This window comes from Gordonia sp. JH63 (genome assembly GCF_009856645.1).
In the GTDB taxonomy this organism is placed as follows: Bacteria; Actinomycetota; Actinomycetes; order Mycobacteriales; family Mycobacteriaceae; genus Gordonia; species Gordonia hongkongensis.
Genome location: NZ_CP047235.1, coordinates 3,161,426 through 3,219,096 on the forward strand (window position 1 = coordinate 3,161,426; position 57,671 = coordinate 3,219,096).

General features: G+C 68.6%; 53 protein-coding genes and 2 pseudogenes (2 of these 55 running past the window's edge). 17 read left to right on the forward strand and 38 right to left on the reverse strand.

Going from position 1 to position 57,671, the window contains the following annotated elements:
* From GR168_RS14030 to GR168_RS14050, 5 genes and pseudogenes are all read left to right on the forward strand, one after another.
* Positions 1–109, forward strand: the end of a protein-coding gene (locus GR168_RS14030) for an alkane 1-monooxygenase (RefSeq protein ID WP_159370999.1). The gene continues 1,127 nt to the left of window position 1, outside the view; 109 of the gene's 1,236 nt are visible here — the last part of the coding sequence; its start codon lies off the left edge, out of view; the stop codon is at positions 107–109.
* Positions 106–255, forward strand: a pseudogene (locus GR168_RS14035) (rubredoxin); the annotation flags it as partial. The gene GR168_RS14030 and the pseudogene GR168_RS14035, both read left to right, overlap by 4 nt.
* A gap of 134 nt (positions 256–389) precedes the next feature.
* Positions 390–569 carry a rubredoxin gene (locus GR168_RS14040; protein ID WP_058251790.1) on the forward strand — a complete coding sequence of 60 codons (180 nt, stop codon included), beginning with the start codon at positions 390–392 and terminating at the stop codon, positions 567–569.
* On the forward strand, positions 566–1,762 hold the full coding sequence (locus GR168_RS14045; protein ID WP_159371000.1) for an FAD-dependent oxidoreductase: 1,197 nt from the start codon (positions 566–568) through the stop codon (positions 1,760–1,762). Before GR168_RS14040 ends, GR168_RS14045 begins: the two co-directional genes overlap by 4 nt.
* Positions 1,759–2,361 carry a TetR family transcriptional regulator gene (locus GR168_RS14050; RefSeq protein ID WP_065632366.1) on the forward strand — a complete coding sequence of 201 codons (603 nt, stop codon included), beginning with the start codon at positions 1,759–1,761 and terminating at the stop codon, positions 2,359–2,361. Before GR168_RS14045 ends, GR168_RS14050 begins: the two co-directional genes overlap by 4 nt.
* Positions 2,362–2,363: 2 nt before the next feature.
* Here the strand turns inward: GR168_RS14050 and GR168_RS14055 are convergent, their stop codons facing one another.
* A complete protein-coding gene (locus tag GR168_RS14055) occupies positions 2,364–3,848 on the reverse strand; it encodes a phospholipase D-like domain-containing protein (protein ID WP_159371001.1) in 1,485 nt (494 codons plus the stop codon).
* A 192-nt stretch (positions 3,849–4,040) separates the two neighbouring features.
* Here GR168_RS14055 and GR168_RS14060 point away from each other — a divergent pair, with 192 nt between their 5' ends.
* From GR168_RS14060 to GR168_RS14075, 4 genes are all read left to right on the forward strand, one after another.
* Positions 4,041–4,634, forward strand: a complete 594-nt coding sequence (locus GR168_RS14060) for a CHAP domain-containing protein (protein ID WP_065632408.1) — start codon at positions 4,041–4,043, stop codon at positions 4,632–4,634.
* A gap of 2 nt (positions 4,635–4,636) precedes the next feature.
* Positions 4,637–5,272 carry a DUF2461 domain-containing protein gene (locus tag GR168_RS14065; protein WP_159371002.1) on the forward strand — a complete coding sequence of 212 codons (636 nt, stop codon included), beginning with the start codon at positions 4,637–4,639 and terminating at the stop codon, positions 5,270–5,272.
* Between the two features lie 193 nt (positions 5,273–5,465).
* Positions 5,466–6,863: an amidohydrolase family protein gene (locus GR168_RS14070; RefSeq protein ID WP_159371003.1), complete on the forward strand. Its 1,398-nt coding sequence runs from the start codon at positions 5,466–5,468 to the stop codon at positions 6,861–6,863.
* Between the two features lie 79 nt (positions 6,864–6,942).
* Entirely contained in the window at positions 6,943–7,875 is a 933-nt protein-coding gene (locus GR168_RS14075) for an antibiotic biosynthesis monooxygenase (RefSeq protein WP_159371934.1), read from the forward strand.
* Positions 7,876–7,882: 7 nt separating this feature from the next.
* Here the strand turns inward: GR168_RS14075 and GR168_RS14080 are convergent, their stop codons facing one another.
* Entirely contained in the window at positions 7,883–8,272 is a 390-nt protein-coding gene (locus GR168_RS14080; RefSeq protein ID WP_159371935.1) for a YchJ family protein, read from the reverse strand.
* 113 nt (positions 8,273–8,385) lie between these two features.
* On the opposite strand from GR168_RS14080, the gene GR168_RS14085 reads away from it, so the two are divergent.
* The 3 genes from GR168_RS14085 to eutC all read left to right on the forward strand — a co-directional run bounded on the left by GR168_RS14085 (position 8,386) and on the right by eutC (position 10,986).
* Entirely contained in the window at positions 8,386–8,613 is a 228-nt protein-coding gene (locus GR168_RS14085; RefSeq protein ID WP_065632361.1) for a dodecin, read from the forward strand.
* 163 nt (positions 8,614–8,776) lie between these two features.
* Positions 8,777–10,186, forward strand: a complete 1,410-nt coding sequence (locus GR168_RS14090; RefSeq protein ID WP_159371004.1) for an ethanolamine ammonia-lyase subunit EutB — start codon at positions 8,777–8,779, stop codon at positions 10,184–10,186.
* On the forward strand, positions 10,183–10,986 hold the full coding sequence (eutC, locus tag GR168_RS14095; protein WP_065632359.1) for an ethanolamine ammonia-lyase subunit EutC: 804 nt from the start codon (positions 10,183–10,185) through the stop codon (positions 10,984–10,986). The genes GR168_RS14090 and eutC overlap by 4 nt, the downstream gene beginning before the upstream one ends.
* A 115-nt stretch (positions 10,987–11,101) precedes the next feature.
* Here eutC and GR168_RS14100 read toward each other — a convergent pair whose 3' ends face one another.
* The 30 genes and pseudogenes from GR168_RS14100 to GR168_RS14245 form a co-directional block, all read right to left on the reverse strand.
* Entirely contained in the window at positions 11,102–12,166 is a 1,065-nt protein-coding gene (locus GR168_RS14100) for an IS110 family transposase (RefSeq protein WP_203235857.1), read from the reverse strand.
* Between the two features lie 524 nt (positions 12,167–12,690).
* The gene (locus tag GR168_RS14105; protein WP_065632358.1) at positions 12,691–12,996 is read right to left on the reverse strand and encodes an SHOCT domain-containing protein; all 306 of its coding nucleotides are present in this window, start codon (positions 12,994–12,996) and stop codon (positions 12,691–12,693) included.
* Positions 12,997–13,037: 41 nt separating this feature from the next.
* Entirely contained in the window at positions 13,038–13,508 is a 471-nt protein-coding gene (locus tag GR168_RS14110) for a DUF6325 family protein (RefSeq protein WP_065632357.1), read from the reverse strand.
* Between the two features lie 53 nt (positions 13,509–13,561).
* Positions 13,562–15,390 (reverse strand): annotated as a pseudogene (locus tag GR168_RS14115) (long-chain fatty acid--CoA ligase).
* Between the two features lie 108 nt (positions 15,391–15,498).
* Entirely contained in the window at positions 15,499–17,484 is a 1,986-nt protein-coding gene (locus GR168_RS14120; protein WP_065632355.1) for an ABC transporter ATP-binding protein/permease, read from the reverse strand.
* A gap of 221 nt (positions 17,485–17,705) precedes the next feature.
* Entirely contained in the window at positions 17,706–18,215 is a 510-nt protein-coding gene (locus GR168_RS14125; RefSeq protein WP_238994903.1) for a hypothetical protein, read from the reverse strand.
* 25 nt (positions 18,216–18,240) lie between these two features.
* Positions 18,241–19,119: an acyl-CoA thioesterase II gene (locus GR168_RS14130; protein ID WP_065632354.1), complete on the reverse strand. Its 879-nt coding sequence runs from the start codon at positions 19,117–19,119 to the stop codon at positions 18,241–18,243.
* A 64-nt stretch (positions 19,120–19,183) separates the two neighbouring features.
* Positions 19,184–20,608, reverse strand: a complete 1,425-nt coding sequence (gene pyk, locus GR168_RS14135) for a pyruvate kinase (RefSeq protein ID WP_065632353.1) — start codon at positions 20,606–20,608, stop codon at positions 19,184–19,186.
* A 174-nt stretch (positions 20,609–20,782) separates the two neighbouring features.
* Positions 20,783–22,288: a glutamate synthase subunit beta gene (locus GR168_RS14140; RefSeq protein ID WP_137808510.1), complete on the reverse strand. Its 1,506-nt coding sequence runs from the start codon at positions 22,286–22,288 to the stop codon at positions 20,783–20,785.
* On the reverse strand, positions 22,281–26,852 hold the full coding sequence (gene gltB, locus GR168_RS14145; RefSeq protein WP_159371005.1) for a glutamate synthase large subunit: 4,572 nt from the start codon (positions 26,850–26,852) through the stop codon (positions 22,281–22,283). The genes GR168_RS14140 and gltB overlap by 8 nt, the downstream gene beginning before the upstream one ends.
* Positions 26,853–27,124: 272 nt before the next feature.
* Positions 27,125–28,810, reverse strand: coding sequence for a prolipoprotein diacylglyceryl transferase (gene lgt / locus GR168_RS14150; RefSeq protein ID WP_159371006.1), 1,686 nt, complete (start codon positions 28,808–28,810; stop codon positions 27,125–27,127).
* A gap of 78 nt (positions 28,811–28,888) precedes the next feature.
* Positions 28,889–29,698, reverse strand: coding sequence for a tryptophan synthase subunit alpha (gene trpA / locus GR168_RS14155; protein ID WP_159371007.1), 810 nt, complete (start codon positions 29,696–29,698; stop codon positions 28,889–28,891).
* Positions 29,695–31,041, reverse strand: a complete 1,347-nt coding sequence (gene trpB, locus GR168_RS14160; protein ID WP_065632348.1) for a tryptophan synthase subunit beta — start codon at positions 31,039–31,041, stop codon at positions 29,695–29,697. Before trpB ends, trpA begins: the two co-directional genes overlap by 4 nt.
* A gap of 62 nt (positions 31,042–31,103) precedes the next feature.
* Positions 31,104–31,922 (reverse strand): indole-3-glycerol phosphate synthase TrpC, encoded by an 819-nt coding sequence (gene trpC, locus GR168_RS14165; RefSeq protein WP_159371008.1) that lies wholly within the window; start codon positions 31,920–31,922, stop codon positions 31,104–31,106.
* Between the two features lie 164 nt (positions 31,923–32,086).
* Positions 32,087–32,890: a TIGR02234 family membrane protein gene (locus tag GR168_RS14170; RefSeq protein ID WP_068970346.1), complete on the reverse strand. Its 804-nt coding sequence runs from the start codon at positions 32,888–32,890 to the stop codon at positions 32,087–32,089.
* Positions 32,887–34,461: an anthranilate synthase component I gene (locus tag GR168_RS14175; protein ID WP_137808506.1), complete on the reverse strand. Its 1,575-nt coding sequence runs from the start codon at positions 34,459–34,461 to the stop codon at positions 32,887–32,889. The genes GR168_RS14170 and GR168_RS14175 overlap by 4 nt, the downstream gene beginning before the upstream one ends.
* Positions 34,458–34,637, reverse strand: a complete 180-nt coding sequence (locus GR168_RS14180; protein ID WP_004021167.1) for a tautomerase family protein — start codon at positions 34,635–34,637, stop codon at positions 34,458–34,460. The genes GR168_RS14175 and GR168_RS14180 overlap by 4 nt, the downstream gene beginning before the upstream one ends.
* A 75-nt stretch (positions 34,638–34,712) precedes the next feature.
* Positions 34,713–35,114, reverse strand: a complete 402-nt coding sequence (hisI, locus tag GR168_RS14185; protein ID WP_058251762.1) for a phosphoribosyl-AMP cyclohydrolase — start codon at positions 35,112–35,114, stop codon at positions 34,713–34,715.
* Positions 35,115–35,154: 40 nt separating this feature from the next.
* Entirely contained in the window at positions 35,155–35,928 is a 774-nt protein-coding gene (gene hisF / locus GR168_RS14190) for an imidazole glycerol phosphate synthase subunit HisF (protein WP_159371009.1), read from the reverse strand.
* Entirely contained in the window at positions 35,925–36,791 is an 867-nt protein-coding gene (locus GR168_RS14195) for an inositol monophosphatase family protein (RefSeq protein WP_068970344.1), read from the reverse strand. Before GR168_RS14195 ends, hisF begins: the two co-directional genes overlap by 4 nt.
* Entirely contained in the window at positions 36,791–37,534 is a 744-nt protein-coding gene (priA, locus tag GR168_RS14200; protein ID WP_058251759.1) for a bifunctional 1-(5-phosphoribosyl)-5-((5-phosphoribosylamino)methylideneamino)imidazole-4-carboxamide isomerase/phosphoribosylanthranilate isomerase PriA, read from the reverse strand. The genes GR168_RS14195 and priA overlap by 1 nt, the downstream gene beginning before the upstream one ends.
* Before the next feature lie 80 nt (positions 37,535–37,614).
* The gene (locus GR168_RS14205) at positions 37,615–37,950 is read right to left on the reverse strand and encodes a hypothetical protein (protein ID WP_065632342.1); all 336 of its coding nucleotides are present in this window, start codon (positions 37,948–37,950) and stop codon (positions 37,615–37,617) included.
* The gene (hisH, locus tag GR168_RS14210; protein ID WP_159371010.1) at positions 37,947–38,588 is read right to left on the reverse strand and encodes an imidazole glycerol phosphate synthase subunit HisH; all 642 of its coding nucleotides are present in this window, start codon (positions 38,586–38,588) and stop codon (positions 37,947–37,949) included. The genes GR168_RS14205 and hisH overlap by 4 nt, the downstream gene beginning before the upstream one ends.
* Positions 38,585–39,223: an imidazoleglycerol-phosphate dehydratase HisB gene (gene hisB, locus GR168_RS14215; protein ID WP_159371011.1), complete on the reverse strand. Its 639-nt coding sequence runs from the start codon at positions 39,221–39,223 to the stop codon at positions 38,585–38,587. The genes hisH and hisB overlap by 4 nt, the downstream gene beginning before the upstream one ends.
* Complete coding sequence (locus GR168_RS14220; protein ID WP_159371012.1) at positions 39,220–40,365, reverse strand: histidinol-phosphate transaminase; 1,146 nt, start codon at positions 40,363–40,365, stop codon at positions 39,220–39,222. Before GR168_RS14220 ends, hisB begins: the two co-directional genes overlap by 4 nt.
* Positions 40,362–41,705, reverse strand: a complete 1,344-nt coding sequence (gene hisD, locus GR168_RS14225; protein WP_159371013.1) for a histidinol dehydrogenase — start codon at positions 41,703–41,705, stop codon at positions 40,362–40,364. The genes GR168_RS14220 and hisD overlap by 4 nt, the downstream gene beginning before the upstream one ends.
* A gap of 201 nt (positions 41,706–41,906) precedes the next feature.
* Entirely contained in the window at positions 41,907–42,836 is a 930-nt protein-coding gene (gene nadC / locus GR168_RS14230) for a carboxylating nicotinate-nucleotide diphosphorylase (RefSeq protein WP_055476575.1), read from the reverse strand.
* Positions 42,833–43,906 (reverse strand): quinolinate synthase NadA, encoded by a 1,074-nt coding sequence (gene nadA, locus GR168_RS14235; protein WP_055476574.1) that lies wholly within the window; start codon positions 43,904–43,906, stop codon positions 42,833–42,835. Before nadA ends, nadC begins: the two co-directional genes overlap by 4 nt.
* A gap of 195 nt (positions 43,907–44,101) precedes the next feature.
* Positions 44,102–44,608: a DUF1990 domain-containing protein gene (locus GR168_RS14240; RefSeq protein ID WP_159371014.1), complete on the reverse strand. Its 507-nt coding sequence runs from the start codon at positions 44,606–44,608 to the stop codon at positions 44,102–44,104.
* On the reverse strand, positions 44,605–44,865 hold the full coding sequence (locus GR168_RS14245) for a helix-turn-helix transcriptional regulator (RefSeq protein WP_159371015.1): 261 nt from the start codon (positions 44,863–44,865) through the stop codon (positions 44,605–44,607). The genes GR168_RS14240 and GR168_RS14245 overlap by 4 nt, the downstream gene beginning before the upstream one ends.
* A gap of 101 nt (positions 44,866–44,966) precedes the next feature.
* Here GR168_RS14245 and map point away from each other — a divergent pair, with 101 nt between their 5' ends.
* On the forward strand, positions 44,967–45,740 hold the full coding sequence (map, locus tag GR168_RS14250; protein ID WP_065632333.1) for a type I methionyl aminopeptidase: 774 nt from the start codon (positions 44,967–44,969) through the stop codon (positions 45,738–45,740).
* Between the two features lie 336 nt (positions 45,741–46,076).
* Positions 46,077–46,805: an NUDIX domain-containing protein gene (locus tag GR168_RS14255; protein ID WP_159371016.1), complete on the forward strand. Its 729-nt coding sequence runs from the start codon at positions 46,077–46,079 to the stop codon at positions 46,803–46,805.
* Here GR168_RS14255 and GR168_RS14260 read toward each other — a convergent pair.
* From GR168_RS14260 to GR168_RS14285, 6 genes are read right to left on the reverse strand one after another with little or no spacing between them, the layout of a single operon-like run.
* Positions 46,768–47,364 (reverse strand): DUF2567 domain-containing protein, encoded by a 597-nt coding sequence (locus GR168_RS14260; protein WP_159371017.1) that lies wholly within the window; start codon positions 47,362–47,364, stop codon positions 46,768–46,770. The two genes, GR168_RS14255 and GR168_RS14260, sit on opposite strands and share 38 nt — an antisense overlap.
* A complete protein-coding gene (locus tag GR168_RS14265; protein ID WP_055476568.1) occupies positions 47,361–47,600 on the reverse strand; it encodes a hypothetical protein in 240 nt (79 codons plus the stop codon). The genes GR168_RS14260 and GR168_RS14265 overlap by 4 nt, the downstream gene beginning before the upstream one ends.
* 33 nt (positions 47,601–47,633) lie before the next feature.
* The gene (bioB, locus tag GR168_RS14270; RefSeq protein ID WP_058251749.1) at positions 47,634–48,671 is read right to left on the reverse strand and encodes a biotin synthase BioB; all 1,038 of its coding nucleotides are present in this window, start codon (positions 48,669–48,671) and stop codon (positions 47,634–47,636) included.
* Positions 48,668–49,606, reverse strand: a complete 939-nt coding sequence (gene bioD / locus GR168_RS14275) for an ATP-dependent dethiobiotin synthetase BioD (protein WP_159371018.1) — start codon at positions 49,604–49,606, stop codon at positions 48,668–48,670. Before bioD ends, bioB begins: the two co-directional genes overlap by 4 nt.
* Complete coding sequence (locus GR168_RS14280) at positions 49,603–50,802, reverse strand: 8-amino-7-oxononanoate synthase (protein WP_159371019.1); 1,200 nt, start codon at positions 50,800–50,802, stop codon at positions 49,603–49,605. The genes bioD and GR168_RS14280 overlap by 4 nt, the downstream gene beginning before the upstream one ends.
* Positions 50,799–52,127, reverse strand: coding sequence for an adenosylmethionine--8-amino-7-oxononanoate transaminase (locus GR168_RS14285; RefSeq protein ID WP_159371020.1), 1,329 nt, complete (start codon positions 52,125–52,127; stop codon positions 50,799–50,801). The genes GR168_RS14280 and GR168_RS14285 overlap by 4 nt, the downstream gene beginning before the upstream one ends.
* Positions 52,128–52,259: 132 nt before the next feature.
* On the opposite strand from GR168_RS14285, the gene GR168_RS14290 reads away from it, so the two are divergent.
* The 3 genes from GR168_RS14290 to glgX form a co-directional block, all read left to right on the forward strand.
* Positions 52,260–52,817, forward strand: a complete 558-nt coding sequence (locus GR168_RS14290; protein WP_055476563.1) for a TetR family transcriptional regulator — start codon at positions 52,260–52,262, stop codon at positions 52,815–52,817.
* A gap of 159 nt (positions 52,818–52,976) precedes the next feature.
* Complete coding sequence (locus GR168_RS14295) at positions 52,977–55,154, forward strand: acyltransferase family protein (protein ID WP_159371021.1); 2,178 nt, start codon at positions 52,977–52,979, stop codon at positions 55,152–55,154.
* A 310-nt stretch (positions 55,155–55,464) separates the two neighbouring features.
* Positions 55,465–57,671: the 5' portion of a glycogen debranching protein GlgX gene (glgX, locus tag GR168_RS14300; RefSeq protein WP_238995095.1), read on the forward strand. The gene runs 190 nt beyond the window's last position; only the first 2,207 of its 2,397 coding nucleotides appear in the window; it begins with the start codon at positions 55,465–55,467; its stop codon lies off the right edge, out of view.

The window sequence follows — 57,671 nt, forward strand, 5'->3', positions numbered from 1 at the left end:
GATGGACAAGCGGGTGCTCGACCACTACGACGGAGACGTCGAACGGATCAACATCGCACCGCACCGCCGCGAACGCGTCCTGGCCGAGCACGGGGTGTCGCCGCGATGAGCACCTTCCGTTGTCCGGTCTGCGATTACGTCTACGACGAGACCGTCGGCGCTCCCCGGGAGGGATTCCCGCCCGGCACGCCCTGGGCCACGATTCCCGACGACTGGCCGTGCCCCGACTGCGGCGTGCGGGAGAAGATCGACTTCCTCGGCGCCGGGAGCGAAGCGAGCGGGCCGGATGATCTCGGCGCCGGGAGCGAAGCGAGCGGGCCGAATGACCCCAGCGGCGCCGAGAGCGAAGCGAGCGGGCCGGATGAAATCAGCGAAGGGAACTCTGTGCGATGAACTTCAAGCTCTTCCGTTGTGAGGTCTGCGGTTTCGAGTACGACGAAGAGCTCGGCTGGCCGGAGGACGGCATCGAGCCGGGCACCCGCTGGGCCGACATCCCCGACGACTGGAGCTGCCCGGACTGCGGTGCTGCCAAGGCCGATTTCGAGATGGTCGAGGTGGCCCGTCCGTGAGCGCCGGCACCACCCGGGGCGGTTCGGTGGTGATCGTCGGCACCGGCGTAGCCGGCATCACGGCTGCGGAGTCGCTGCGTTCCAACGGTTTCGACGGAACAATCACCGTGTTCGGGGACGAGCCACAACTCCCCTACCGACGAACGGCGCTGAGCAAGAACCTCGTCGACGGCGACCTGACGGACGCCAAGATCACGCTCCGTCCGCCCGGGTACTGGTCGGATCGGGGCATCGAGATCGTGACCTCGACGCGCGTCGCCGACGTCGACACCTCGTCGCGGCGGGTCTGCCTCGCCGACTCCTCCCAAGTGGATTACGACGCGCTGGTCCTGGCCACCGGAGGGCGTGCCCGGCGACTCCCCGGCACGACGTCGTCCCCGCTCGCCCTGCGCACCCGGCACGACGCGGCCGAGCTCCGGCACGCGATCCAGGACGGGCCGGTGATCGTTCTCGGCGGCGGACTGATCGGACTGGAGATCGCCGGAGCCTTGGCGTCGACCGGAGACGGTTCGCGCGTCACCGTCATCGAGCGCGAGACGTCGCTGTTGTCACGGGTCGTTCCGGCAACGGTGGCCGAGGCGGTGGCGACCCTGCACCGGGAACGCGGGGTGCAGATCCTCACCGGCGTGGTGCCCACAACGATCACCGCCGAGTCCGTGACGTTGGCGGACGGGCGGACCTTGACCGGAACGGTGATCAGCGCGATCGGAATGAAGCCCGATCTCGAATTGCCGCGCAGCGCAGGGATTCCCGTCGATGCGGCCGGGATCGTCGTCGACGATTCGCTGCGAACCGGGGTCCCCGGCGTCTACGCGGCCGGCGACGTCGCGGCGCGGCCCCATCCGTTGACGGGCGCACCGATGCGTGCCGAGCAGTGGCTCACCGCGACCGAGCACGGCAGACTGGTCGCCATGACGATCGCCGCCGACCTCGGGCTGGACACCGGCATCAGCACTGCGGTACCGCGTGTGCCACTGGCCTGGACGATGCAGTACACGACCAACATCCAGATCGTCGGGTGGCCGACATCGGGAGATCGTGTGGAGGTCGACCTGGACGACTCCTGCTCTGTCGTGCGGGCTTTCGCCGGAAGTCGTCTCGTCGGCGCGGTCTGCCTGGGCAGGGGCGGCTCGGGACGATCCCTGCGCGCCGAGATCGAGTCATCTCTTCAGCCGGTCGGTGCGCACGGATGACGACTCGCAACTATGCGCAGGACAGCAAAGCCCTGCTGCACAATTCGCTGCTCGACGGACTGCACGACCTGCTGCTGGACCGGGACTGGGCGGCGGTGCGCATGTCCGATGTCGCCGCCGCGACGGGGGTCAGCCGCCAGACCGTCTACAACGAGTTCGGCTCCCGTTACGGCCTCGCGCAGGGCTACGCGGTGCGGTTGGCGGGCCGTTTCGCCGGCCATGTCGCAGATTCCTTGGCGAGTTCCGTCGACGACGTCACCGAGGCCCTGCACAAGGGGTTCGGTGAATTCTTCGCCGGAGTCGCCACCGACCCGCTGATCGCCTCGCTGCTGTCCGGCGAGGCCAAACCCGATCTGATGAAGCTGATCACCACCGATGCGGCACCGATCATCACCACGGCCGCCGACCGGCTGGCCGAGGCCTTCCGCGAGTCCGAGTGGCTGTCGATGCCGGAGTCCGACGTCGTGCGGATCTCGCGCGCGATCACCAGGATGGCGCTGAGTTACATCGCGATGCCCCCGGAGGGCGATCGCGACGTCGCATCCGACCTCGCCGAGGTCATCGCCCCCGCCATCGAGGCGGCCCGCACGCGGGTGTGACGTCAGCGCCGCAGCAGGTTCCGCGTGCCTCGACGGATCACCGCGCGGTAGATGCGGTCGATCGTGCCGATCCGCGCGTCCTCCGGGTCCACGAGTTCGTTCTCCGCGATGAGGGACTCCTCGCCGTCGATCGTCTCGTGATCGAAAGCCTCGAGTGTCCGGCCCGGGCCGGTCAGCCGATCGACCGCCCCGACGAGTGAGTTCTCCTGTGCCAGAGCATCGTCGAACACCTCGTGGTCGACGCCCAGATGCTCGGACAACAACCGCGTGCGCATGGACAGGATCGTCTCGCTCAGGTCGCCGTCGGCAGGGTCGTTCGGATCGGCCTCGATGGCGACGTCACACTCGCTGTCGAATCCGAGCGACCGGTTGTTGAGGTTCGAGGATCCGATGCGCAGGAGGACGTCGTCGACGATGAGCACCTTGGCGTGCACGTAGATCGGGTCCCCCTCGGCCGTCACGGGGTAGAAGGCGCGGAATCTGTCGTACTTGTCGGCGCGCCACAGGAGTTGCAGCAATTTGTGCCGCGCACCGTCCATGGCGAGCCGTTCCACCGGACTGTCCGCATGCCTCGGCAGCACCAGGACGATCTCGGGCCCGTCGGGCTCGGCGAGTCGTTCCGCCAGCGCGTCCGCGACCTCGCGCGCCGCCAGGTACTGGCTCTCGATGTAGATCGTGCGGCGGGCCGCGGCGAAGGCCGCACGGTACAGGCGCCGGATCTCCTCGACCTGGGGCCGGTCGTCGTACTGCGGAATCGTCCGGGCCACCGCGACGTCGCAGTCGGTGAACGTGACGTCGAGATCCGTCGGCCAGATGTCGGGGCCGTCGGTGTCGACGAGGGGTTTGAGGCTCTCGCCGGTGGCGGCCTCCCACCGGTCGAGCGCGACAGACGCGACCACGCGCGCGGCGTCGCCGTCGAGGGCGACCGTGACGTCATGCCAGGGCCCATGCGGCCGGTCATCGGGATCCCGGCGAAACTCGTTGTGCGACAGATGTTCCGAAGTGTCCCACCGGTTCACCGTCATGTCGATGCCGCCACAGAACGCGAACTGGTCGTCGATCACCGCGATCTTCTGATGATGCGCGGCGGAGACGGGGTGGGCGGCGTCGATCCGGTAGTGCAGACGACGGCCGGTGAGCAGATCCTGGACGAAGGGCGGCGCGACTCCGCGCAGGATTCCGGTGAACGCGCCGGTGCTCCAGCGCAGGACGTGGATCTCCAGTTCCGGACGGTTGTCGATGAGCCACCTCAGGAAGTCACCGAGCACGTCGGGGACCTCGTCGTCGGCGGTCCGCGGATCGAGCCGGATCCGGGTGTCCACGTCCCAACCGATGAGGACGATGCGGCGCCGGGCCTGCAGCAACGCCGACTTCGCGTGCAGGAAGTAGTCCGCCGCGTCGACGATGCATGCGACGCGGTCGGCGGTCGCGATCTCCCGGCACGTGTCCCCGGCACGCAGGATCGGCTCGTGATCTGACTCGTCCACCGCGTTCGCTCCTTGAATCGCCTTGGCCCCCCGACCGGCGCCCATTGTGCCAAGCGCGCATGTCGCCCGCGCGGGCGAGGCGCCGGGCGAACGTCGGCGGGGACGAGGAACGAGGCGCGGCCACGGACGATGCCTACACTCGTCGAGGTGAGCGCCGACACGACTGCCGACCGACCCGCAGACGGTGCGGGCATGCGCCCGGTGCGTCGACGCGGTCGGCGGACGGTGATCGCCGCGGCGCTGGTCGTGATCGTCGTCGCGGGCGTCGGTCTCGTCGCATGGCGGGCCGTACCCGAACGGTGGTTGCCCTGGGACACCGCCGAGTTCCCGCAGATCGACGCCGCGGAACTCACGCCGGCCCAGCGACGCGTCGTCGAGGCGGTGCGCCACGAACACACCGCTCAGCGTCCCGGGACGTTCTACTCCGAGGGCGTCGACGAACCGTGGTGCGCGAACTTCGTGAGCTGGATCATGCGGACGGCCGGCAATCCGCTGGTCAACCCCCACTCCGGTCACTGGCGCATCCCCGGGGTGTACACGCTGCAGGAATACTACGAGGCCGCCGGTCGGTTCGACGCGGTCGGCGAGCAACCGCCCCGAGTGGGCGACGTCGTGCTCTACGACCGGTCGTCGGGATTCGGACAGCACACCAACATCGTCGTCGCAGTCGATGGTGAGTCCGCCGTCACCGTGGGGGGCAACGAGATGGGCCGCATCCGGGTGCATTCGCTGGACTGGCGCTCCGACGGCGGTGTCGTCGGATTCGGCCGCGGATTGCCGGGGTGACGATGACAGACTTCACCGGGTTCCCGGAGGCCGCCCTCGACTTCTACGACGATCTGGAGATCGACAACTCCAAGGTGTTCTGGGAGGCCCACAAGGCCACCTACCGTGCCGCGGTGGCCGAACCCATCCGCGCCCTGACCGACGCGCTGGCCGACGAGTTCGGCCCGGCCAAGATCTTCCGACCGCACCGCGATGTCCGGTTCTCGAAGGACAAAGCGCCGTACAAGACCCATCAGGGCGCGTTCGTCGCCGTGGCCCCGGCCACCGGGTACTACGTGCAGATCGGCGCACCGGGTGTTCGCGTCGGCGCGGGCTTCTACGAGGCCACCCCGGCCCGGCTCGCCGAGATTCGGAAGTCCATCGACCACGACCGCAGCGGACCCAAGCTCGAGAGCCTGCTCCGGCGGCTCACGGGGGACGGCTGGGAGATCGCCGGGGACCGGCTGAAGACCGCACCTCGCGGGTACGACGTCGCCCACCCGCGAATCGAACTGCTCCGCCACCGATCGCTGTCGGTGGGTCGGGACTACGGATTCGACGAGATCATCCATTCCGCGGAACTCGTCGATCGGGTGCGGCGGGACTGGCGGGCGACGGTCCCGTTCGTCGAGTGGATCGCGGCCCGCACCGGTAGCTGAGAGCCCGCACCGACCGGTTCGCGCGCCACATGGAAACGATCAGACGGCGACTTCGACGGTTGGCGCGCGCGTGCAACGGGAGGCGGGTGATACTGGTCGCCGACCGCGTCCGAGATCCGAGGACGATCACAGGCACCCGGGTGGACCTCCGATGACGATCCGAGTTTGTGACCCCGATGCCCGAGGAGCACCGATGACCGACACCGTCCACTACGGGCACATCTTCCATCTCGCCGGCAGTCCCGCGATCACCGAGGCGGTGGACGCGCTGGTATCGATACCCGACGGAGCTCTGGTGGTCGGCGACGACGGCACGATCAAGTTCGCCGGCGAGAGATCCGAGCTCCCTTCCGAATTCGCGAGCGCGGAGGCGCACGAGCACCCGAGCGGGTATCTCATCCCGGGCTTCGTCGACACCCACATCCACTTCCCGCAGACCTACGCCGGCGACTCCTACGGCGGCGGGCAACTGCTCGAATGGCTCAATCTGTGCATCTTCCCGTCCGAATCCAAGTTCGCCGACCACGAATTCGCCCAGGCCGCCGCGGTCGAGTTCACCAGGCGACGGGTCGCCGCGGGTACGACGGCGATGATGGTGTTCGGTTCCGCCTTCCCCCACGCCCAGGATTCCCTGTTCACCGAGACCCAGAAGGCCGGGCTGCGTATCGTGGCCGGCCGCGGCATCCAGACCGTCGGCGGTGACACCGCCAAGCCGCTGCTGACCTCGGAGGAGGAGGCGATCCGCCTCACCCGGGCCGAGATCGACAAGTGGCATGCCGCCGACACCGGCGACTACCGGACGGCGCTGCTCCACGTCGCGATCGTCCCGCGGTTCTCTCTCTCGGTGACCACCGAGACGCTGAAGAACCTCGGTGACCTCTACGACGAATACCGCGAGCAGGGCGTCTACGTCCACAGCCACCTCAACGAGAACAACCGTCCCGGCACCGGAGAGGTGGACACCACCAAGGAGGTGTACCAGGTCGACTCCTACCTCGACACCTATGACGGGAAGTTCCTGCCCGGATCGCAGGTCGGCGGCAAGAGCCTGCTCGGTCCGCGGACCATCCTCGCGCACTGCGTGCACTGCCAGGACGCCGAACTCGCGCGCATGGCCGAAACCGGTACCTCGATCTCGCATTGTCCGGTGTCTCAGTTGTTCCTCGGATCCGGCACGATGCCGTGGAAGCGCACCGTGGCGGCGGGTGTGAACATCTCCGCCGGAACCGATTTCGGCGGCGGCGACGAATGGCTCGTCCCGCGCGTACTCGGAGATGCCTTCAAACAGCACATCACCGAGCCCGGAGACGCCGGGGTGTCGATGCACCCTGCCGAGATGCTGTTCATCGGGACCGTCGGCGGGGCCCGGGCACTCGACATGGAGAACCGTTTCGGCAACTTCGATGAGGGCAAGGAAGCCGACTTCCTGGTCATCGAACCCGTGGACGCCCTGAAGTCCACGCTGGAGAACGCCGTCCGGTCCGACGATGCCGATCTCGCCCGCGACCAGACCCTGTTCGGCCTGCTGATGGGCCTGCGCGAGTCGTCCATCGCCGAGGTCTACGTCCAGGGGCGTCGGGTCACCGTCTGACCGGCAGCCCATGAATCGGCGACCCGAGGACACGACGATCGTCACCACCCACGACGCCACAGGCACCGCGATCATCGCGGTGTCGGTCTTCCACGCCGGCGACACCGGCGATTTCGCGGAGTGGGCCGCGACACTCGCCGCGTCGGCCACCGACTCCGACGGCTGTCTGGGTGTCGCGATCTCGGCGGTGACCGACGGACATTTCGACCCGGCGGTCGCCACCACCTTCGTCGACGAGGACGCCCTGGACCGTTGGCTCGACAGCTCGGGTCACCGCGCGGCGCTCGATGCCGGACGAGCGCGCGGTTGGCTACCGGCGACGCCCGTGCTCGAACTCGTCGACGGGCGGTCGCCCCCGCCCGGTGTCGGCGCGTTCCGGCACGACATCGTCACCGGAGCGGTGCCCGAATTCATTGCGGCACAACACGTGTTGACCAACTCGGCGAGCGAGTTCGGCGGTTACGAGGGCACCGCGCTGTTCGTCGATGCGCAGCAGGAGACATCGCTGTCGGTGTTGCGGTTCCGCACGGACCGTCAGCTGGCGTCCTGGGTCTCGTCGAGCCGACGCAGCGAAGCGCTCGCCGGGTTGCGTTCGAGCCTGACCCATGATTTCGAAACGATGGCCAGTACGACGGCCTTCGGCACCACGGTGCGCACCGATCGCGGCCGGATTCTGCAGACACCGAATTGGAAGTCGGCGATGATGGTGCTGCTGGTCCTGTACCCGACCGTGATGACCCTCTCCAGGTTCCTCGGCCCGACACTCGATCGTCTCGGTGCGGAGCCGTGGCTGGCACTGTGGCTGAGCCAGGTGGTCAGCGTCTCGCTCATGCAGTGGTGGCTGATGCCATGGGCCTCGCGCCCGTTCCGGCGGTGGCTCGATCCGGTCGACGGAAGCAACTGGCGGAGCAACATCGCGGGAGCGGCTACGGTCCTGCTCCTCTACCTCCTGTGTCTGACGGTGTTCGCCAACGTGACGTGGCTCCAGTTCTGGGACTACGCCGACGCCTGATCTCGGCTCACCCCACGATCCCGTCGACGTACAGCCAGCGGCCGTTCGCTCGGAGGAAGCGACTGCGCTCGTGCAGCGATCCACGCTCCGCACCTCGCCGATAGTGGGCCGTGAACGTGACCTCTCCCTCGACCTCGAACAGTGAACCGCCACTACTCGACTCGATGTCGAGGCGGTACCAACGCATCGACTCGTCCAGATCGAGTGCGGCGGGGCGGGTGTCGGGATGCCAGCTCGCGAGCAGATGATTCCGATCGCCGAGCGCGAAAGCGGTGAAACGCGAACGCATCAACGTCTCTGCGGTCGGCGCGGCCCGCTCACCGGCGAGAACGGGACCGCAGCAGTCGCCGAGCGACAAGCCGGACGTGCACGGGCATCTCTCGGGGACGTCCCGCATTTCCGAACCGCGTTTCACCCCTCGATCGTAGGGTAGACAGGAGTGGCGGCCCGCCCGGGCTGCGGACCCACCGCGGACTATGCCCAGATGTTCTCACGATTGGAGCGATTACCTTGTCGGACAATGTGTATCGAGTCATCGAAGTGGTCGGATCGTCATCGACCGGCACCGACGACGCCATTCGTAACGCGATCGCTCGTGCCTCGCAGACCGTCAAGCATCTCGATTGGTTCGAGGTCACCGAGACCCGCGGCCACATCGAGGAAGGTCAGATCGCGCACTTCCAGGTCACGCTGAAGATCGGTTTCACGCTCGAGTCCTCTGCCGACGCGGCACAGTGACACGCGACCTCACCGCCGTGAGTTCGCGGCGGTGAGGAACGCACCGATCTCGGCCCCGACGGTGCGAGGAGACGCCCGCGTTCGGCATGCGCCCGGTCGGGTCCGAACCTAGACTTCGGGGGATCATGACGCGCACTCAGCTCCTCCCCGGCCGGTCGATCCGATGAAGTACAGACAGACGATCGCCGGCACCACCTATGAGTTCGACGGCCTCGTCGAACTCATGGCGAAGGCCACCCCACGCCGATCCGGCGATGAACTTTCTGGTTGCGCCGCCGACTCCGACGCCGAACGTGCCGCGGCCACATGGCAACTCGCCGATGTGCCACTCAGCCGATTTCTCGACCAGCCGCTGGTGCCGTACGAGTCCGACGAGGTGACCCGACTGATCGTCGACACCCATGACCGGACCGCGTTCGCCGAGATCGCCGACCTGACCGTCGGCGGGTTCCGGGACTGGCTGCTGGAGATCGCCACCCGATCCGATGCCGGTGAACGGCTCGCCCGCGTCGGCCCCGGACTGACCCCCGAGATGGTGGCCGCCGCGTCGAAGATCATGAGGAACCAGGACCTGATCCTGGTGGCGGCGGCGACCAGGGTGACGTCCGCCTTTCGCACGACCATCGGACTGCCCGGCCGAATCGCGACGCGCCTACAGCCCAACCACCCCACCGACGACCCACGCGGCATCGCCGCGGCGACCCTCGACGGCCTGCTCATGGGCTGCGGCGACGCGGTCATCGGGATCAACCCGGCGTCGGACTCGCCGCGGGCGACCGCCGACCTGCTCCACATGCTCGATGACATCCGGCAGCGTTTCGAGATCCCGATGCAGTCGTGCGTGCTGTCGCACGTGACGACCACGGTTGACCTCATCGAGCAGGGGGTGCCGGTCGATCTCGTGTTCCAGTCCATCGCGGGCACCGAGGGCGCCAACAAGGGGTTCGGCGTCACCTTGGACATCTTGCGCGAGGCCGACGAGGCGGGCCGGTCGCTGCGCCGCGGAACCGTCGGCGACAACGTGATGTACCTGGAGACCGGTCAGGGATCGGCGCTCTCGGCCGGTTCGCATCTCGGCACCGGCGGCAAGCCGGTCGACCAGCAGACCCTGGAGACGCGGGCCTACGCGGTGGCGCGGATGCTGAAACCGTTGTTGATCAACACCGTCGTCGGCTTCATCGGACCCGAATATCTCTACGACGGCAAACAGATCATCCGCGCGGGACTCGAAGATCACTTCTGCGGCAAGCTGCTCGGGCTCCCGATGGGTGTCGACGTCTGCTACACCAATCACGCCGAGGCCGACCAGGACGACATGGACACGCTGCTCACCCTGCTCGGCGTCGCCGGCGCCGCGTTCGTCATCGCCGTGCCCGGGGCGGACGACGTGATGCTCGGTTATCAGAGCCTGTCGTTTCACGACGCCCTCTATGTCCGTGAGGCACTCGGACTGCGGCCCGCGCCGGAGTTCGAATCCTGGCTGGCGCGTCTCGGCATGACCGACGGCGCCGGTCGCATCCTGCCGGTCGATCCGGGCGAATCCCCACTCCTGCCACTGGCGTCCGGGCGATGACGCCGACCCAGCCCGCACCCGCGGACGATCAGCCGACCCCGGACCCCTGGACCGAGCTGCGCCGGAGCACACAGGCCCGGATCGGACTCGGACGCGCGGGCAATTCGCTTCCGTCGCAACGAGTTCTCGAGTTCCAGTCCGCTCACGCAGTCGCCCGCGACGCCGTCCACGAGCCGCTCGACGTCGAGGATCTCACGCGCGCGATCGGCGAACTCGACCTCGATCCCCCGATCGTGGTCCGGAGTCGCGCGGCAACGCGCAGCGAGTACCTGCGCCGACCCGACCTCGGCCGGCTACCCGAAGATCTCTCGCAGCTCCCGCACGCCGACGCCGAGATCGGGATCGTGCTGGCCGACGGACTGTCACCGCGGGCCCTCACCGATCACGGCGGCGGCCTGGTCGCGGCACTGTTACGTCAATTCGACGGCCGGTACTCGATCGCGCCGCCGGTCATCGCGACCGAGGCCCGCGTCGCCCTCGGTGATCACATCGGCGAGGCGCTCGGCGTCAGCACGCTCATCGTGATCATCGGCGAGCGTCCCGGCCTCTCGGTCGCCGACAGCCTGGGCGTCTATCTCACCCACCTCCCCCGGCCGGGACGCGCCGACTCCGACCGGAACTGCATCTCGAACATCCACCCGCCCGACGGTCTGCACTACGACGTCGCCGCACGGACGACTGCCGCGCTCATCGACGGCGCCCGGAAACTCGGACGATCCGGTGTCGCACTGAAGGACATGTCGCGCACGGACGCCCTCGCGCAGATCGACGACGCGGAGGCACTCCCGCACGAGTCGTGAGTGCGTTTCACTCCCTGAGGTGCGAGCGAAGCGAGCCTCCTTCTGCTCGCTGATCCGAAAGGACGACACAACCATTGCTCCCTGAGGTGCGAGGAGCGCAAGCGACGAGATGGTCCTATAGATTGTCAAGCGCTCCGAGGTCGGTGGTGAAGGCTTTGTAGAGTTCGCGGGCGACGTAGCGTTTGAGGCATCGGATGATTTCTTTCTTCGTTTTCTCGTTCTCGCGGCGGGTGAGGTAGGCGCGGGTGGGGGCGTGGGATTTGATGCGTCCGACGACGATCATGTGCAGCGCGCTGTTGGCGCCACGGTCACCGCCACGGTTGAGGCGGTGACGCACGGTCTTACCTGAGGAGGCCGGCAACGGCGCGACGCCGACGAGTTTGGCGAACGTCGCTTCGGTACGCATCCGCTGGGCGTTCTGCCCGATCGTGATCAGCAACCGCGCGGCAGTGATCGGACCGACCTGAGGGAGCGCCAGCACCGTCGGCACCAACGCCTTCAACAACGTCTTCAACTCGCGGGTCAGCGTGGTGACCTCCCGGTGGGTCTGCCGATACCGCCCGGCAATGGACTTCGCCGCGAACACGAACGCTGCACGCGGGTCGGTCAACGACGCCGGGGCCGTCCACGATTCGACCAGTGCGAGTCGCTGCGGGGTGGTGGTGCGGGTTTTGAGTTGGTCAGCGAATTCATCGGGTGCGGTGGTGCACAGATCACGTAGCTGGTCACCGAGTTGGGTGCGGTGATCGACCGCCATTCTCCTTGCCACATACAGCATTCGGATCGATTCGGTGACACCTGAGGTGTCTTTGGCGTGGCCGCTGGCCCGACCGGTGAGCACCGCCATCGCCGCGGCGTAGGCATCGAGTTGATCGGACTTGCCGTGGGCTCGCCGCGCCCGCACATCCGGGGCGTTGATCTCGATCACCTCGACACCGTTCGCGGTCAATTCCCGGGCTAGTCCGGCACCGTAGGAGGCACTGGATTCGACCCCGGCCTGCTCGAGGCGGCCGTGGGTGCGGGCCCACTCCAGCAGCTGCCGGTAGCCGGCGGCGGTGGCCGAGAATTCCTGATCGGCCAACGGCTGGCCGAGGGTGTCGATGATCGCTGCGTGATGGGTTTGTTGGTGGGTGTCGACTCCGAGTACGACCACTTGCATATCCACTGCGGTCTCGGTCATTCTGGCGATGTCTCCTTCACTGCGGTGTTGGATGACCTCGCCGGGGCGGGTGGACACGACAGTGAGGAGTCACGGGCTCACGCCCGAACACGGCCCTTATTAGGTCACACCCGCCCAGGCCTCTCCAAGGTCGTTTGCGGCGGTGATCACCGGCGGAATGAGGTCGACAGATCTCGTCCATGACACAAGGTCAGCCACGAAGCAGGTCAGACCTCACCCCCGACGATCACCACACCCATTCTCACTGCCACGAAGGGTTTGACGACGCATCTCACCAAGACCCTTCGTGACGGCCTCCGCAAGCTCCGGCCTCCTCAGGGAGCAGTAATTGGGCCCGCTCCGAGCACAACGAGTTCGTTCCAGTCCACGACGGCCGCCAGGTGCAGCTACTGAGGTGCGAGCGAAGCGAGCCTCGAAGGACTCCATACGTGTCTCACCCGGCCCTTCGTGGCTCGTCGCTAACGCTCCTCGCACCTCAGCGACCAGTTGGGTCTGTGCTTCTTTCGGATCAGGGAGCGGAGGGGTCAGGTCCCGAGGATCTTCGCCTTCTGTGCGGCGAACTCGGCCTCGGTGAGGATGCCCTGCTGGTACAGGGCTCCGAGCTCCTTCAGCGCCGAGATGGTGTCCGTCGGAGTCGATGCGGGCGCCTGCTGCTGAGGCGGCGGGGCGTACTGGGGTTGTGCGTACTGTTGTTGTGCCCGTGGGTCCTGGGCAGCGGCACCCTGCTGAGCCCATCGGCTCGCCTGGCGTCGGGACACCCGGTTGCTCACCGCCGTCGCGGTGCCGGAGATGACGGCGGTGCGGGCGACGCCGCGGAGAAGTCCTGGCATGGTCTGTCCTTTCGAGGTTTCAGGTCGGTGGTCGCAGTGCGCTACGCGGTCGGAGCGGCCGGCGCCGCCTCGTCGGCCGCATCGAGTTGGGCGAGCAGTGCGTTCACCGGTATCCGGCCCGAAGCGACGAGCTGTCCGCCGCCCTTTCGGACGGCGGTGGCGAACGGAGCAGCCCATGCGTTCTCCCAGACGAGGACGGCCGCGCTCGACCCCGGATCGATCACCGTGGCCGCCTCCGCGAGGTCGGAGTCGTCGAGCAGGGAGGTCGCCGCGCCGTCGAAGATCGCGAAATCAGCGCCGAGCGAGTTGATCTCGAGCCGGGCGACCGTACCGTCGGCGTCCTTGGTGATGAAGACGATGTCGATCAGTCGCACGATCCCGCGGTCGATCAGATCGATGAGATGTGGAAGTGCCTCACCGGTCGGCTGCTTGCCCGTCCACTCGACCACGATGTAGTCGATGGGTCCGAGTTCGCGGTCAGCCGTCTGGTCGACACCTGCTTGGTCGTCCAATTCCTTCTCCCTGTCTCGTGCCGTCGATGTGACCGTCTGGCAGCGGGCCCCGGTCACGGCCTCAGATCCACCACCGAACGTCCCGGTTGCGCCTCGTAAAGTTCGCCGATCTCACTGGCGTACTTGGTCGCAATCGGCTTGCGGCGCAACTTCATCGTGGGGGTGAGCTCGTCGCCGCCGGGATCCCAGGCGGTCGGCACGATGGTAAATCGTTTGACCTGCTCCACGCGGGACAGTGACCGATTTCCGGTACGGATGGCCACCGCCACCTCGTCCACCACGTCGGGGTGCGAGGACAACTCGGTCAGGTCGGCACCGGACAGGTCGAGTCGCTTGGCCCGCGCGGCCGCCGCATCCGGGTCGAGAACCACGAGCGCGGACACATAGGGCCGGCCGTCGCCGATCGCCGCGACCTGACCGATCAGCGACGACGCCGCCTTCATCGCGTTCTCGATGTTGGTGGGCGACATGTTCTTCCCGGACTCGTTGATCATCAGTTCCTTCTTGCGGTCGACGATGGTCACGTTGCCGTCACCGTCGATCGTCGCGATATCACCGGTCGACAGCCAGCCGTCGGCATCGATCGTCTCGGCCGTCTTGTCGGGCTGTTTGCGGTAGCCGCGCATCACGACCGGTCCGCGGACGAGGAGCTCTCCGTCGTCGGCCAGTCTCACCTCCATGCCGCGGACCGGTTTGCCGACGGTTCCGATCCGGAGGTTGTCGCTGGTCGTCATCGTCGAGACGCCGGTGGTCTCCGACATCCCCCAGACCTCGAGAACCGGGATACCGAGTCCCAGGAAGAATTTCAGCACCTCCGGTGGGATCGCGGCCGCACCCGATCCGGCGAAGGAGACCTGGTCGAGGCCCAGCGCGGTACGGACCTTGTGCAGCACCAGGCGGTCGGCGAGACCGTGTGTGAGACCACCGGAGCCCTTGCCGTCGATCTGGGCCTGCGCCGCCGAGGCTCCGGCGCGGAACGCCCAGTCGGCGAGCGCCTTCTTGACCGGGCTGGACTCCTCGGCGAGCTTCGCCTCGATCCCCGCTCGGATCTTCTGCCACACCCGCGGCACCCCGAAGAAGAACGTCGGGTGCACGTCGGGAAGGGCCGCGGCGATCTCCCGGGGATCGGGCACCGTGGTGATCTGGATGCCGCGCATCATGTTCGCGGCGTGGGAGGAGACCCGGTCGGCGATGTGCGCTGGGGTAGATACGAGATGGCCCGGTCGTCGAAGCCCGCCTGAACGATCTCGGCGAGCGCCGTCATCTCGGCGACGATGTTGCGATGGGTGATCTCGACGCCCTTCGGCGGGCCGGTGGTGCCCGAGGTGTAGATCAGGGTCGCGAGGTCCTCGGGTTCCACCGCCTGCCACGTCGCGGTGTAGTCGAATCCGGCCGGCGGCGGAGACTGTTCGAGATCGGCCAGCGACAACGCGCCCGTCGCGACGCCGTCGACGACGATCGTGGTGGACACCCCGGTCGCCGCGGTGGTGATCGCGGGCAGGAACACCTGCTCGGTGACGACGACGGAGTTCTCCGCGTTGCCGAAGAGGTACTCGATCTGTTGGGGCGAACTGGTGTTGTAGATCGAGAAGGGAACCGCGCCGAGGTGCAGCGCCGCGGCGTCGACGAGGTGGAACTCGGGGCGGTTTGTCAGCATGATCCCGACGGTGTCGCCGCGCTTGACCCCCAGGGCCGCGAGCCCGCCGGCGATGGCTTCGACGCGCGCGGCGTACTCCGCCCACGTGATCTCCTGCAGCCCACCGACCGTACGGATGGCGACGGCGTCGGGCCGTACGGTGACCGTCTGCTGGAACGCGGCGGGCAGCGTCGCCACTGCGACACCGGTCTGATGGGGGAAGGTGATGGTCTCTGCAGCGGTCATGACAGTCCTCGACTGGCCGAAGTGATGTGTTGCACGTCACATTAGCCAGTTCGGGCGCGCGTCACGGCCGGTTCCGGTGAATGGTGAACTGTTGACAAAAACCCCAGATCAGGACCGTTTGTCGAGCGAAGGACGCTCGGTCAGCGACTCGAGATTCCAGGCGCCGCCACCGGTCAGTTCAAGCAGGTCGGTGTGATGCTGGTCGGTGGTGCTGCGGTGACTCACCGACACCAGGATCGTCTCCGGCAGCTCCGTGCGGACGAGCGAGTACAGCGAGTACTCCAGCCCCTCGTCCACAGCCGAGGTCGCCTCGTCCATGAACACGGCCTGCGGCCGGGTCAACAGGATGCGCGCGAAGGCGATGCGCTGCTGCTCGCCCGGGGAGAGCACCTTGACCCAGTCCTCCTCGTCGTGGAGCCGGTCTGCCAGATGCGGGAGGAAGACCTTCTCGAGCGCCGCCTTGATGGCCTCGTCACCGACGTCGTCGGGCAGTGCCGGGTAGGCGACCGCCGTGCGCAGATCCCCCAGCGGGATGTAGGGCATCTGCGACAGGAACAGCGTGTGCTCCCCCGGCGGCCGGGTGAACTCGCCGTCGATGAAGGGCCACAGTCCGGCGAGGCCGCGGAGCAGTGTCGTCTTGCCCGAGCCCGACCGCCCTTTGACGACGAGAGCGGCCCCGGGTGCCAGGGACAGGTTGAGCGCGCTGATGAGTTCGTCGCCGCTCGGGGTCTTCACGTCGACGTCCGACAGAGCGACTGCGCGTTCGCGATCCACGGTCGTGACCTGGGCCATGGTCCGCGACCGTGCATCGGCGTCGGCGAGACCGTCGAGACGGATGATCGACGCGCGCAGAGCGGTGAAATCGTCGTAGGCGTTCCGGAAGAACGAGAGTGCGTCGTGCATCTCGCCGAAGGCGGACGCCGTCTGAGTCATGTCACCGAGCTTGATCTGACCGTCGAAGAACCGCGGTGCCTGCACGAGAAGTGGGAACACCACCGCGAGCTGCGACGCGCTGAAGTTCCATCCGACGAACGCCAGCTGCACATGGATGATCTGCCAGAAGTTCTTCACGACCGCACGGAATCGAGTCATCAGGTTGTTGTGTTCGACGCGCTCGCCGCTGTAGAAGGCGACGTTCTCCGCGCTGTCACGGACGCGGACGAGTGCGTAGCGGAAGTTCGCGGTGAGGCGTTCGCGCCAGAAGTTCAGTCGGATCAGCGGGCGTCCGATGGCGAACGCGACCACGCTGGCGACGAGAACGTAGACCAGGACCAGCCACATCATCATGCGCGGGATCTCGACCCCGAACAGCGTGACCGGCCCGGACAGGTCCCAGAGCACGACCGAGAACGACACGATGGACGCACACGCCGGGAGCACACCGTTCGTCGAGACCCCACCGCCGCCCCAGAACAACGACGAGCCGACGGTGGCGATGTTGGTGATGTCGGCCTCGATACGCTGGTCCGGGTTGTCGACCCCGGGGTGGATGTCGACGGCCCGTCGCTGCGGATCCGACTTACCGCGCCCGAATCGTCTGCGCCGCAACAGTCCCGCGCTGAGGTCGACGAACCGGTTGCGGTAGAAGGCACGGCCGGACATCCAGTCGGCGGTCGCCCCTTCGGTCAGCCAGTAGCGGAGCCGGATCTCGAAAGCCGCACCGACATAGATCTCGACCATGGTGCGGACGACGTGAGTGGCGGCGAGGATGCCGAAGATCGTGATCGAATGCCAGAACGCGTCTTTGCCGATCTGGAGCATCTCCGCTCCCTGCGGCCCGCCCGTCGCGATCCCCTCGGCCGCGGTCTGCAGGGACGTGTACAGGTCGTTGCTCCAGTAGCTGAACAGGACGCTCAGCCGCACACCGAGCAACGACAGCAGGGTGAGCACGACGACCAGCGCCCACGCCCAGACCCGGGTTCTCGGGTCGGTGAAGAACCCCCCGATCACCCGCCACAGCGGGCCGCCCCACCGGCTGAACCGCGACAGCAGATATCCGATCACCAGGATGGCCACGGCCGAGATCGCGAACGCGATGGCCAACCACTTCAGACTGGCCCACACCTCGTTGCCCCAGTCGATGCTGTACTCCACGCACACTCCTCGCGTCGGATGGCCCGGCGGCGGGCATCACGGTCGACAAACCCCGGTCGATCGCAGCGAGGGCCCCGTCGCCACAACGGGTCCGGGCCTCAACGATGATCCGGCGCAGTTTAACCCGGCGTTCACCCGGTGTCCGGGCAACCGCGTCGACGGAGCGCCGACCGGTCGCCGGGAGCGCGGAATGTCGGTTTTGCCGAGAGGTTCTGGTGACGTCAACCCAGCGGGCGCAACACCGCACCCTGCTGGAGCGCCGCGGTGGAGACCGACTCCGAGAAGCGACCGTCGGCATCGCCGACGCTGACGAGATAGCCCGCGTCGGTGTAGTCCACACCGCTGACCTCGAAGGTGAGCTGACAACCGTCGTCGCTGCGGAGGAACACCGACAGCGTGGTGGTGGCGACCTCCCCGCCGGCCGCGTCGTACAGGACGACCGGTGCGCCGCGGGCCAACGTGCCGCCGTCTGGGAGCGCGGCGTTCTCGGTCCGACAATCCGCAACGACCCCACCCTTGGCGGTGAACGTCGGGGTGGTCATCAGGCCGGCGACGACCGCGACACCCACGATGACCGCGAAGACGATCAACGCGACTGCGGTCGCGACGATGACCGGGACCCGCGTGCGCCGCTGCCATGTCCGGCGCGGCAGCGGCGGGCCGGGGTCCAGCCACATCTCGGGTGCGGGGCCGTACCCCGGGGTCATCGACCCGCCCGTGCCGCGATCCATGAGCTCCCCCTGCAGACCCGTGCGGTCACTTCTTGGGCGGGAAGTACTTGATGAGCGCTTCTTGCACGACCGACGTCGCGAGAGTGCCGTCGCGCATCCAGAACCGGCCCGATCCCATCCCGCGTGACCCGGTGGCGACCGGCGACCGGGTGGCGTACAGCAGCCAGTCGTCGAACCGGAACTCGCGGTGGAACCACATCGAGTGATTGACAGTCGCGGCGAACAACCGGTCCATGCCCCAGGAGAGGCCGTGGGTGGTGATGATCGAGTCCAGCACCGTGGTGTCGGAGGCGTAACACATTGCGGCGACGTGCATCACGGGGTCGTCGGGCATCGTGCCGTCGGCCTTCATCCACACCCGGTTGTCGGTCAGCTTCTCCCCCGCCTCCTTCGCCTTCCAGCTCGGATCGTTCGCGAAACGGATGTCGATGGGGTGCAACGCGTTCACGAAGGCCGCGATACGGTCCTCGTAACCCTTGAAATGCTCACCGAGAGTGGGCAGTTCCTCCGGATAGGGCACCTGGGGGATCTCCACTGCGTGCTCGAGCCCAGAAGTGTTGTCCTGGAACGCGACCAGCATCGTGAAGATCTCTTCGCCGTCCTGCTTGGCCGTCACCTGACGATTGGCGAACGACCTGCCGTCGCGGAACCGGTCGACGTGGTACTCCAACGGTTTGGTGACATCGCCACCACGGATGAAGTGCGCGTGCAGCGCGTGGATCGGCGGGTTGCCCCGACTCAGGCTCCGGGCCGCCGCGACGACCCCCTGGCCGAGCAGCTGACCGCCGAACGTCCGGGCGGTGACCTGCTCGGGATGGTGCCCGATGAACAGGTCGTCACCCTGACGTTCGACGTCGAGCAACGCGAGTAGCTTGCCGAGATCCCCGGCCTGGTCCACGGTCATGCCTCACACCCTAGAACCCGGACGCGGCTGCGTCGCGCACCGGCCCGAGCAGGAGCGGACGCGGTCAGTGGTCCTGCTCGCCGATCCGGTGCACGTGGATCAGGTTGGTCGAACCCACCGTCCCGGGCGGGGCCCCGGCCACGATCACCACGACGTCACCCTCGCTGAGCCGCCCGATACGCAGCAGCTGATGGTCGACCTGGTCGATCATGTGGTCGGTCGTGTCGACGTGGTCGACGATGAACGTCTCGGTTCCCCAGCTCAGCGCGAGCTGGCTGCGGACAGCCTGGGTCGGCGTGAACGCCAGCAACGGGAGGCGCGAGTGCAGACGGGCCAGTCGACGCACGGTGTCCCCGGACTGGGTGAACGCGACCAGCGCCTTCACCTCGAGGCGCTCGCCGATGTCGCGCGCCGCGTAGGAGATGACACCGCGCTTGGTACGCGGCACGTGGGACAGCGGCGGCACGTCACGGGGGCCGGTCTCGACCGCCCGACAGATCCGGTCCATGGTTCGCACCGTCTCGAGCGGGTACTTGCCCACCGACGTCTCGCCGGACAGCATGACCGCGTCGGCACCGTCGAGGACCGCGTTGGCCACGTCGGAGGCCTCGGCCCGGGTCGGGCGCGAGTTCTCGATCATCGAGTCGAGCATCTGCGTCGCCACGATCACCGGCTTCGCGTTCTCACGGGCCATCTGGATGGCCCGCTTCTGCACCAGCGGCACTTCCTCGAGCGGCAGTTCGACGCCCAGGTCGCCACGGGCGACCATGATCGCGTCGAAGGCCAGCACGATGGCCTCGAGGTTCTCGATCGCCTCGGGCTTCTCGAGCTTCGCGATGACCGGCACCCGGCGGCCGACGCGGTCCATCACCTCGTGGACCAGTTCGATGTCGGAGGGGCTGCGCACGAAGGAGAGCGCCACCATGTCCACGCCCAGTTCGAGGGCGAATTCCAGGTCGGCGATGTCTTTTTCCGACATCGCCGGCACCGAGACACTCATCCCGGGCAGCGACAGCCCTTTGTTGTTGCTGACCGGGCCGCCCTCGGTCACGGTGCAGAGGACGTCGTTGCCCTCGACCGCGGACACGGCGAGGCCGACCTTGCCGTCGTCGACGAGCAGGCGGTCGCCGGGGCTGGCGTCCTCGGCGAGCTGCTTGTAGGTGGTCGAGACGCGGTCGTGGTCGCCCACGACGTCGTCGACGGTGATGCGCACCTGCTCGCCGGTCTCCCAGACGGTCGAGCCGTCACAACCGTCGAAACGGCCGAGCCGGATCTTGGGGCCCTGTAGGTCGGCGAGGACGCCGACGGCTTTCTCCGTGGTGTCCGAGGCCTTGCGGACGCGCGCATAGACGGCCGCATGGTCCTCATGCGTGCCGTGGCTGAAGTTCATCCGGGCCACGTCCATGCCGCTTTCGACGAGCTCTTTCAGTCGCTCGTCGCTCGCGGTGGCGGGGCCCAGGGTGCAGACGATTTTGGTTCGGCGTGTCACACGAACACCTTAGTCCCGTCCATGGTCCATCTCCATGTCGCCGACGACATGTCACCGGCTCGCCACCGGCTGTTACCGCTGGTGGCGAGCCGCTACCGCCGAGTATGAAATTTACTTAACTTGTTGCGGCCGCGTGTGTTCGACCGAGCCCGTCGGGTGGCGGCGAGGGCCTGCTCAGCGCACCGACAGGGGCAGGGACGCCGGACGGACCGGAGACGGGAGGTCGGACTCGCCGACCAGGAACTCGTCGACCGCACGCGCGGTCGAGCGACCTTCCGCGATCGCCCACACCACGAGCGACGCGCCGCGGTGGGCGTCACCGCAGACGAACACGCCCGGGGCGTCGGTCTGCCAGTCGCTCCCGCAGGAGATGACGCCGCGCCGGTTCGGCTCGATCTCGAGATCGGCGAGCAGCGCCCCACCCCGTACCCCGGCGAACCCGATCGCGAACAGGGCCAGCTCGCAGGGGATCTCGAATTCCTCACTCACCGGCGTGATCTCGCGGCGCCCGTCGGCATCGCGCGTCACCTCCACCTCGGCGAGCACCATCGTCGTGACGTTGCCGTCCTCGTCACCCTCGAATCGCTGAACCGCAACCTGGTGCAGCCGTTCGCCGCCCTCGTCGTGTGCGCTCGAGGTCCGCATGATCAACGGCCATGTCGGCCACGGCGACCGTTCGTCGTCGCGCTGCCCGGGCAGTTCCGGGTTGTAGTCGAGTTGCACGACCGAGGCCGCGCCCTGACGGTGCGCCGTACCCAGGCAGTCGGCTCCCGTGTCACCACCGCCGATGATCACGACGTGCTTGCCCGCGGCGGTGATGGGTGACGGCCCGTCGCCCTCGCACTCCTTGTTGGCGGGCACGAGATGCTCCATGGCGAGGTGGATGCCGTTCAGCTCCCGCCCCGGCACCGGGTTGTCGCGTGCCTCCATCGCACCGATGGCCAGGACCACCGCGTCGTGGTTCGCGCGTAGATCAGCCACGGACAGGTCGGCCCCCACGTCGCAGTTGGTGACGAAGGTCGTTCCCTCCGCCCGCATCTGGGCGATACGTCGGTCGATGTCGGACTTCTGCAGCTTGTACTCCGGGATGCCGTAGCGGAGCAAACCGCCGAGACGGTCGTCGCGCTCGTAGACGGTGACGTCGTGACCAGCCCGGGTGAGCTGTTGTGCCGCAGCCAGTCCCGCGGGTCCGGAGCCGACGACCCCGACCGACTTGCCGGTCGTGGACTCGGGCGGCTCGGGCCCGATGATGCCTTCGGCCCACGACTCGTAGGCGATGGTCTTCTCGATGCGCTTGATCGTCACGCTGCCGCCGGTCGCCGGTTCGGAGATCGACAGCACGCAGGCGGACTCGCACGGCGCCGGGCACACCATCCCGGTGAACTCCGGGAAGTTGTTGGTCGCGTGCAGCCTGCTGCTCGCGGCATCCCACCGGCCGCGCCGGACGAGGTCGTTCCACTCCGGGATGAGATTGCCCAGTGGGCAACCCGCGGTTCCGGAGTGACAGAACGGGATACCGCAGTCCATACACCGGCGGGCCTGTCCGCTGACCTCGTCGAGGACCTTGATCGGATTGTCGGCGTGCTCGTAGACGTCGTCCCAGTCCTGGACGCGTTCGGCGACCGGACGGTACTTCGCCTCTTTCTTCGGGACCTCCAGGAACCCGCGCGGGTCAGCCACGTGCCGCCTCCATGATCGCTGAATCGACGTCGCGCCCTTCGGCTTCGGCCATCCGGGCCGCGTCGAGGACACGCTTGTAATCGGTGGGCATCACCTTGGTGAACGCCAGGCAGCGTCGAGGCCAGTCGGCCAGTATCGATGCGCCGATCGCGGAACCGGTCAGTTCCGTGTGCGTGGCGATGGTGTGCTTGAGCCAGGCGAGGTCTTCCGGGTCGGGACGCAGGAGTTCGACCATGGCCATGTTGACCTTCGCGGGATCGAGGTCGTGGACGAACGCGATACCACCCGACATGCCGGCCGCGAGATTGCGTCCCGTTGGTCCGAGGACGACCACCCGGCCACCGGTCATGTACTCGCAGGCGTGGTCGCCCACTCCTTCGACGACCGCCGTCGCACCCGAGTTGCGTACCGAGAAGCGTTCGCCCACTCGGCCTCTGAGGTACACCTCGCCGGAGGTCGCCCCGTAGAGGATCGTGTTGCCGGCGATCACCTGGTCCTCGGCGACGAACAGCGAGTCGGGATTCGGCGTGACGACGATCTTGCCGCCGCACAATCCCTTTCCGACGTAGTCGTTGGTGTCACCGGTCAACCGGATCGTTACTCCCGGCGGCAGGAAGGCCCCGAGCGATTGCCCGGCCGAGCCCTCGAGCCTGACCGTGATCGTGTCGTCGGCGAGGCCGTCGGCCCCGTACCGCCGGGTCACCTCCGAGCCGAGCAGGGTGCCGACCGTCCGGTTCACGTTGCGCACCGGCAACTCCAGGGTCACCGGGTGTGCGTCCTCGAGTGCACCCTCGGCGAGCTGGATCAGCGTCTGGTCCAGCGCGCGCTCGAGGCCGTGTTCCTGGCCCCGCACCCGACGACTCGGTCCCTTGTCCTCGACCTTGCGGAAGATCGGGCTGAGGTCGAGCCCCTTGGACTTCCAGTGCGCGACCGCCGCGTCGGTGTGCAGACGCTGCGACTGCCCGATGGCGTCGTCGAGCGTGCGATAACCCAACTGCGCCAGATACTTCCGGACGTCCTCGGCGATGAAGCGGAAGAAGTTGACCAGGTGGTCGACCTGACCGGTGAAGCGGGACCGCAACAGCGGATTCTGGGTGGCGACGCCGACCGGGCACGTGTCGAGGTGACAAACGCGCATCATGATGCACCCGGCGACGATCAGCGGCGCGGTGGAGAACCCGTATTCCTCGGCGCCGAGCAAGGCCGCGGTGATGACATCGCGCCCGGTGCGCAGCGCCCCGTCGCACTGCACCGTGATGCGGTCGCGCAGGCCGTTCAGCATCAACGTCTGCTGGGCGTCGGCGAGGCCGATCTCCCACGGCGTGCCGGCATGTTTGAGCGAGGTGAGCGGCGACGCGCCGGTGCCGCCGTCGTGCCCGGAGATGAGGACGACGTCGGCGTGCGCCTTCGACACCCCGGTCGCGACCGTCCCCACGCCCACCGCACTGACCAGCTTCACGTGGATGCGTGCCTGCGAATTCGCGTTCTTCAGGTCGTGGATCAGCTGGGCGAGGTCCTCGATCGAGTAGATGTCGTGGTGCGGCGGCGGCGAGATCAGCGCGACACCCGGCGTCGAATGCCGGGTCTTCGCGATCCACGGATACACCTTGTAGGCCGGGAGCTGGCCGCCCTCACCGGGTTTGGCACCCTGCGCCATCTTGATCTGGATGTCGGTGGCGTTGATGAGGTAGTCGCTGGTCACGCCGAACCGGCCCGACGCGACCTGCTTGACCGCGCTGCGGCGTTCCGGATCGTACAGACGCTCCACGTCCTCGCCGCCCTCCCCCGAGTTCGAGCGGCCGCCGATCCGGTTCATGGCCATCGCGATGGTCTCGTGGGCCTCCGCGGAGATCGAGCCGTAACTCATCGCGCCGGTGTTGAAGCGCTTCATGATCTCCTCGACCGGCTCCACCTCGTCGAGCGGGATCGGTTCGCGCGCATCGAGATCGAAGTCGAACAGTCCGCGCAGGGTGCCACCCTCACGCGAGAGCCGGTCGACCTCGTCGGAGTACTTCTGGAAGATCTCGGCCCGGCCGGTCTTGGTGGCGTGCTGCAGCAGGAAGATGGTCTCAGGCGAGAACAGGTGCAGTTCGCCCTCGCGGCGGTACTGGTACTCGCCGCCGACCTCGAGTCGACGGTAGACCTGTTCGGTGGGGTTCTCCGGGAAGGCCCGGTGGTGGCGGATGCGCACCTCCTCGGCCAGTTCGTCGAGTCCGACGCCCTCGATCCGCGACACCGTACGGGTGAAGTACTCGCGCACCACCTCCGACGACAATCCCACGGCCTCGAAAGCCTGTGCCGCGGTGTAGGAGCTGATGGTCGAGATGCCCATCTTGCTCATCACCTTCAGCACGCCCTTGCCGAGCGCCTCCAGATAGTTGCCGATCGCCTTGGCCCGGGTCACCCCGGTCAGCTCACCTTCGGCGATCAGATCTTCGATGGTCTCGAGCGCCAGGTAGGGATTGACCGCGGCCGCGCCGAATCCGATCAGGGTCGCGATGTGGTGGACCTCGCGGGCATCGCCGGACTCCACGACGAGGGCGACCCGCGTCCGCTCCTTGGTGCGGACCAGGTGGTGGTGCACCGCCGAGGTGGCCAGCAGCGACGGGATGGGCGCGTGCTCGGCGTCGGTGAGCCGGTCGGAGATCACCAGCGTCGTGTGCCCCTCGGCGATCGCCTGACTGGCCCGCAGCCGGAGGTCCTCGAGCGCCGCGGCGAGACCCGCACCGCCCTCGGACACCTCGTAGAGCGCCCGCAGCACCTTCGCCGACAGACCAGGATTGTCACCGTCGTCGTTGATGTGGACGAGCTTGGCCAGCTCGGCATTGTCCAGCACCGGCCAGTGCACCATGATCTGGCGGCACGACGCCGCGGTCGGCCGCAGCAGGTTCTGCTCCGGACCCATCACGCGACTCATCGACGTGACGATCTCCTCGCGGATCGCATCCAGCGGCGGATTCGTGACCTGGGCGAACAGCTCGACGAAGTAGTCGTAGAGCAGCCGCGAACGCTGCGACAGCACGGCGACCGGGGTGTCGGTGCCCATCGATCCGAGGGGTTCGTAGCCCGACGCCGCCATCGGGGTCAGGAGTACGCGCAGATCCTCCTCGGTGTAACCGAAGGAGATCTGCCGGCGGACGACGGTGTCGTGGTTGGGCTGGAAGACCGGCCGGTCCGGGAGCGTGGCGATGTCGAGCAACCCGGCGTGGAGCCACTCGTCGTACGCCTCGGCGTTCATGAGCTCGCCCTTGAGTTCCTCGTCCGGGATGATCCGGCCCTGCTCGGTGTCGACGAGGAACATGCGGCCGGGTTCGAGCCGGCCCTTGCTGATCACGTCGTCGACCGGGACGTCGAGCACACCGGACTCGGAGGCGAGGATGACCCGGCCGTCGCGGGTCTGCCACCACCGGCCCGGGCGCAGTCCGTTGCGGTCGAGGACCGCGCCGACGACCGTGCCGTCGGTGAACGTGACGCACGCGGGACCGTCCCAGGCCTCCATGAGCGAGGAGTTGAACTGCAGGAACGCCCGACGACGGGGATCCATGTCGGGCACGTTCTCCCACGCCTCGGGCACCATCATCATCACCGCGTGGTGGACGTCCCGACCGCCGAGGTGCAGGAGTTCGAGGACCTCGTCGAGCGACGCCGAGTCGGAGGCCTCGGGCGTGCAGATCGGGAATGCGCGCTTGAGATCGCCGGGGATGAGGTCGGTCTCGAGGAGCGCCTCGCGGGCACGCATCCGGTTCCGGTTGCCGCGCACGGTGTTGATCTCGCCGTTGTGCGCCACGAACCGGAAGGGGTGCGCGAGCGGCCACGACGGGAAGGTGTTGGTGGAGAACCGGGAGTGGACGATGGCGATCGCGCTGAGGCAGCGGTCATCTCGCAGATCCTCGTAGTACAGCGGGAGCTGCATCGTGGTGAGCATGCCCTTGTAGACCATCGTTCGACTCGACAGCGATGGGAAGTACAGCCCGGTGCCGGCTTCGTCGATCTCCGGTGTCACCCGTTCGGCCTGCTTGCGGAACGGGTAGATGAAGCGGTCGAGCGCGAGCCCGGCGATGCGGTCGGCGCCGGGCGCCGGGTCGACGGTGACGAACAGCTGCATCATGTACGGCATGCATGCGACGGCCGTCCCGCCGACGTCGGCGTGTTCGTGGTCGACGGGGAGGTCCCGCCAGCCGAGCACGGTGATGCCCTCGTCGGCGGCGAGGGCCTCGACCCGCTCGATCGCCGCGCGGCGCAGGTCGGGGTCCATGGGCAGGAAGCACGTTCCCGCGGCGTAGCTGTTCGACCCGTCCGCGGCGGGCTCGGGTAGGTCGAAGTCGACGGTGTCGCGCAGCAACTCGTCGGGGAGTTGGATCAGGATTCCCGCGCCGTCACCGCTGTTGGTCTCCGCCCCGGCCGCACCTCGATGTTCGAGGTTCTCCAGCGCCAGCAACCCGTCGGCGACGATCGAATGCGAACGGCGACCGTGGATGTCGGTGACCATGGCCACACCACACGAATCGACCTCGGCCTCCGGGTCGTACAGACCCTGCTTGGCCGGCAGCGCAGAAAACAGCATCACTACCTCCACTCGAACCGAGAACCGGCTCGCTGCTGAGTGTCCAATGGGACAGCACTGGCCCGTGGAGCATTGCGCGGCGTACGAATGACCGTGCCGAGATCGGTACCGGGTTGAGTCAGAACCGTTGAGCGCTTGCGTGCTCTGGAACGGTCGGTACCGGGCGGAGGATCGCGCACCGTGAGATCCGATCCTATCCGAACACCCGGGGAGGCGTCGTCACCCGCGACCTGTGACCCTGCCGACGGATCAGCTCGTGGCAGGACCGAACGTCAGGACTTGTCTCCGTCGGAGGAACCGGCACCGGCACCCGGTGTGGTGTCGGTGGGGGTGTCCGTCGGGATGTCGGTATCCGACTCCTCGGCGGGATCAACTATGTCGGTGACCGCGTCGGCGTCGGTGTCCGGATCGGCGTCGGCAACCGGATCGGCGTCGGCAACCGGGGCTGCGTCGGGGACCGAGCCGGTGGTCGAGTCGTCCTTGTCGGCCGCGTCCATGTCGTCGTCGGCCTCAGGGTCTGCGGAGTCCACGGTCTCGTCGGCAGCCGGTTCGTCCCCCGGCGACGTCGCCGTCTCCGGCTGAGCGGGCGTTCCGGCCTCGGTACCGGCCTCGGTCGCTGAGGTCGTCTCCTCGTCGGCCCCGAGGTCGACCGCTTCGTCTGTCGGAGTTTCGGGGTGCGAGGTGGTGTCCGACTCGGCCCCGTCGAGCGCTTCCTCGTCGAGCGCTTCGTCGACCGGCTCCTCGCCACCGGCCTCGACGGTGTCCTCGCCCGGCTCGACCGGACCGTCGGCAACCGGCTCCGGTTCGGCGCCCGGCTCCGCATCGCTGCCCGCGGTCACGGGGTTTGCGGCTGCGACCGGGTCATCCGTGTCGGCGGTGTCGTCGGTGGACGGCTCCCCCGCCGTGCCCGCCTTCTGACCCTGGTCGTCGGAATCGAACAGGGATGATCCCGCCGAACCCGTCGCCACCCCGGCGGCGGCCGCCGGACTCGGCTCCGGTTCGATGTCCTCGTCGTACCAGTCGTCGACGTACCCGGCGACACCCTGCTCCGCGAGCTCCGCGGCACGGTCGTCGTGATACATCTCCAGTCCCTGTTCGCGTCCCTTGGGCGCGACCACGAAATAGACGACGGCGGCGAGGAACACCAGCGCCGCGGTGAAGAGGTTCGGTCGGATGCCCGCGATGTCGTTGGCGACGGCCGCGCGGTCGTCGCGCAGCAATTCGATGAAGAACCGGCCCAGGCAGTAGCCCGCGACGTAGAGCGCGAACAACCGGCCGTGCCCGATGCGGAAGTACCGGTCGACGACCACCAGGAGCACGACGATGAGCACGTTCCACAGCAGCTCGTAGAGGAAGGTCGGATGGACCACCGCGACCACGACGCCGTTGGACACGCCGTCGATCAGTCCGGGGTCGGAGTACCCGGCGGCGTTCTCGCGTTCGTAGATCTCCAGGCCCCACGGGAGTGTGGTCTCGCGTCCGTAGAGCTCCTGGTTGAAGTAGTTGCCGAGGCGACCGATCGCCTGTGCCAACAGGATCGGCGGCGCGATGGCGTCGCCGAAGGCGGGCAGGCGGATGCCGCGTCGACGAGCGCCGATCCACGCGCCCACCGCACCGAGCGCGACCGCGCCCCAGATACCGAGTCCGCCGTCCCAGATCTTCAGTGCGTCGATCGGTTCCTTCAGCGCATCGGCACCGAAGTACGTCTTCCAATCGGTGATGAGATGGTAGAGCCGGCCACCGATGAGGCCGAACGGGACCGCCCAGATCGCGACGTCGAGAACTTCGCCGTCCTGGCCGCCGCGGGCCATCCATCGGCGGTTGCCCCACCAGACGGCGACGATGATGCCGACGATGATGCACAACGCATACGCGCGTAGCGGGAAGGGTCCGATCTCCCACACGCCCTGAGGCGGACTCGGGAGGTAGGCGAGCATCGTCGAGGTCGGCGCGATCACGCTGTCACCCTAGCCGACCGGATGGGACGTTCGACCTGTCGACCGGGACCCGCCGCGTCGATCACGAGAGCGTCCGGTTCAGACGGACGCCCGACGCGAGCGGACCCCTTCGGCCAGTTCGGAGACGAGCGAGGCCAACCGGTCCTGGCCCGCGTTCGCCGCGGTCACCAGCGCCGAACCCACGATGACTCCATCTGCGTACGAGGCGATCTGGGCCGCCTGCTCGCGGTTGCGAACGCCGAGACCGACGCCGATCGGGATGTCGGAGTACTCGCGAACCCGCGCGCACAGCTCAGGAGCCATGTCCGACACAGCATCTCGCGCACCGGTGACACCCATCGTGGAGGCCGCGTAGACGAAACCCCGGGACGCATCGACAGTGAGGGCGATCCGCTCGGTCGTCGATGACGGAGCGACGAGGTAGATGCGGTCGAGCCCGTGCCGGTCGGCCGCCTCGTGCCACTCCGCACCCTCTTCGGGGATCAGGTTCGGGGTGATGAGTCCGGCACCGCCGGCCGCCGAAAGATCACGCGCGAAATTCTCGACGCCGCACTTGAGGACCGGGTTCCAGTAGCTCATGACCACCGCGTTGCCGCCGGCGGAGGTGATGGCCTCGACGGCGGTGAACACGTCACGGACACGCACACCGTTGGTCAGTGCCTGGTCGGCGGCGTCCTGGATGGTCGGGCCGTCCATCACCGGGTCGGAGTAGGGCACGCCGACCTCGATGATGTCGCAACCGGCGTCGACCATCGTCCGGAACGAGGTCAGCGACTCGTCGACGGTCGGGAAACCGACCGGGAGGTAACCGATCAGCGCACTGCGACCCTCGTCCCGGCAGCGGGCGAACACGGGGCCGAGCTTCGACGGGATCGACTGTGTGCTCATGCCTGCTCTCCGGGCTTCTGGACGTCCGACGATTCCGACAGGGTGGCCTCGTCCTGGGACGGCGGGGCGTCGAACAGCCCGAACCAGCGTGCGGCGGTGTCCACGTCCTTGTCGCCGCGACCGGAGAGACTGACGACGATGATCGAACCCTCCCCCAGTTCCTGCCCGAGTTTCAGGGCGCCGGCGACCGCATGGGCCGACTCGACGGCGGGGATGATGCCCTCGCGGCGACTGAGCAGCGCGAGTGCATCCATGGCTTCGGTGTCGGTGATCGGCCGGTACTCAGCTCGGCCGGTGTCCTTGAGATAGGCGTGCTCGGGTCCGACCCCCGGATAATCCAGGCCCGCCGAGATCGAATGGGATTCGATGGTCTGACCGTCGTCGTCCTGCAGGAGATAGGAGTACGCGCCCTGGAATGCTCCGGGTGTCCCACCGGTGAAAGTCGCTGCGTGGCGGCCGGTCTCGACGCCGTCGCCGGCGGCCTCGAAGCCGACGAGCCGGACGCCCTCGTCGTCGATGAACGGGTGGAAGATGCCGATCGCGTTGGAACCACCGCCGACGCAGGCGGTCACCGCGTCGGGCAGGCGTCCGGCCTTCTCCAGGATCTGCACGCGCGCCTCGAGCCCGACGATGCGCTGCAGATCGCGGACCATGACCGGGAACGGGTGCGGCCCGGCAGCCGTGCCGAAGCAGTAATAGGTGTTGTGCGCGTTGGTGACCCAGTCGCGCATGGCCTCGTTGATCGCGTCCTTCAGTGTCGCCGAACCGTTGTCGACCGCGATCACCTCCGCACCGAGGAGTCGCATGCGGGCGACGTTGAGCGCCTGGCGATCCGTGTCGACCCGGCCCATGTAGATCACGCACTCGAGACCGAGGAGCGCGCACGCGGTCGCGGTGGCGACCCCGTGCTGTCCGGCGCCGGTCTCGGCGATGACGCGGTGCTTGCCCATCCGCTGGGCCAGGAGCGCCTGTCCGAGAACGTTGTTGATCTTGTGCGAGCCCGTGTGGTTGAGGTCCTCGCGCTTGAGGAAGATCCGCGCCCCGCCGGCGTGCTCGGACAGGCGCTTCGCCTCGTACAGCGGAGACGGGCGGCCAGCGTAGTCGCGCTGCAGGCGGTCCAGTTCGGCGAGGAAATCGTCGTCGGCGCGGACCTTCTGGAAGGTCGTGGTCACCTCGTCGATGACGGCCATCAGGGCCTCGGGTACATGGCGCCCGCCGTAGACACCGAAGTGCCCGTGCTCGTCGGGTTCGATCGAGGTACGAGTGGTGAGCCCGACGCTCGCGGTGGGCAGCGGAGTCGCCTCGACGGCGTCGGTGCGGACGGAATCAGGATGAGCGGTCACTTCAACTCACAGACGATCGGGCCGACAGCATCACGCGGACCGATACCGGCCCGGACGCGTTGTCAGCGAACAGGTTTCGGGCACGACGGGTGTGTGCCCGCGGTGACGAGCTCACGGACCGCGGCACGCGGGTCGCCACTCGTGACGAGACCTTCGCCGACGAGAACCGCATCGGCGCCGGCACCGGCGTAGGCCAGCAGATCGGCGGTGCCGCGCACACCCGACTCGGCGATCCGGATGGTCTCCGTGGGCAGACCGGGTGCGATGCGCGAGAAGGTGTCCCGCTCGACCTGCAGGGTCTTGAGGTTGCGTGCGTTCACGCCGACGACCGAGGCGCCGGCTTCGAGGGCGCGGCTGGCCTCCTCCTCGGTGTGCACCTCGACGAGCGCGGTCATGCCCAGGCTCTCGGTGCGGTCGAGGAGTGAGGCGAGCACGTTCTGCTCGAGGGCGGCGACGATCAACAGGATGACGTCGGCGCCATGGGCGCGGGCCTCATGGATCTGGTACGTGCCGACGATGAAGTCCTTGCGCAACACCGGGATGTCGACCGCGGCGCGGACGGCGTCGAGGTCGGCGAGCGAGCCGCGGAACCGGCGTTCCTCGGTGAGCACGCTGATGATGCGCGCGCCGCCGTCTTCGTATGCGCGGGCGAGTTCGGCGGGGTCCCCGATGCTGGCGAGTTCGCCTTTCGACGGACTGGCGCGCTTGACCTCGGCGATGACACCGATTCCGGGCTGACGCAGGGCGGCCAGCGCATCCTTGGGGGCGGGAGCCTTGGCGGAGGCCGCTTTGACCGAGGCGAAGTCGACGATGGCCTCACGTGCCGCGACGTCGGCTTTCACTCCCTCGATGATCGATTCGAGAACGTTGGGCACGCTCACAGCGACTTGCTCCCTTCTCCCTCGACATGTGTTCTCAGGGTAGACGGGCCGTTCGGGCCGGTTGCGTCCGGGTTGGCCGATCCGTGACCTCATCGCGCTGATGCGTCCATCGTCGGAGTCTGCGACCGGGCGTCGCCGTCCCCGACCCGTCATCGGTTTGCGGTTCAGCGACGGTCGGGGTCGTTCGGGTCGGTCGGGTCGATGCCGGTGTCGAGCGCGTCCCACATCATCCGCTCGTTCGCCCCGGGCGGCGTCGGCTCCGCTGCCGGGTCGGGGTCGTCCGCCCGACCGCTCGTTCCGGGCTTCGCCGAATCGGATCGGGCCGCGCCTGGCTCCGCGACCGCGGCCTCGTTCTGCTCCGCGGCCTTGCGACGCTCGTAGTCGGCGAAGATCTCGGTCTCGATCTCCTCGCGGCGAGCGGCCGGAGTGGTGTATTTCGACGATCGGGTGGCCCCCTTCGCGACGCGCAGCAGCATGACCGCTGCACCCACCGCACACACGGTGCCGGCGAGCACGACCACCGCGGCGAGGGGGTTGGTGTCGACGAAGAGCACGATGTAGCGATCGGGGATGCTGCCCGCCTCGGCGGCGTACGCAGAGTCGGTGCCCCCGGTGATCAGCGAGATCGCCGGGAAAGCGGCCAGGAGCCCGCCGACGGCGACCAGGATCGCGACGACTCGGAGGGCCCAGCCACGCACTGACAGCGCCGCGAGTATGCCCGCCAAGTAGACCAGCGCGAGCGGCGTGAGCCAGGGACTCCAGTCCCCGCCGTTGACCTCGAACGCGCGCTGCGGGGACAACCCGTCCTCGGCGGAGACGGTGGCCCAGGTCAGCCGGCTCGCACCCCAGAAGGCCGCTGCGGCCGCCGCCATCAGCAGTGCCGCGACGACCTGTCGGCGCCGGACGGACTTGCGGCGGATGGCCTCTACGTCAGGACCTGCCGCGGCTCCAGATTCGTCAGAGGTCATGAGTTCTCACCCACCCGTCGCATCGTCGAGGCGGCCGCGACCGCGTTGAGCACCGCGGTGGCCTTGTTACGCGCCTCGTTGTACTCGTACTCGGGCTCGCTGTCGGCCACCACACCACCGCCGGCCTGGACGAACGCCTTACCGCGCGCGAGCAGCGCGGTGCGGATGGCGATGGCGGTGTCCGCGTTGCCGGCGAAGTCGAGATAGCCGACGATCCCGCCGTAGAGCCCGCGGCGGGTCATCTCGTGTTCGTCGATGAGTTCCATCGCCCGCACCTTCGGTGCGCCGGTCAGGGTTCCGGCCGGGAAGCACGCCGTCACGGCGTCGAGGGCATGCTTGTCGTCGCGGAGGGTCCCCGACACGGTCGAGACGAGATGCATGACGTGGCTGTAGCGCTCGATGTGCCGATAGTCGCTGACCTTGACCGTGCCGGGTACGCAGACACGTCCGAGGTCGTTGCGCCCGAGGTCCACCAGCATCAGGTGCTCGGCGTTCTCCTTCTCGTCCTCGATCAGGCCCTTGCCGAGCAGTTGGTCTTCCTCCTCGGTCGCGCCGCGCCAGCGGGTGCCGGCGATCGGGTGCGTGGTCGCCACCCCGTCGGCCACGGTGACCAGTGCCTCGGGGCTGCTGCCGACGATGGTGAACGGCTTGCGCGCGATTGCGTCGGGCGAGCCGGTGTCGCTGTGCTCCTCGGTGCCGGGCATCCGCAGCAGATACATGTACGGACTCGGATTGGACGCGCGCAGCACGCGATAGACGTCGAGCGGGTCGGCGTCGGAGTCCATCTCGAAGCGCATCGACGGCACGACCTGGAAGGCCTCGCCGGCCTCGATCTCGCCGACGAGATCGGTGACGATCTCGCTGTACTCCGCGAGCGATCGCTGCGCGGCGAACTCCGGCCGCGGGCGGTCGAAGGTCGACACCGTCGACGGCGCGGGTGCGGCGAGCGCTTCGGTCATCCGGTCCAGCCGGTCGAGTGCGTCGGCATAGGCGTCCTCGACCCGCTCGTCGGAGCCGTCCCAGTTGACCGCGTTGGCGATGAGCGTGATCGTGCCCTCATGATGGTCGACCGCGGCGAGGTCGGTGGCCAGCACCATCATCATGTCCGGGAGGCCCAGATCGTCGACCGTGGTCTCGGGCAGACGCTCGAGCCGGCGGACCATGTCGTAGGCCATGAAGCCGACGAATCCGCCGGTCAGCGGCGGCATCCCGGGGAGCGGGTCGGTCTGCAGGAGGCGCAATGACTCCGCGAGGACCTCGAGCGCGTCGCCGCCCTCGGGTGCGCCGACGGGCACCGACCCCCACCAGTGCGCCTGTCCGTCGACGACGGTCAGGGCCGACGGTGCGCCCGCGCCGATGAACGACCATCGGGACCAGGACCGCCCGTTCTCGGCGGACTCCAGCAGGAAGGTCCCCGGACGGTCGCCCGCGAGTTTGCGATAGGCCGACAGCGGCGTCTCGGAGTCGGCGAGGACCTTACGCGTCACCGGTACGACGCGGTGATCACGCGCGAGGTCGAGGAACTCGGCGAGAGTCGTGGTGTCGGCGGCCCCGCCGGTGGTGGCGGTCATCCGAGCGGCTCGCCGCCGACGCCCCACTGATTACGCGGAACCTCCGTGATCGTCACCCAGACCGAGTCGGGGTTCTTGCCGGTTGCCTTGGCATAGGCCTCGGTGACCGCGGCAATCGTCTCGCGCTTGACGCGATCCGACAGTCCCGGCGTCTGCGAGATCTGGATGAGGGGCATGGACGCACCGCCTTTCGAAGGTCTCGAGCTGTGGCGTGTCCCGGAGTTCGCACCCGGGACTCGTGTCTCGGGGGTCTATTCTGCTGGGTCCGTCGAGCCCGACCCGGATTCGGCCCCGGAACCCGGCGCCGCGTCGATCCCGAACGTCAGCGACTCGGTGTCGAAACAGCTGTGGTTGCCGGTGTGGCAGGCCGCGCCCACCTGGTCGACGATCAGCAGCACGGTGTCGCCGTCGCAGTCGATGCGGGCGTCGTGCACATACTGCGTGTGCCCGCTCGTCTCCCCCTTCACCCAGTACTCCTGGCGTGACCGCGAGTAGTAGGTCCCCTTCCGGGTGGCGAGCGTGCGCTCGAGCGCGACGTCGTCCATCCAGGCGACCATCAGCACCGTCCCGGTGCTGCGTTCCTGCGCCACCGCGGTGAACAGGCCGTCGGCGTTGCGTTTGAGGCGTGCGGCGAGATCGGGATCGAGTGCCATCAGCGACCTTCCGGGTCGGTGCGGGAGGGGACGCGGCGTGTCATCGGACGGTGATCCCGGCGTCGCGCATGGCCGTCTTCACCTGGGCCACGGTGAGTTCGCCGAAGTGGAAGACCGAGGCCGCGAGAACGGCGTCGGCGCCCGCCTGCACCGCCGGCGCGAAATCGTCGATGCGGCCGGCGCCGCCGCTGGCGATGACCGGCACCGACACCGCGGCGCGTACGGCCGTCAGCATGCGCAGGTCGAAGCCCTGTTTGGTGCCGTCGGCGTCCATCGAGTTGAGCAGGATCTCGCCGACACCGAGGTCCTGGCCGCGGACCGCCCACTCGACCGCGTCGATCCCGGTGCCCTTACGGCCGCCGTGGGTGGTGACCTCCCAGCCCGACGGCGTGGGCTCCGCACCTTCGGGAACGGTCCGCGCGTCGACGGACAGCACGATGCACTGCGAACCGAAGCGCCGGCTCATCTCGGCGAGCACCTCCGGCCGGGCGATGGCCGCGGTGTTGACGCTGACCTTGTCGGCCCCGGCGCGCAGCATGGTGTCGACGTCGCCGACGGTCCGGATGCCCCCGCCGACGGTGAGCGGGATGAACACCTGATCGGCGGTGCGCTTCACCACGTCGATCATCGTCGAGCGCCCCGAGCTCGACGCGGTCACGTCGAGGAAGGTCAGTTCGTCCGCGCCTTCGCGGTCGTAGCGCTCGGCCAGCTCGACCGGGTCGCCGGCGTCGCGCAGGTTGGCGAAGTTGACGCCCTTGACCACGCGGCCGTCGTCGACGTCGAGGCACGGGATGACCCGGGTCGCCAGCGTCATCGTCGGGTCTCCTTCGGGGTGGTGGATTCTGGGGTGATGACGTCTGCCGTCCATTCCGGGATCGTCTCGCCGATGACACGCATCAGACCGGCGTGCACGGTCGGGGTACCGGCGACCAGCGACGGCGACGCCACGGTCCACGGACGGCCGGCGATGTCGGTCGCCACACCGCCGGCGGCCCGGACCAGCGCCGCTCCTGCCGCGTTGTCCCAGGGGTGCCGGCCGAAGGCGATCGCCCCGCCGAACACGCCGGCCGCGGTGAACGCCATGTCCACACCCGTCGACCCGGTCATCCGGATCCGGGCGGCACGCGTGCTGAGTTCGCGCAGGAGGTCGGCCCGGCGCGCGCCCGGGTAGCGGCCACCGCCGCGGGCATCGAACGGACCGAAGGCGATGGCTGCCTCGGCGAGTTCCATGTCGGGGGCCGGCGGGACGGCTACGCCGTTCAGCAGCAGCGGACCGTCGGCGTGTGCGGCGTACCGGCGTCCCACGAGCGGCAGCCACGTCATCCCGAGCGTGGCCTCGCCGTCGACCACCAGACCGAGGAGGATCCCGGTGAGCGGCATCCCCGCGGAGTAGTTGAAGGTGCCGTCGATCGGGTCGAGCACCCACACCGGACCGTCGACGACGTCGGCGCCGCCGAATTCCTCGCCGTGGACCGGGATCTGGGTCCGGTCGGCGAGCTCGGCCCCGATGTGGCGCTCGAGGTCGAGGTCCACCTGCGTGGCGAAGTCGGTGCCGCCCTTGTTGATCGCGCTCGGCGCACCCTGACCGTCGACGAAGCGATCGACGGCGGCGTCGAGGATCGACCCGGCGGTGTCGAGCAGCCGGGGCAGGTCGAGGGTGGAGTCCGCCGCGCTCATCAGACCCCGGCGACCGCGGTCAACGCCTCCGGCAGCGTGAATCGGCCCGCATAGAGCGCCTTGCCGACGATGGCGCCCTCCACACCCTGGCCGGTGAGGCCGGCGATCGCGACCAGATCGTCGATGGCCGAGACGCCGCCCGAGGCCACGAGGGGGGCGTCGGTGGCCGCTGCGACCTCGGCGAGGAGATCGAGGTTCGGACCCTGCAGCGTGCCGTCCTTGGAGACGTCGGTGACCACATAGCGGGCGCATCCGTCGCGATTCAAGCGCTCGAGGACCTCCCAGAGATCGCCTCCGTCGGTGACCCAGCCCCGCCCGCGCAACCGGTAGGAACTGCCGTCGCGGATCACGTCCAGACCGACCGCGATGCGGTCCCCGTGCTCGGCGATCGCGCGGGCACACCACTCCGGGTTCTCCAGGGCGGCGGTACCGAGGTTCACGCGCGTGCACCCGGTGGCGAGGGCGGCGGCCAACGAATCGTCGTCGCGGATGCCGCCGGACAGTTCGACCTTCACGTCGAGTTCACCGACCACGCCGGCCAGCAGTTCGCGATTGTCGCCACGGCCGAACGCGGCGTCGAGGTCGACGAGATGGATCCACTCCGCACCGTCCCGCTGCCACGCCAGCGCCGCGTCGCGCGGCGAACCATACGACGTCTCGGTGCCGGCCGCGCCCTGGACCAGGCGGACCGCCTGCCCGTCGGCGACGTCGACGGCGGGAAGGAGTTCGAGGGTGCTACCCATGGGTGAATCTGTCCTGTCTGTTCTGGATCGAGCGCGGTTCTTGATCGAGCGAGTCGGCGGTGGACGTGATCGGGGTGGGGTCAGGCGGGGTGGTGACCGTCGCGCGCCGCGATCAGGTCTGTCCGGGCGCGGTCGACCATGCGGTTGGCAACGGTACCGATCGCGGCGATCATCGCCGCCACCGCCACCAGCGCGGCGACCAGTCCGGCGATCGGCGACCAGTGCGCACACAGCGCGATGATCGGGACGGACACGATCAGGACCAGCACTCCCGCACCGAGAGCGTAGAAGGCGAGCTTGGCGATCGAGAAACCGGAGGACGTCGAGGAGGCACTCGCCTGTTCGGACCCGGACGGTCGCCCGACGGGTCCGTCGCCGTACCCGGCGTCGTCCGGGCGCGGCGTGCCGTCGGTCACGAGAGTCCCCGAACCCAGTTCTCCAGCAGGTGCGCACCGGCGTCGCCGGACTTCTCGGGATGGAACTGGGTCGCCGACAGCGGCCCGTTCTCCACCGCGGCGAGGAACGGTCCACCATGTTCGGCCCAGGTCAGCTTGGGCGCGGTCAGCGGCGAACCCGCGTTGTCCATCTCCCAGGTCTGCGCGGCGTAGGAGTGCACGAAGTAGAAGCGGGTGTCGGCGTCGAGCCCGTCGAAGAGCACGGTGCCCTCGGCTGCGTCGACCGTGTTCCAGCCCATGTGCGGCAGGACGGGTGCGGGCAACTGGGTCACGCTGCCCGGCCACTCCCCGCAGCCCTCCGCCTCGACGCCGAACTCGACGCCGCGCTCGAACAGGATCTGCATGCCGACGCAGATGCCCAGCACCGGGCGGCCGCCGGCCAATCGTCGCCCGACGATCCGGTCGCCCTTGACCGCGCGCAGACCCTCCATGCAGGCGGCGAACGCACCGACGCCGGGCACGACGAGGCCGGTGGCGTTCAGGGCCGTGTCGAAGTCGGAGGTGACCGTCACCTGTGCCCCGGTCCGCTCGAGCGCGCGCTGCGCGGACCGCAGGTTGCCCGAGCCGTAGTCGAGGATCGTGACGTCGGCGGCGCTCACAGCGCGCCCTTCGTCGACGGCACACCGGTCACGCGGGCGTCGTATTCGGTCGCCGCGCGCAACGCGCGGGCCACGGCCTTGAACTCCGCCTCGGTGATGTGGTGCTGGTCGCGGCCGTAGAGGACCCGCACGTGCAGCGCGATGCGAGCGTTGAGCGCGATCGACTCGAACACGTGCCGGTTGATGACGGTCGAGTACGGGACACCCGGGTAGCCACCGATCACGGCGGTCAGCATGTGCTCGGGCTCGCCGGTGTGGACGCAGTACGGGCGGCCCGACACGTCGACGACGGCCTGGGCGAGGGTCTCGTCCATCGGGATCCAGGAATCGCCGAAGCGACGGATGCCCTTCTTGTCGCCGAGCGCCTGGCCGAGAGCCTGGCCGAGCACGATCGCGGTGTCCTCGATGGTGTGGTGACCCTCGACCTCGATGTCGCCCTTGGCCTCGACGGTGAGATCGAAGCTGCCGTGCTGACCGAAGGCGGTGAGCATGTGATCGAAGAACGCGATGCCGGTCGAGATGTTCGTCAAGCCGGTGCCGTCGAGATTCAATTCGACGGAGATCGACGACTCCCTGGTGCTCCGTTCGACCTTCGCGACACGGGGCGCGGGGTTGGTCGCAGAGGGGGTGCTCACTGAGGGTTCTCCAAATCTGTGGTGGCGAGCGTGCGGCTGACGTCGAGGAAGGCGTCGTTCTCATGCGCGAGACCGATGGTCACCCGGAGGTGACCGGCGATGCCGACGTCCCGGATGAGGACGCCCTGGTCGAGGTAACGCTGCCACGACGCCGCAGCATCCCGGAACCGTCCGAACAGCACGAAGTTGGCGTCGGAGTCGATGACGCGGTACCCGAAGGCGGTCAGCGCCGCGACCACGCGCTCGCGTTCGGACCGGATCGCGGCGACGCCGGCGAGGGTGTCGTCGCTGTGGCGCAATGCGGCTCGCGCGGCGGCCTGGGTCAGCACGGACAGGTGGTACGGGAGCCGCACCAGCTGGATCGCGTCGACGACGGCGGGCGCTGCGGCGAGGTAGCCGAGCCGGCCGCCGGCGAAGGCGAAGGCCTTGCTCATCGTGCGGCTGACGACGACCTTGGCCGGGAACTCGTCGATGAGCTCGACGGCGCTCGGTGCCGCCGAGAACTCGGCGTAGGCCTCGTCGACGATCACGATGCCCGGAGCCGCCTCGACGATGCGACGCAGGTCCGCGAGCAGGATCGAACCGCCGGTCGGGTTGTTGGGCGAGGTCATTAAGACGACGTCCGGTTCGCGGTTCGCGACTTCGGCGACCGCGTAGTCGGTGTCGAGTGAGAAGTCGCCCGCCCGCGCCGCGACCAGCCAGGTGGTGTCGGTGCCGTCGGAGATGATCGGATGCATCGAATACGACGGCACGAACCCGAGCGCACTGCGGCCGGGACCGCCGAAGGCCTGCAGCAGTTGCTGCAGAACCTCGTTGGAACCGTTTGCCGCCCACAGGTTCTCGACGCCGAGCTGCACACCGGTGGCCCGGGTCAGGTAGGCGGCGAGGTCGGCACGGAGGGCGACGGCATCGCGATCGGGATAGCGGTGCAACTCAGCGGCGGCCTCGCGCACCGACGCGGCGACATCGTCGATCAGGGCCGGCGACGGCGCGTGCGGGTTCTCGTTGGTGTTGAGGATCACCGGGACCCTGAGTTGCGGTGCGCCATAAGCACTCTTGCCACGGAGGTTCTCACGTAGCGGCAGGTCGTCGACGGTGATCGAGCTGCCCGGGGTTGCCGTCACCGGATCGGCGGCCGTCACCGGCCCGCGCTCCCGACGAAGCGCTGCTTCACCGCATCACCGTGACCGGGCAGGTCCTCGGCATCGGCGAGGGTCACCACCTTGTCGGCGACCTCGCGCAGCGCGGCCTCGTCGTAGTCGATGACGTGGACGCCCTTGAGGAAGGTCTGCACCGACAACCCGGAGGCGAAGCGCGCCGAACCCGACGTCGGCAGAACGTGATTGGAGCCCGCACAGTAGTCACCGAGGCTGACCGGCGCATAGGGCCCGACGAAGATCGCGCCCGCGTTGTGCACCCGGTCGGCGACCGCGGCCGCATCCCGGGTCTGGATCTCGAGGTGTTCAGCCGCATAGGCGTCGACGACGGCGAGCCCCGCGTCGAGATCGTCGACGAGGACGACGCCCGACTGCTCCCCCGACAGCGCGGTGGTCACGCGTTCGCGGTGCTTGGTGGCCGCGACCTGCTGCTCGAGAGCCTCGTCGACGGCGTCGGCGAGTTCGGCGCTGTCGGTCACGAGCACCGACGCCGCGAGGACGTCGTGCTCGGCCTGGCTGATGAGGTCGGAGGCGAGGATGCCCGCGTCCGCCGAGTCGTCGGCGAGGATCGCGATCTCGGTGGGTCCGGCCTCGGAGTCGATGCCGACCACGCTGCGGCACAGACGCTTGGCCGCGGTGACGTAGATGTTGCCCGGGCCGGTGATGAGGTCGACGGGGTCGAGAACGGCATTCGGCTCGTCCGCTGATTCCGTGTCGGCGCCACCGTAGGCGAGCAGGGCCACGCCCTGAGCACCGCCGACCGCCCACACCTCGTCGACGCCGAGGAGCGCGCAGGCGGCGAGGATGGTCGGGTGCGGCCACCCGCCGAAGTCCTTCTGCGGAGGCGAGGCGACGACCAGCGAGCCGACGCCGGCCTCCTGGGCAGGGACGACGTTCATGATGACCGACGACGGATAGACGGCGTTTCCGCCCGGGACGTACAGGCCGACGCGGCGCACCGGAATCCACTTCTCGCTGACGACGCCGCCGTCGACGACCTGGGTGCGGGTGGTCTCCCGGCGCTGATCGGCGTGCACCTTGCGCGCGCGGATGATCGACTCGCGCAGCGCCTCGGCAACCTGCGGGTCGAGCCCGGCCAGAGCATCGGCGATGACCTGGGCGGGCACCCGCACCGACGCGGGACGGACACCGTCGAACTTCTCGCCATAGTCGAGCGCAGAGCTGCTCCCGTTCTCCGCCACCGAATGCACGACCGGTGTCACCGTGTCGAGGACGGCATTGACATCGGTACCCCCGCGGGGCAGCGCACGACGCAACTCGGCGAGTGTCGGCGTGCTACCGCGCAGGTCAATTCGGGCGAGCATGATCTCTCCTGGTGGCTGCTGATTTACCCAACAAGGATACGTGTCGGGTGCCAGCGGGTTTCTGGTGCGGGTTGTCACCGAGAACGTCGGGGCATTTCGATCCGGTATGCGGACGAATCTGCCCCGTCCTTCACGCGGCCGGTGGCCAGAACCGAGTTGTTCGACGCCGACGTCCGCAGCGCCACCGGGTAGCCGAGCGACCTAGGGGGCCGGGATGTCCAGACCGAGGTCCAGGACGGTGACAGAGTGAGTCAGCGCGCCCACGGCCAGGTAGTCGACGCCGGTGCGGGCATAGTCGGCCGCGACGTCGAGCGACAGGCCTCCCGAGCTCTCCAGCTTGGTGCCCGGCGACCGGGTGTTGCGGCGCTGGACGGCCATCTGGGTCTCCCACGGCTCGAAGTTGTCCAGCAGGACCAACTGCGGTTCGAGTCCGAGGACCTCGTCGAGCTGGGCCAGCGAGTCGACCTCGACCTCGACCGGTAGGCCCGGCGCCGCCGCCCGGACCGCCTCCAGTGCCGCGGCGACCGAACCCGCGGCGACGACGTGGTTGTCCTTGACGAGGGCGGCGTCGCCGAGCCCCATCCGGTGATTGACTCCCCCGCCGGCACGAACCGCGTACTTCTGCAGATGCCGAAGACCCGGAAGTGTCTTGCGCGAGTCGCGGATTCGGGCGTCCGTACCCTCCACCGCCGCCACCCAGGCCGCGGTGGTCGTGGCGATCCCCGACAGGTGCGAGATCAGGTTGAGCGCCGTGCGTTCCGCGGTCAGCAGCGCTCGCGTCGGAGCGTGGACGGCGAGTACGACGGTGCCGGGTTCGACGCGGGTTCCGTCGTCGACGCGCGACGTGATCGTGTACTCGCCCGCCCCGATCACCTCGTCGAAGACCGCCTCGACCACCGGCACGCCGGCGATCACACCATGCGCGCGGCTGATGATCGCCGCGTCGACGACCGCGTCGGCGGGGACCGTGGACGTGCTCGTGACGTCGGGGCCGTATCGCAGATCCTCGTCGAGCGCGGTGCGGATCAACGCGCGGACCTCGTCGGTGACCGCGGCGCCGAGTTCACCGCCCGCGGCCTGGCCGACGAAGCCGCCGGCCGGGGCCGTCGTCGAGGGGGTGGAGCTGCTCACTCGCCCGATCCGGGGTTGCCGATCGCGATCATGCGCTCGACGCTCTTGCGCGCCTTCTCGGCGACGTCGGCGTCGACGAACACCTCGTCGCGACCCTCCCGCAGGCACCGGAGCATGGCCGCCGGGGTGATCATCTTCATGTAGGGGCACGATGCCCGGTCGTTGACCGCCTGGAAGTCGACGCCCGGTGCGGCCTTGCGCAACTGGTGCAGCATCCCGACCTCGGTGGCGACGAGCACCTGCTTCGCGCCGGTCTCGCGCGCGGCGTCGAGCATGCCGCCCGTCGACAGGATCTTCACCTTCTCCTCGGGAACGAAACCCTCGCCGGCCAGATACAGCGCCGAGGTCGCGCAACCGCATTCGGGGTGGATGAACAGGTCGGCGTCCGGGTGCGAGTTCGCCTGCGCGGTCAACTCGTCACCGTTGATGCCGGCGTGCACGTGGCATTCGCCCGCCCAGATGTGGATGTTGTCGCGGCCGGTCTCGCGCTTGACGTGCGCGCCGAGGAACTGGTCCGGCAGGAACAGGACGTCGCGGTCGGGATCGATCGACGCGACCACGTCGACCGCGTTCGACGACGTGCAGCAGATGTCGGTGAGGCCCTTCACCTCGGCGGTGGTGTTCACGTAGGACACCACCAGCGCATCGGGGAACTCGGCCTTCCAGGCCCGGAGTTCGTCCGCGGTGATCGAGTCGGCGAGCGAGCATCCGGCGCGCTCGTCGGGGATCAGGACCCGCTTCTCGGGGCTCAGGATCTTGGCGGTCTCGGCCATGAAGTGGACGCCGCAGAAGATGATCTCGTCGGAGTCGACCTCGGCGGCGATCCGCGAGAGGGCAAGAGAGTCGCCGACATGGTCGGCAACATCCTGGATGGCTGGGAGCTGGTAGTTGTGCGCGAGCAGCGTCGCGTTGCGCGCCTTGGCGAGGCGGCGGACCTCGTCCGCCCACTCCTGCGTCGGCTCCACGCCGGTGTAACCGCCCGGCGCGTCGTACCACGTCGCATCGACGAGCGCCGAGTCCTCGACTGCGGGCGCGGTCATCGACGTGAGGCGATCACTGGTGATGCTCATGTGCCACTCCTCTGGCTACCCGGCGACGAGTTCCGTCCCCGGGACGCTGGTTCCCCAGATCACGGGCCGTGTGTCCGAGGCAGGTTTTCGACTCATGGTCGAAAACGCTATGCATCGTAACATTCGCCACACTCACGGCATTCCCATGACCTCGTCGCCGGCGTTCTCGGCCCGCGATCCAGGCGGACGACGAGTTCAGCCACACATCAGAGCGTCGAGGTAGCGCTCGGTGAATCGCGACTGCGCAACCCGCCCGATCGGCCCGCCCAGACGCGTGAACCAACGCCCCGGACGCGAGAACGCGACGACATGCCCGATCACGGTGCCGTCGTCGAGCCATTCCACCCAGAAGCGCTCTTCGCCGATCTCGGGATGGCCGGGTAGCGTGCCGTACGCGAAGCCGCGCTCGCGCGGGGCGTCGATCACCTCGACGACCCGGCACCGTGCGGTGATCGCGAGGGGGCCGAGACCGGCGCGCAGGTCGACGTCGGTGCCGACAGTGGCCGCGGGGGTCGATTCGTCGACACCGAAGCCGGCATGACGATGCATGTCCCAGTTCATGATTCGCCGGCCGGCCGTGGCGAAGCAGGCAGATCCCGAGCCGATGACCCGTGACCGGCGCAGATGGTGGTAACCGGGCGGGAGCGTCCCGGCCGTCGCGCCGACCTCGGGATAGGTGAGATCCGATCGGTTCGCGGTCACCCGACTCGTGCCACCTCGGCGTCGAGCACGAGCGCCAGATCGTCGAGTGAGGTACCCAGCGCGCGAGCAAGCGCCGCGATCGTGGCGAAAGCGGGCGTCGGCATGCGTCCGGTCTCGATCTTGCGCAGGGTCTCCGGCGAGATACCCGCGACCGACGCCACATCGCCCAGCGGACGATCGCCGCGCAACTCGCGGAGACGGGCGCCGAGCCGGCGGCCGGCCGCGATCTGTTCCGGGGTCAGGGGGTTACGCACCATGTGGCGATCCTAGCGGGTCCGGTATACAAATACCGAGACGCGGTGGTATTTGTATACCGACCAGCGATCCGAAAGAACGCAATGACCACGAGAGGACGGGAATGGTCGAACTGAAGTCGCCTGCCGAGGTGGCCGCCATGGGAGTGACCGGGGCGTTCATCGCAGATCTCCTCGACGACCTCGCCGGACGCGCCGACGTCGGGGTCAACCTCCTCGAGCTCGAGGAACGCGCGCGGAAGCTCGTCAACGACCGCGGTGCACAGTCCTGCTACTGGGACTACTCGCCGTCCTTCGGCCGCGGCCCGTTCCGCAATGTGATCTGCCTGTCGGTGAACGACGCTGTCCTGCACGGACTCCCGCACGATTACGTCCTCGCCGACGGAGACCTGCTCTCGATGGACATCGCCGTCGCCATCGACGGCTGGGTGGCCGACTCCGCGCGCAGCGTCATCGTCGGCACCCCACGGCCCGACGATCAGCGACTCGTCGCGGCCACGGAAGAAGCACTGGGCGCAGCCATCGACGCCGCTCGTCCGGGCGGTCGGCTCGGCGACATCTCGGCCGCGATCGGAGCGGTCGCCGCCGCACACGGGTATCGGGTCAACACCGAGTTCGGCGGACACGGACTGGGCCGCACCATGCACGAGGATCCCCACGTCGCCAACGTGGGCCGGGCCGGACGCGGCATGAAACTACGCCCCGGCCTGACCCTCGCGCTCGAACCGTGGTTCACGCTCGGTTCCGAGCGCATCAAGTTCGACGCCGACGGGTGGACCATCCGGTCGTTCGACGGCTCCCGCGGCGCGCACAGCGAACACACGATCGCCGTCACCGATGGCGAGGCGCTGGTCCTCACCTCGCACGGGGGCGGGTAGTCGAGGTCACCAGGTGGCTTCGACACGGCGCCTCGCTTCGCTCGGAGCCGGCTCAACCAGCAGGGGGCGCCGGCTCAACCAGCGGGGGTCACCAGCACAACCAGCCGGGGGTCACCAGCACAACCAGCCGGGGGTCACCAGCACAACCAGCCGGGGGTCACCAGCACAACCAGCCGGGGGTCACCAGCACAACCAGCGGGGGCACCGGCTCAATTAGCAGGTGGGGCACTGGCTCAATTAGCAGGGAGGCGTCGACTCAACCAGCAGGGGCGCCAGCCGGGGGCTCCAACTCAACCAGCGGGGGTCACCAGCAGGGCGCACCCTACAATCGGGCGCATGCCATCCGCCGGGTCCGAGCCACCCATCGCCGACGGTGCGACCCTCCGGGTGGAAGTCCTGAGCGTCGTCTTCCAGATCCGCGTACCCCAGACCCGGAACACGCCGGACACCGACGACCCGTCGCTGTGTGTCCTGCTGTCGCGGTCCGCCGACGGCGTGTGGACACTTCCCGGCGGCGGGGTCGGCGCCGAGGAGACGTTGTCGGCGAGCGCACGCCGGCTCGTCGCGGACGCGCTCGACGTCCGTGAGATCGCGCACCTGGAACAACTGTCGGTCTTCTCCGACCCGCACCGGGTGCCCACGGTCCGCACCATCGCGTCGACCTACATGGGCCTCGTGCCCTCCGACGCCGACGCGACACCCCCCGACGCCGCGGGCTGGTTCGCCGTCGACGGATTACCGCCCCTGGCCTTCGATCACGCCGGGATCGTCGAGGCCGCCCGGCATCGACTTGCGGCCAAACTCTCCTACACCAACATCGCGTTCGCGCTGGCCCCCGCCCGGTTCCCGATGTCGGCATTGTCGGAGATCTACTGCGCCGCACTGGGTTATCCCGTGGACACGACCAACCTGCTCCGCATCCTGAGCCGGCGCGCGGTGGTGGTCGCCACCGGGACCGTCGGCAAGACCGGCCGTAACGGGGGTCGCCCGCCGGCGCTCTACGCCTTCGCGGAGAAGGAGCTACGCGTCACGGATGAGTTCGCGACGCTGCGCCCACCGATGTGAACACGTCCGCCGGCGGCTCGTCGGACTCGAGATCTCCGACGCCCAGATCGGCTGTCCGCGAGGATAACACGCAGACGAGGTACACCACGGCGAACGCGAACGGGGCACAGATGAGCAGCGTCCACGGCTCGCTCGAGCCGGACCGCGTCGCGCCGTCGAGCCACAGATCCGGCGCGACCCGGTAGACGGCGTCGACCGGCAGTGCGGTCGGATCGTCGTCGAACCGCAGGCCCGCGACCCACATCCCGACCGACGCCGCAAGCGCCGAACCTGCCACCGTCGCGAGGGCGGGCCACACGAATCCGGCGACCCCGCGCCACGTCCGGGCCGCAAACCACACGACGATGGCCGTGACCGCGCCGTAGGCGAACATCGTCAGGGCGAAGGCGCCCACGCCGGCGAAGTCGGCGGGGATGTCCTCGCGACGGAGACCCTCGAACACGACGCCGGTGGTCGGCGGGGTGAGGAGCGCCCAGACCGCCCCGGCGACGACGCCGATGAGGGCCACGCCGACGGTGACCGCGGCCAGTCGCGAGACCGTGCGGACCGGCGGTTTCACCGGCGACCCAGCTCCGACGAGTCGACCGTCCCGTGCCTCGAGCAGCGGGCATCCCATCCGTCGGGCCGCACCTGGACCACCATCCGGCGCCCGCACTGGCCACAGAAGCGAGGGGGTTCGAGACCCAACCGGGCAGCCGGCGGCACGGCGTCGGGAGCCTGCAGTTCCAGTTCGAGTCCGGTGAACACACCGAACCGGCACGGCTCGGCGAGAGGACCCGGGACGGTGTCGATCATGAGAACACGCTACCCATCACTGCGACGAACCCGTCAGATCGTGTCGTTCAACGACTTGATCGGCATGGACAGATCACTGAGGAGATCGAGATCGTCCTCGGCGGGCCGGCCGAGGGTCGTCAGGTAGTTGCCGACGATGACGGCGTTGATGCCGCCGAGGATGCCCTGCTTGGCCCCCAGGTCGCCGAGTGTGATCTCACGACCGCCGGCGAAGCGCAGGATGGTGCGCGGCAGCGCCAGACGGAAGGCAGCCACCGACTTGAGGGCCTCCGCGGCCGGCAGCACGTCGAGATCGCCGAACGGGGTGCCGGGGCGCGGGTTCAGGAAGTTCAGCGGCACCTCGTCGGGCTCGAGCGTCGCCAGTTCGGCGGCGAACTCGGCCCGTTGCTCCAGGGACTCGCCCATACCGAGGATGCCGCCGCAGCAGACCTCCATGCCCGCCTCCCGGACCATGCGCAGGGTGTCCCAGCGCTCCTCCCACGTGTGGGTCGTCACCACGTTCGGGAAGTGGCTGCGCGCGGTCTCGAGATTGTGGTTGTAACGGTGCACACCCATGTCGCGGAGCTGGTCGACCTGCTCCTGGGTGAGCATGCCCAGGCTGCACGCGATCTGGATGTCGACCTCGTTGCGGATGGCCTCGATACCTGCCGCGACCTGACTGAGCAGCCGCTTGTCGGGACCGCGGACCGCCGCGACGATGCAGAACTCGGTCGCACCGGTCTTCGCGGTCTGCTTGGCCGCCTCGACGAGGGAGGGGATGTCGATCCACGCACTTCGTACCGGCGAGGCGAAAAGTCCGGACTGGGAACAGAAATGGCAGTCTTCCGGGCACCCGCCGGTCTTCAGCGAGATGATGCCCTCGACCTCGACCTCGGGCCCGCACCAGCGCATCCGCACATCGTGGGCGAGCTGGAGCAGTTCGGTCAGCCGGTCGTCGGGCAACCGCAGAACCCGGAGAACCTGCTCCTGATCGAGCGGCTCGCCGCGGTCGAGCACCTGGTCACGGGCGATGGCGAGGATGTCGTCCGACGCCGGTGCCGAGGTGGCGGCGTCGACTGTTGCCTGGGTCACTGGTGATACTCCTTGGATGATTGTTCCGCTGCGGGAACGTGTTTCGGCGTCCGGACGAGCTGTTCCGGATGGCTGGGTGAAAGGGTCGCGAGCCACTCGTCGTCGAACCACGACGCTGCGTGGCGGCGGAACTCGTCGGGTTCGAGGTGCGCGGCGCCGGCGGGCAGGACCCCGACGACCGGCACCCCGGTCACCCGCGGCAGGTCGGTGCGGTTGCACCGCATCGCGAGGTCGGGATCGTCCGGCCACCAACCGATCACGAGTCCGGCGGGACGCAGACCGCGCGCCCGCACCGCGTTCACGGTGAGCTCGGCGTGATTCAGCGCGCCCAGCCCCGGCGCCACCACGACCACCACACCGTCGACGGTGTCGGGAACGAGGGTCGCCGCGGCGATGTCGAGGATCGTGGCCGACTCCCCCAGTCGCACCAGCACTCCGCCGGCACCCTCGACGAGGGTCAGGTCGTGTGACGCGGCCAGATCGTCCACGGCGCGGACGATCACCGCCGGATCGGCCAGTGGCATCCCGGCACGGCGCGCGGCAGTGTCGGGCGCGAGGGGTTCCGGGTAGCGGAGGAGCTCGACCGCGGTGACGTCGCCCGCCAGGCGTTGCACCTCGGCGAGGTCGCCGGGTTCGTCGGGACCGACGCCGGTCTGGACGGGTTTGCAGACAGCGACGCGCCCTTCGTGGCTCGTCGCTATCGCTCCTCGCACCTCAGGGAGCAGAGGATGGGCAGACGCTTGCGCTCCTCGCACCTCAGGGAGCAGGGGGTCGGCCACCTCAGGGAGCAGGGGGTCGGCCACCTCAGGGAGCAGGGGGTCGGCCACCTCAGGGGGCAGGCAGGCAGCGGCGAGTGCCGCGGTGGCGACGGTCTTCCCGACGTCGGTCGACGTCCCGGTGACGGCGAGGACCCTGCCGCGGCGTGCGGCGGTCACCGTGCACCGACTTCGCGCAGCGCGGCGTCGACGACGGCGGCCACGTGGTCGAGGGCAGCGGCATCGAGGTCGGCGCGCACCGTGATCCGCAGCCTCGAAGTCCCGACCGGGACCGAGGGCGGACGGAAACACCCGACGAGGACGCCACGGTCCCGGCACGCGGCAGCAGCCGCCACCGCGCGTTGCGGATCCCCGACGACGATCGAGATGACCGCCGCGGCGGGCTCTTCGACGCCACAGGCGAGCGCCAGGCGACGGGCGTTGTCGCGCAGTCGGTCCGGCAACCCGGGTTGCGCCCGCAAGATCGTCAGTGCGGCATGCGCGGCGCCGACCGCGGCCGGGTTCAGGCCGGTGTCGAAGATGAAGGTGCGGGCGCAGTCGATGAGGTGCGAGCGCAGTAGCTCCGACCCGAGGACCACACCGCCCTGCGCGCCGAGCGACTTCGACAGCACGGTCGTGACGATGAGATCGGGAGCACCCGAAAGTCCCCGTTCGGCAACGAGTCCCCGACCACCCGGCCCACGCACCCCGAGAGCGTGGGCCTCGTCCACGAGCAGGACGGCGCCGTGTGCGCGTGCCGCGGCATACAGATCCGCGACCGGCGCCGGTTCACCGTCGATGCTGTACACCGAGTCGGTGACGACGAGCGCCCGGTCCTCGGTACGTTCGGCGAGGGCCCGCCGGACCGCCTCGTGGTCGCCGCGGTCGACGACCACCACCCGGGCACGCGACAACCGGCAGCCGTCGATCAGCGACGCGTGGGTGCCGGTGTCGCTGACGATCAGGTCGCCGCGCGTCGCCAGCGCGGTGATCGCACCGACATTCGCCAGGTAGCCGGACGAGAAGACGAGTGCCGCATCGAATCCGAGGAAGTCGGCGAGATCGTGCTCGAGATCGACGTGTGCCTGGGTGGTGCCGACGACGAGGCGCGACGCGGTCGAGCCACCTCCCCACCGTTCCGCGGCGGCCCGCGCACCGGCGATCACCGCTGGGTGGGTCGACAACCCGAGGTAGTCGTTGGAACCGAGGTTGATCTCGTCGCCGGCCGCCCTGCGGACGTGTGGGCTGCGATGCAGGCCGGCCTCGGCGCGCGCACGGGCGGCGCCGGCCAGCCACGCCAGACCGATCTCTCCCCCGCCGCTGACCCGCGCATCGCCGTCGACCCTCGAATCCGGCTGCACCTGAATCGAAGTCATGACCGCACCACCGCCGGCTCGCGATCGCCGACCGTGGCATGCACGGCAGCGGACACTCCGCGCACGATCACCCCGATGTCATCGGGTGTGCAGATGAACGGCGGCATCGTATAGACGAGATTGCGGAACGGCCGCAGCCATGCCCCGGCCTCGACGGCCGCGTCGGTGGCCGCCACCATGTCGACCGGGCGATCGAGTTCGACGACGCCGATCGCGCCGAGGACCCGCACATCGACGACGCCGTGGCGATCACGCAGCGGTTCGAGTCCGTCGCGGAGCCCCCGCTCGATCGCCGAGACCCGCTCAGCCCACGGCGTTTCCAGCAGCAGTTCGATCGCTGCGACGGCCACCGCGCAGGCCAGCGGGTTGGCCATGAAGGTCGGGCCGTGCGCGAGTCCGCCCGCCTCCCCCGCACTGATCACCTGAGCGATCTCGGACGTGCACAGGGTCGCGGCGAGCGTGAGGTAGCCACCGGTGAGCGCCTTGCCGACACACATGATGTCGGGAGCGACGCCGGTGCCCGGCGCCGCGTCGGCCCCCGGGGCGGCGTCGGCCGCGAACAACGTTCCGGTACGGCCGAATCCGGTCGCGATCTCGTCGAAGATCAGCAGGACGTCGTGGCGGTCACAGATCTCCCGGAGCGCACGCAGATATGCCGCGTCGTGGAATCGCATGCCGCCCGCGCCCTGGACCACGGGTTCGACGATGACCGCGGCGAGCTCGTCGCGGTGCGCGCGCACGGTGCGCTCGAACTCGGCGACGTAGTCGGGCCGGAACTCGGCCGGCGGGGCGTCGACGAAGATCTGTTGTGCGAGAACACCCTTCCACATCGCGTGCATGCCGCCGTCGGGATCGCAGACGCTCATCGGGGTGAAGGTGTCGCCGTGGTAGCCGCCACGCCAGGTGAGCAGACGCGTGCGGCCGGACCGACCGCGGCTGCGCCAGTACTGCAGCGCCATCTTGACCGCCACCTCGACCGTCACCGACCCCGAGTCGCAGAAGAACACCTTCTCCAGGCCGGCCGGGGTGATCTCGACGAGGAGCTGCGCCAGCCGGGCGGCCGGTTCGTGGGTCAGACCGCCGAACATGACGTGCGACATCCGACCGAGCTGAGCCGCCGCGGCGGCGTCGAGTCGGGGGTGTCCATAACCGTGGATCGCCGCCCACCAGGAGCTCATCCCGTCGACCACCGATCGGCCGTCCGCGAGTTCGAGGCGGGCACCCGAGGCCGAGGCCACGACAAACGGCCGGGTGGCCGCCGGCAGCGCACCGTAGGGGTGCCAGATGTGGTCGGCGTCGATGCGACTGATCGCGTCGTGATCCATGAGGCACCTCCCGGACTGTCGTTACGCAGTCCTGGACACCGTCCAGGACCCTGAACACCGTACAGGGAGTCCTGAACGCTGTACAGGCCCGGGGTTCGATGCCCTGCCTCCGGGGTCACTACGCTGACGCGGGTGAGCAACAGTCGCACCGACGTTCTGCGCGCCGCCCGCGACATCCTGGGCGAGCACAGCCTGGCCGACCTGTCGATGCGACGCCTCGCCACCGAACTCGGCGTCCGCCCCAACGCGCTGTACTGGCACTTCCCCAACAAGCAGACCTTGCTGGCCGCGCTCGCCGACGACATCCTGGGTGCGGTCGCCATCCCCGACACCTCGCTGGCCTGGGACGAGCGCCTCGATCTGCTCGCGACCGACATGCGCAGCGCGCTCCTCGGAGTTCCCGACAGTGCCGAGGTCGTGTCGTCGAGCTGGGCCAGCGGCCTGTCGTCGAAGGCCATCACCGCCGACATCATCGCCGCCGGCACGGCCGGCGGTTTGTCCGTCCGCGACGCCGAGGCGGTCAGCACCGCACTGTGTCAGCTGGTCATCGGGCTCACCATCGAGGAACAGACGCGCGCGCAGATGGAGCGTCTGGGTGTCACCGGGCCGTCGGGTCGCGACTTCGCGGGCGAGTTCCGCGACGGGCTGGCCATCATCCTCGACGGAGCCCGGACGCGCCGCTCGCGGTGAACCCCGCGCGGCCCCGCAGACCGGTGCGCGAGTGTCGCGGTCGTCCGAATCGGTGTTTCACAGCTTCGGCGAGTACATTGCTAGCCGGTCATCCCGGCCCCGAGACCGATCTGTCCCCCACCGGAAAGAACACGCCCTGTGGCATCGACGACGCGAGTAGTGGCGCCGGAGTCGTCCCCCTCGACGCCGACGACGCCCGCATACCGCACCGACCTCGACGGCCTGCGCGGTATCGCCATCGCCCTCGTCGCCTGCTTCCACGTGTGGTTCGGCAAGGTCTCCGGCGGCGTCGACGTCTTCCTCACCCTCTCGGGATATTTCTTCGTCGGGTCGCTGCTGCGGCACGCGATCACGAGCCAGGCTCCGCACGTTTCCTTCCGCGACACGCTCAACCCGTGGCCACGGCTCAAACGTCTCCTCAAACGGCTGCTGCCGGCGCTGCTCACCGTCCTGATCGCGGTCACGGTGCTGACCCTGCTGATCCTCCCGCAGACCCGGTGGGCCAATGTCGGCCGCGAGGTCATCGCGAGCGCGCTGTACTACCAGAACTGGTATCTCGCGCAGAACTCCCAGGACTACCTCGCCGCGAGTTCGGCGAACAGCCCCCTGCAGCACATCTGGTCGATGTCGGTGCAGGGCCAGTTCTTCGTCCTGACCCTGCTCGTCGCCCTCGCGTTCGCGGCGTTGCTCAAGGTCGGTGCCCGCGTCGCCCGGCCGTTCGCCGACCCGCGGGTCATCAGGTTCCTCGTCGGCGGCGCGGTGTTGGTCGTCGCGCTCGCCTCGTTCTACTGGGCGCACCGCGGCCTGGCGATCAACCAGCCGTACAACTACTACGACACGATCTCCCGTCTGTGGGAACCGCTGGCCGGCGGCCTGCTCGCGATCTGGTTGCCGTCCCTGCGAATCCCGAACTGGCTGCGCAACATCGCGACCGTCTTCGCGCTCGCGCTGATCGTCAGCTGCGGGTTCTGGATCGAGGGTGTCAACGCCTACCCCGGTCCGATGGCGCTGGTGCCGGTCGGCGCGACACTGCTGATCATCTGGGCGGGCGCGACGGCGTTGCAGAAGCCACCTCGGGGGTCCCATGCCGCGGCCACCGAGATGCCCGTCACGAACCGCTGGCTCGCGAGCAGGTGGCCGGTCTGGCTCGGGACGATCGCGTATTCGCTGTACCTGTGGCACTGGCCGCTGCTGATCTTCTACCTGACCTGGCGCGACAAGAACCATGCCAACTTCGTCGAGGGCGTGCTCATCCTCGCGGCGTCGGTCGGGCTCGCGTGGCTCACCAAGCGCTACATCGAGGACCCGCTGCGCGGCGGCGATCGTTCGGCGCTGAGCCGCGGCCGCCGCGACGGACGGTCGCGGTGGCTGTCGTACACGTCGGTCGTCACCTCGATCCTCGTGGTGGCGACGCTCGTCACCGGCGTCGGCATCACCGTGTGGGAGCGGCACGTCGCGAACATCGTCGTCGACACCAAGAACCTCGACCCGAGGTCGTACCCGGGGGCCCGAGCACTGCTCGACGGCTGGCCGGTGCCCGCCCTCGACCCACAACCGTCGGCGCTGGAGGTCATCAAGGACTTCCCCGAGACCTCCACCGACGGGTACATGAGCGACTTCACCGACAACGAGATCCACGTCGGCACCTACGGCGATCCGACCGCGACGCGCACCATCGCGCTCGCCGGCGGATCGCATGCCGAGATGTGGATCTCGGCGCTGGACACCCTCGGCAAGCGCAACGGTTTCAAGGTGAAGACCTACCTCAAGATGGGGTGCCCGCTGTCGACGAACCGGGTACCCAAACAGCGCGGCGTGCCCTACCCGGAGTGCTACGACTGGGGACAGCGCGTCATCGACCGCGTCATCGCGGACAAGCCGGACGCGGTGCTGACGAATTCGACGCGACCGCGGGACTACGAACCCGGCGACTGGGTGCCACCGGATTACGTGCCGATCTTCGACCGTTTCCTCGACGCCGGGGTGCCGGTGTTGGGCATGCGGGACACCCCGTGGCCGAAGAACGCGAAGGGCACCATCGACACCCCGATCTGCCTCGCCGACGGCGGCGACGCCGAGAGCTGCGGGTCGCGCCGCAGTGCTGTCCTCTCACCCGAGGACCCGGCGGCGGAGCTGGCCGCCACGCGACCCGACTTCCACCCCCTCGACATGTCCGACGGGATCTGCGATGCCGAGCGGTGCCCGGCGATCGTCGGCAACATCACCGTCTACAAAGACCCGCACCACCTGAGTGCGACCTATGTCCGCAGCCTCACCGACGAGCTGGGGCGCCAGATGGAGGCGCAACTGCCGTGGGCTGGTCCCGCGGTGCCGTGACGGTCGGCGGAAGTCGCGGGCTTCCTCGGGAAGCGGCGGGTGGGGCAGCCCACATCTGACCCGACCGGCCGCGTCCTGAGATGACCGTCCGCGGCAACGCGACTAGGGTCGACCCATGACGTCGTCGAAGGCGGGTAAGACCGGACCGCCGGCCCCCGGTGAACAGCCGGGTGATCCCGACTCCACTCCCGATTCAGATTCCACTGCCGATCCCGGCTCCCCCTCGGAGCCCCGCGCACCGGAGTCCGACACCACCTCGACGACGGCAGCACCTCCGAGCGGCGGCAAGACCATCGCCGACCCCGTACCGATGCCGTCCGACCCGATCCAGGCCGAGGCGCTGGTCCAACCGGAACCGGCCCCGATCCCGGTGTGGCCGGGTACTCCATACCCCCTCGGCGCCACCTATGACGGTGTGGGAACGAATTTCTCGCTGTTCTCCGAGGTGGCCGAAGCCGTCGAGCTGTGCCTGATCGACCGCGAGGGCCACGAGCGTCGGATCCGGCTCGAAGAGGTCGACGGTTACTGCTGGCACTGCTATCTGCCCAACGTCGGTCCCGGCCAGTTCTACGGCTTCCGCGTCTACGGCCCGTACGACCCGTCGCGGGGATTGCGTTGCGACCCGAGCAAACTCCTGCTCGATCCGTACGGCAAGGCCTTCCACGGCGACTTCGACGGCGACGCATCGCTGTTCTCCTACCCGCTCCCGACGCCGCCCGAGGACACCGACGAATCGGCCGTCGACGACGACGCATCCGAAACCCCCGAGACCGGGGCCGCCGACACCGGGACCGGCGGTGGCGGGACCGACGAGGGCGCGGTCGACGATGCCGACGAGCCGACGACCGAGGCAGGCGATGCGGCCGATCCCGCCGCTGAGGCAGGCGAGTCCGACGCCGATGCCGCGCCCGCGGAGCACGAGGACATCCCCGATGCCGAGCCGGTCAATCCGATGCCGCAATTGGACTCACTCGGGCACACCATGGTCTCGGTGGTGATCAACCCCTACTTCGACTGGCAGAACGACCGGTCGCCCAATCGTCCGTACCACCAGACGGTCATCTACGAGGCGCACGTCAAGGGCATGACCGCGACCCATCCCGACATCCCCGAGTACCTGCGCGGCACGTACGCGGGGCTGTGCCATCCGGTGATCATCGATCACCTCAAGGAGTTGGGCATCACCGCCATCGAACTGATGCCCGTGCACCAGTTCATGCAGGACTTCGTCCTGCGCGATCAGGGTCTCCGAAACTACTGGGGCTACAACACCTTCGGATTCCTGGCACCGCACATCGAGTACTCGTCGAACCCCGACCAGCCGGCCAGCGCGGTGACCGAGTTCAAGGCGATGGTGCGTGAGTTCCACAACGCCGGCATCGAGGTCATCCTCGACGTCGTCTACAACCACACCGCCGAGGGCAACCACCTCGGACCCACCGTGTCCTTCCGCGGCATCGACAACGCCGCCTACTACCGGCTCGTCGACGGCGATCCCGAGATGTACATGGACTACACCGGAACCGGCAACAGCCTCAACGGTCGTCATCCGCACACGCTGCAGCTCATCATGGATTCGCTGCGGTACTGGATCCTCGAGATGCACGTGGACGGCTTCCGTTTCGACCTCGCGTCCACGCTGGCCCGCGAACTGCACGACGTCGATCGGCTGTCCGCGTTCTTCGATCTGGTGCAGCAGGACCCGGTGGTCAGTCAGGTGAAACTGATCGCCGAGCCCTGGGACATCGGCGAGGGTGGTTACCAAGTGGGCAACTTCCCGCCGCTCTGGACCGAATGGAACGGCAAGTACCGCGACACCGTCCGCGACTACTGGCGCGGCGAGCCGTCCACCCTGGGCGAGTTCGCCTCCCGGCTCACCGGATCGTCGGATCTGTACGAGGCGACCGGCCGACGGCCGCTCGCGAGCATCAACTTCGTCATCGCCCACGACGGTTTCACGCTGCGGGACCTGGTGTCCTACAACGAGAAACACAACATGGCCAACGGCGAGGACAACCGGGACGGCGAGAGCCACAACCGGTCGTGGAACTGCGGAGTCGAGGGACCCACCGACGATCCCGAGATCAACGCACTGCGCGCACGGCAGCAGCGGAACATCCTGGCGACGTTGTTCCTGTCGCAGGGCACTCCGATGCTCGCACACGGCGACGAGATCGGGCGTACGCAACAGGGCAACAACAACGTCTACTGCCAGGACTCCGAATTGTCCTGGATGGACTGGACTCTCGCCGAGGAGAACGCCGACCTGCTGGAGTTCACCCGCAAGGCCATCGCGCTGCGCACCGGACATCCGGTCTTCCGGCGTCGTAAGTTCTTCGGCGGCAAGCCGATCCGGTGGGGCGACCAGGCACTCGACATCGCCTGGCTCACGCCCGCGGGCCAGGAGATGACCGCCGAGGACTGGGACAGCGGGTTCGGCAAGAGCCTTGCCGTGTTCCTCAACGGAAACGGACTCGGCGAGAAGGACGAACGCGGCGAGCTGGTCGTCGACGACTC

Bases quoted from the DNA above. Each gene is read 5' to 3' on its own strand.
- GR168_RS14040 (WP_058251790.1), top strand. From the start codon at position 390: ATGAACTTCAAGCTCTTCCGTTGTGAGGTCTGCGGTTTCGAGTACGAC.
- GR168_RS14050 (WP_065632366.1), top strand. From the start codon at position 1,759: ATGACGACTCGCAACTATGCGCAGGACAGCAAAGCCCTGCTGCACAAT.
- GR168_RS14060 (WP_065632408.1), top strand. From the start codon at position 4,041: ATGCGCCCGGTGCGTCGACGCGGTCGGCGGACGGTGATCGCCGCGGCG.
- GR168_RS14065 (WP_159371002.1), top strand. From the start codon at position 4,637: ATGACAGACTTCACCGGGTTCCCGGAGGCCGCCCTCGACTTCTACGAC.
- GR168_RS14070 (WP_159371003.1), top strand. From the start codon at position 5,466: ATGACCGACACCGTCCACTACGGGCACATCTTCCATCTCGCCGGCAGT.
- GR168_RS14080 (WP_159371935.1), bottom strand. From the start codon at position 8,272: ATGCGGGACGTCCCCGAGAGATGCCCGTGCACGTCCGGCTTGTCGCTC.
- GR168_RS14090 (WP_159371004.1), top strand. From the start codon at position 8,777: ATGAAGTACAGACAGACGATCGCCGGCACCACCTATGAGTTCGACGGC.
- eutC (WP_065632359.1), top strand. From the start codon at position 10,183: ATGACGCCGACCCAGCCCGCACCCGCGGACGATCAGCCGACCCCGGAC.
- GR168_RS14100 (WP_203235857.1), bottom strand. From the start codon at position 12,166: ATGACCGAGACCGCAGTGGATATGCAAGTGGTCGTACTCGGAGTCGAC.
- GR168_RS14105 (WP_065632358.1), bottom strand. From the start codon at position 12,996: ATGCCAGGACTTCTCCGCGGCGTCGCCCGCACCGCCGTCATCTCCGGC.
- GR168_RS14125 (WP_238994903.1), bottom strand. From the start codon at position 18,215: ATGGATCGCGGCACGGGCGGGTCGATGACCCCGGGGTACGGCCCCGCA.
- GR168_RS14130 (WP_065632354.1), bottom strand. From the start codon at position 19,119: ATGACCGTGGACCAGGCCGGGGATCTCGGCAAGCTACTCGCGTTGCTC.
- gltB (WP_159371005.1), bottom strand. From the start codon at position 26,852: ATGCTGTTTTCTGCGCTGCCGGCCAAGCAGGGTCTGTACGACCCGGAG.
- trpA (WP_159371007.1), bottom strand. From the start codon at position 29,698: ATGAGCACACAGTCGATCCCGTCGAAGCTCGGCCCCGTGTTCGCCCGC.
- GR168_RS14170 (WP_068970346.1), bottom strand. From the start codon at position 32,890: ATGACCTCTGACGAATCTGGAGCCGCGGCAGGTCCTGACGTAGAGGCC.
- GR168_RS14175 (WP_137808506.1), bottom strand. From the start codon at position 34,461: ATGACCGCCACCACCGGCGGGGCCGCCGACACCACGACTCTCGCCGAG.
- GR168_RS14180 (WP_004021167.1), bottom strand. From the start codon at position 34,637: ATGCCCCTCATCCAGATCTCGCAGACGCCGGGACTGTCGGATCGCGTC.
- hisI (WP_058251762.1), bottom strand. From the start codon at position 35,114: ATGGCACTCGATCCCGATCTCGCCGCACGCCTCAAACGCAACGCCGAC.
- hisF (WP_159371009.1), bottom strand. From the start codon at position 35,928: ATGACGCTGGCGACCCGGGTCATCCCGTGCCTCGACGTCGACGACGGC.
- GR168_RS14195 (WP_068970344.1), bottom strand. From the start codon at position 36,791: ATGAGCGCGGCGGACTCCACCCTCGACCTGCCCCGGCTGCTCGACACC.
- priA (WP_058251759.1), bottom strand. From the start codon at position 37,534: ATGGGTAGCACCCTCGAACTCCTTCCCGCCGTCGACGTCGCCGACGGG.
- hisD (WP_159371013.1), bottom strand. From the start codon at position 41,705: ATGCTCGCCCGAATTGACCTGCGCGGTAGCACGCCGACACTCGCCGAG.
- nadA (WP_055476574.1), bottom strand. From the start codon at position 43,906: ATGAGCATCACCAGTGATCGCCTCACGTCGATGACCGCGCCCGCAGTC.
- GR168_RS14245 (WP_159371015.1), bottom strand. From the start codon at position 44,865: ATGGTGCGTAACCCCCTGACCCCGGAACAGATCGCGGCCGGCCGCCGG.
- map (WP_065632333.1), top strand. From the start codon at position 44,967: ATGGTCGAACTGAAGTCGCCTGCCGAGGTGGCCGCCATGGGAGTGACC.
- GR168_RS14255 (WP_159371016.1), top strand. From the start codon at position 46,077: ATGCCATCCGCCGGGTCCGAGCCACCCATCGCCGACGGTGCGACCCTC.
- GR168_RS14265 (WP_055476568.1), bottom strand. From the start codon at position 47,600: ATGATCGACACCGTCCCGGGTCCTCTCGCCGAGCCGTGCCGGTTCGGT.
- GR168_RS14280 (WP_159371019.1), bottom strand. From the start codon at position 50,802: ATGACTTCGATTCAGGTGCAGCCGGATTCGAGGGTCGACGGCGATGCG.
- GR168_RS14285 (WP_159371020.1), bottom strand. From the start codon at position 52,127: ATGGATCACGACGCGATCAGTCGCATCGACGCCGACCACATCTGGCAC.